Here is a 56,142-nt window from a genome sequence, read left to right on the forward strand (position 1 = left end):
GATAATATACTTACCGAATTTAAAGGTAAGATTCATAGCATTTATATGTGTGGCTCGATTCCAAAAGGAACTGCTAAACCTTTTGAGTCAGATGCAGACTTTACTATTGTATGTATAAATCCCAAAGATATTGATTACGAAAGATTGTCAAATATTAAAGACAGACTTTTGGAAGAATATCCAGTAGTAACTAAGATTGATACGATAATTTGCTCGATTGACGATGTATTAAGTAAACCAAATGAGTGGGGTTTTTGGATTAAGATAATATGTGTTTGCATATATGGTCATGACGTTGGTGAAAAAGTACCACCGATAATTATTTCTCCGGCGTTCATTTTAGACTTAAATACAGAGACCAAGGAGGAAGTAGACCGTATACATCGTTTACTTTCTAATGCGAGTGATAACACAAAGAAAACTAGATATATTAAAGGTTATTCTAAGAGATTAATTCGTGCATTATACTCTCTGGTTTTAGAAGATACAGGTGTATGGCAAGATGACATTATTAAGATGAAGAATGCCATATTAAACTATTGTGAAATTGACCCCGCTTTAGTTGATTATCTGTATGCTTGTTACTTGGATAGTAATGTACTTGTTGAAGAGTTTCTGGGAATTGCAGAAGAAGTATATAGCTATTTTGAGAACGCCTTAAATGCAATGGCTGCTTCCAGAACTACCTTCGGCTAACACCATTGACGCTCCGAGTCGCTCTGAGAAGCGAGTGATCACATCCGGCCCCTAAGCCCGTTGGGACGTCACTGTATTAGGTGCTCGGCAAGCCTCACAACTATAAGCAGCGACTCTAATTAAAACACAAGACCATTAGCTAACGGTAGACGTTACTTTAATTGCACAGCCTGCTGGCGAGATCCGGCAGGCTGTTAAGCTAAATGGAAGTAGAGTTCAATCAGGGGAATTGTTAAAATGAGGGAAAACCTGAAGGGGGCTATATATGCTTCCAATAAAAGTTGACGAAGTCCCAAACGAGATAATTGACCACTTAGGGACAATAATTGACATCAGATTTCCTAGGCAAGGCCATACATCAGATGTGGGAATAGTTGAAGGCGCGAAGGGACGCTTTGTTCTAAAACGTGCAAAGGGCGAGCAATATTGCTCTTGGTTATCGAACGAAGTACGCGTCCTTAAACAACTAAATAACACACCATTACCAGTCCCTGAAGTTTACCGATTTGTAGAGCAAACAGAAGAAAAACAATCTTGGGTATTGTCAGAGTTTTTCGAGGGGGAAACCTTAAGGGAAGCACTTCCTAAAGAAAAGAATAAAAAGAAGAAGGAAGAAATGATATTCAGTTTTGGCGTGGTTTTAGCACAAATTCATTCAACGCCATGCCCAAAAGGTATGGTGTGGGATTCTGTTTGGTTGGAGGAAATGTTGCGGCGAGCAGAATTTAATCTTAAACACTATTCGGTAGATGGAACGCCTGATTTATTGAAGGAAATAAAAGCAAACAAACCATCGCCAGTTAAGAACACCCTCATTCATGGTGACTTCACTATTGATAATGTAATCTTCCACAATGGAAAGGTAACCAGCGTTATTGATTGGAGCGGTGGAGCATTCGGAGATCCAAGATATGATTTGTCTTTAGCGATTCGCCCAAAGCCCAATGCGATTGAAACGAATTCAGAGATCGAAGTGTTCTTTGAAGGATACGGAAAAAAGAGATTAGATGAACAAGAATATAAATATTTTGAGAATGGCCTATACGCATTTTTCTAACTCAGAAGAACGTACGGGCGTATGTCCCACCAGACTTCGCTTCGCAACGGAGTTCCCTATCGAGAGGAGAAGCAACAGATGATATTGGAACAAGAGGTCCAAGTGATATCGGATGTTATCTATGGGGATACGGATGGAAAGACGCTGCTTCTCGACATCGCCATGCCAGCACAGTCGGCTGGAAAGCTTCCGATCGCATTGTGCATTCATGGGGGTGCGTGGTTATGGGGAGACAAGGCAGAACCTTCGGAGAGCGGAATGTCCATTCGTCACTTCGCAGCCAATGGCTATTTTGCCTCCAGTATCAATTATCGATTGAGCAACGAAGCGATATATCCCGCGCAGCTGCATGATGCGAAGGCGGCGGTACGTTGGCTTCGGGCGGTGCGGAATAGAACCTTTTTAGGGAGTGCTAGCTAATGCTAAGCTTTAAAAACACGACAAAGGAAATTTCAAATAGCGGGATTGATACAGCTATTCTATCAATAGGCGCAACGGAGCAGTTTGGACCGTATTTGCCCATGCATTTAGATACGCTTATCGCAGAGCTATACGCTGATGCTTATGGGAGAGAATTAAATGCGTACGTGTTGCCCACATTTCCGTTTAATACTTCTGAAGAACATGCCAATTTTAAGGGGACAGTTACAGTTAGCCCCAATATTCTAACAGCGATGTTAGAGGAGATGATTTGCAATCTAATAAGACAAGGATTTAGTAAGTTTTTGGTTTGTACTGGTCACGGCGGATCATATTGGGAGGGTGCTTTCGTCAAACATATTAATTACAAGTACCCCGAGATTATCTTGATTTCCGCGAATCATAATAATCATCTTGCATGGGAAGAAGCAGTTGAATCGGCAGGTTTAAAAGGCTTAAACGAAATGCACGGTGGTTTATTATCAGTTTGTACAGCGATGTGGCTTTGTCCGGAACTGGTAAAAAACCATTCAATGGGTTCAGACATACCTTCGGAAAACCGTCTTTATGCGGATTACTTAGGATGGGACAAGCTAACTCAGGATGGTTGTTGGGGGAAGTTTGAAGAAGGAATTTATTCGCATGATGAATTAGCTGAAAAAGGTAAGACATTTTGGGAAACATTTATTCAAAAAAGAACTGAAGGTTTGAAACAAATCCTTGATGAGGGATATCGTCGAAAAATCCAAGAGGGCCCATAAACAAAGGTTAATCAACGAAGGAACAATCCATAAATAGCGAGGAAAATGGAGGAATAAATGAATATTAAACTTGATGAGCTGAACTATGCCTTAAACAAAATGTTCAAGATGGATATCGTCGCCGTCGACTACCAGACGATGCCGTTACAGGGCGGAACGGTGGGAAATGTGTACCTGGTATCGGGGACCGCAGAAACGGCGAAAGGCGAAAAATTGCCGTATCGTATCGTACTGAAAAATCAGAAGAAATGGGAGCGTTACGGCGATCCGGGTTCATGGCGTCGAGAATATGATCTCTATTCGTCTGACATGGGAGCGACTTTCTCGGAAGCCCTCCGCTGGCCGACCTGTTATCATGCCGAGTTCAATGCCGAGGGTAATGAATACGATCTGTGGCTGGAATATATCGATGGCGTAACCGGTTTAAACCTGACCGGCGCCATGCATGAAAAGGCTGCGCTTGAGTTAGGGCGTTATCAAGGCAGGCTGTATGCGGAGCAACCCGCCGCGCTGCAAAGCCTGACCAACCTGAGCCATGCAGACTTCATGAAGAATAAGTATCTACATTATCGATCATGGCCGGTCGTCTATGACTATGTACGATCGGAGGACTGCGAATTGCCGCTGTACGTGCGGCAAATGCTCATCGACATCGATAAGCAAGCAGACGGGATATTCGCCCGAATTGAAAAATTGCCCCTCGTGCTATGTCACCGGGACTTCTGGGTAACCAACCTGATCTACGCTGACGGGAACTTCGCGCTCATCGATTGGGACACCAGCGGATGGGGCTATCTGGGCGAGGATCTCGCAAGCCTCATCGCGGACGAACCCGACATCGATCACATGGTCGAACACTACCAGCGATGTATCCCGGCGTATTACAAAGGCTTTTTGGAGTATACGGATGCATCCCAAATCGAGGACCACTGTGTCTACGATATCATCCTTCTCGTATTCGGGTACAGGCTTGTGGAGGGATATCTCCATGCAGAGACCGATCAAGAGAAGACGAATTACGTTCGTACTCTCCAAAAAATCTATGAAATGAAGACCATACCGTTGATGGCCGCATCAGCCTGATGTAACGGGTTTTCGTTAAGTTAAACTAAGCCTGCCGGTTTTTTCGGCAGGCTTTTGATCTGCCCGGAAACGCGGATCGCGGGGGTTGATGGATGGATGGATGGATGGCTCGTCGAGCTAAAGCTGGAGCAGTGAAGAGGAATGTTCGACGCTTCCTCGAATCAGAATCGATACATCATGTTCTTTGTGATAGGATTATGTTTGATAGTAACATAATTATATGCTTATCGAACATTTCATCATTCATTCAACGAAAGAAGGCGCGGGAAAGATGAAAAAGCTGCATCTGCTCAGCAATGCCCACTTGGATCCGGTATGGCAATGGCAATGGGAGGAGGGCGCGGCAGCGGCGGTGTCGACATTCCGCGCGGCTGCCGAATTTTGCGAATCGTACGATGGCTATGTCTTCAACCATAACGAAGCGATCCTGTACGAATGGATCGAGGAGTATGAGCCGATTCTGTTCGAGCGGATCCGCACGCTCGTAGCGGACGGGAAATGGCATGTCATGGGCGGTTGGTATCTGCAGCCCGACTGCAACATGCCGTCCGGCGAATCGATAGTCAGGCAGATCCTCGCCGGCCGAACGTACTTCCGCGACAAGTTCGGCGATTACCGGGAGCCCACGACCGCGATCAATTTTGATCCCTTCGGCCATTCTCAGGGGCTCGTACAGATTATGAATCTGGCGGGCTTCGACGCTTATCTGTTCATGCGGCCCGACGACATGCCTCTCCCTATGCAGGACTTCGTCTGGCAGGGCTTTAACGGCAGCTCGGTATTGGCGCACAAGATCTGGGGCGGCTACAACTCGCTGCTCGGCCAATCGGTCGAAAAAATCGAGCGGTGGCTCAATGAAAACCCGGATGTAGAGCTTGGACTCGTCCTCTGGGGCGTAGGCAATCACGGCGGCGGGCCTTCCCGGCTTGATCTGGACGAGATCGCGGCGCTTCAGGCGAGGACGGAGAGGATCGATATCGTCCATTCGACTCCCGAAGCCTACTTCGCCGAGTTAGCGGCTTCGCGGACGCTGCCTGTTGTGGACCGGGACCTGAATCCCCGGTTCGTGGGCTGCTATACGTCGCAGATCCGGATCAAGCAACAGCACCGCAAGCTGGAAAACGAGCTGTTCATGACGGAAAAAATGCTGTCCGCCGCCGCGTTCGCCGGGCTCCTGGCCTATCCGTACGCCGACTTGCAGGCAGCGCAAAAAGATCTGTTGACCAGCCAGTTCCACGATATTCTGCCGGGCTCCTCCGTACAAGGCGTGGAGGAGACGTCGTTGCGCGGCATCGACCACGGGCTCGAGATCGCGAGCCGTCTTCGCGCGCGCGCCTTCTTCGCGCTGGCCGCCGGACAGCCCGCCGCTCTTCCCGGTGAATACCCGATCCTCGTCTACAATCCGCATCCTTTCCCGGTGCGCGGCATATGGGCATGCGAGTTTATGCTCGAGGATCAGAATTGGAAACCGGAATTTTCAAGGCCCGTCGTGTACCAGGGCGGCGTCCGACTGCCGACGCAGCCGGAGAAGGAGGAGAGCAATCTGACGCTGGATTGGCGGAAAAAGGCGGTGTTCGAAGCGGAGCTTGCGCCGATGTCGATGACACGCTTCGACTGCCGCATCGAACTTCTGCCGGAGAAGCCGTCGCCGTCGCTTGCAGTGCACGACGGCAAACTGACGTTCAAGACCGAGCGCCTCACTGTTGTCGTGAACGCTGCGACCGGCCTTGTCGACGAGTACGCCGCCGACGGCGTCTCCTACCTGATGCCCCGCGCCTGCCTGCCGCTCGTCCTCGCCGACAACGGCGATCCGTGGCGTATGGACACGGATCGCTTCCGTGACGTTGCGGGTGAATTCAGCCTGCTGCCGCCGGGAGAGGGCTCTGACTTCTCCGGCGTAACCGGCCGCTTATTGCCTTCCGTGCGCGTGATCGAGGAGGGGGAAGTGCGAACGGTGATCGAAGCGGTGTTGTATTACCGGGATTCGCGTATCGTGCAGACGTACAAGCTCCCAAAACGGGGGACTGCCATTGAAGTTCATGTGCGCGCGTATTGGAACGAGAAGGATCGCATGCTGAAATGGTCCGTACCCACGCGGCTCGGAGAAGCGGCCTCCTATCTCGGGCAGACGATGTACGGCGTCGCCGCGCTGCCGACGAACGGAGACGAAGCGGTCGCCCAGAAATGGGTCGCCGCGAGCGACGGCACCCGGGCGCTAACCATTACGAACGACGGCGTCTACGGATCTGACTTTACGAACGGCGAGATTCGAATGTCGCTGCTGCGATCCCCGGCGTATTGCGCGCATCCGATCCTCGAGCGGCCGCTCGTCGTGCAAGACCGGTTCTTGCCGAGGATCGATCAAGGCGAACGCCAGTTCACGTTCTGGATTGATGCCGGTCCGGCGGTACAGCGGCTGGCCGCGATCGACAGGGAAGCGCTAGCCGCCGCCGAGAAGCCTTTCGCATTGTCTTTCTTCCCTTCAGGGGAAGGTAAAGCGCCTGCAATCCCGTTTTTACTAGAAGACGATGTCGTCCAAGCGACGGCGTTCAAGCGAGAGGAGCGCGGCGAGGGCTATATATTGCGACTGTTCGAGCCCACTGGAGAGCCGCGCGATACGGCGATCGTAATGAACGGCGGGAGGGACCGCTATCCGGTCTCGCTCCGCGGCTTCGAGATCAAGACTTACCGGCTGCACCCGGTCGAAGGCGTGCGCGAAGTGACGCTGCTCGAACGCGACCTCTGAGCCAAGTTGGATGGAAGAGAACCAGATTCACAGTTCACACCTTATACGGTTAACATTCATGCCAAATAGCGTCGGGTCGATAGCGATCCGGCGCTATTGGCGTTCCTCGATAGCCAACGCGTGCCCATTCGTTGCATCAATTTTCGTCTATTTATGGCCGTCGTGCACGGATTCGCAAGATTTGACGCAAATTGAAGTGTACAGGTCAGAGAAGTGACGCTAGATTTAGGGTGCAGCGGCAGTATTTCTGCTTCTCACGGAATGCTCCCGCGCAAGGAACGTGAAGCGCAGCATTTTGGCTAAAGGAGATCGCAAGATGAAAAAACTGAAAGTCGGTATCATCGGCTTGGGCGAGATCGCTCAAATCATTCATTTGCCGATATTGGAGTCGTTGCCGGAACGGTACGAGATCGTCGCATTCTGCGACATCTCTCCGAGGCTGCTTGCCTTAATGGGGGAAAAGCATCGCGTTAAAAACTTGTACGCCCATGCTTCGGATATGCTCGACGGGACCGAAATGGACGCGGTATTCGTGCTGAATAACATGGAGTATCATACCGAATGCACGGTCGCGGCGCTGCGAAGAAATATTCATGTATTCGTGGAAAAACCCATGTGCGTAACCGAAGCGGAAGCGCATGACATCATACGGGAGCGGAACGCGTCGAAAGCGCAGGTCATGGTCGGTTACATGCGAAGGTTCGCGCCGGCTTACCTGCGCGCGCTGGAGGAAGTGCGTGCGCTGGGTCCGATCAACTATGCGCGAGTACGGGACATGATCGGACCGAACGCGTACTTCACCAGACAGTCGGGCACCCACACTTACCGGTTCGGCGATATCCCGGCCGAAGCCGTCCAGGACCGCAAGGAGAGAAATGCAAGGCTGATGCAGGAAGCCGTCGGCGAAGCCTCCGACGGAGACTATGCCGCGTACGGTCTGCTGCTGGGCTTGAACAGCCACGATATCTCCGCGATGCGGGAGATGCTCGGCATGCCCCTGCGCGTGAAGTCGGCCACGTCCCGGCAAGGCGGAAGATTCAAAAACGCCATCTTGGAATACGACGGATACGATGTCATGTTCGAGACCGGCGTGGACCAGCAAGGACGGTTCGACGCCCATATCGAGGTGTACGGCGAGCGCAAATCGGTTCTGGTTCAGTTCGATACGCCGTATTTGCGTCAATTGCCGACGACGCTGCGGATTCGGGATACGATCGGAGATGCGCTGGAGGAGACGGTCGTCCGTCCGACTTACAAGGATGCGTATACTTGCGAGCTGGAATATTTCTATGAGGTGGCGGCGAACGGCTTGTCTCCGAAGACGTCGCCTGAGGACTACCTGCAGGACTTGAAGGTGTTCAAAATGATGATGGATGCCATCCGGCAGGGGGCGTAGAAATGGGCGAGACGGAGCCGCGCGACGGCAGGCAAGCGGACGCGAATATGGACGCGAATATGAGAGTCGGCGGGGACGCTATGCCGGACCTGAGATGGCTGCCCGTGCCCGGCGCGCCTTTCCGCGTGACCGGACTGCCATGGCTTGCGCAGGACGGCGTCTTCCGGAGACTGCCGGTCCGGCCCAGTCACCCGATCCGTCCGGAGGTGGACCGGCTGGCGAATTATACGACGGGGGTGCAGGTCCGGTTCAGGACGGATTCTCCGAGACTGTACGTACGCGTGAAGCTGGCGGACAAGTACAGCATGTATCAGTTGGCGGCCACGGGCCAATGCGGGATCGATTGTTATATCGGCGGGCTCGGCGATCAAAAGTACATCAACACGACGCGCTTCGACTTCACCCAAACCGAGTACGTCTCCGTTCTGTTCGACGCGCTGCCGCGCGGTCTGCGGGATATCACGCTCAATCTTCCTCTGTATCAAGGCGTGCAGGCGTTGTGGGTCGGCGTCGAGCCCGCTTCGGAGATAGCCGGATTCCCAGGCTTCCCGACCGACAAGAAGGTGCTGCTCTACGGCACCTCGATCACCCACGGCGCCTGCGCGACCCGTCCCGGCATGGCCTATCCCAATATTTTAAGCCGGATGTTCCCGCTCGAATTCGTCAATCTCGGATTCTCGGGCAATGCGCAGGGAGAGCCCGAGCTCGCCCATCTGATCAGTCAGATCGAGTCGCCGGCCATGTTGATACTGGATTATGAGGCCAACACGCCGAGTACGGATCATCTGAGGGAATCGCTGCCCGCGTTCATAAACATCTATCGCAGCGTCCATCCTGCAGTGCCGATTCTCGTGTTGTCGCAGATCCGCATGGCCAGGGAGGCATTCGACGGCGACGCGGCTGCCCGACGCGACGAGCGCAGACGGATCCAGCTAGAAGAGGTCGAGCGGCGGCGGCTGGCGGGAGACGACCGCATTCACTTTGTCGACGGCACGGAGCTGCTCGGCGAGGCGGATCAGGATTGTACGACGGACGGCATCCACCCGTCGGACTTGGGTTACGACCGCATCGCGGATAGACTTCGGCCGGTACTAGCCAGGCTGCTCCATTCAATCGTTGAGGCATAAAGGAAGGTGCTGTTGATATGAGTCGGTCCGAGACGGACAAGCGACTGCGGCGGGTTACGCTGGAGATGAGTTTAAAGCCTTTTACGAGCATGGCGCTGCCGGCGATCGAAGCGGTATGCGAAGAAGCGATCCGGCAATGGCTGCCGCTGATCGGCATGGCGGACGGCTGCTCGATGCTGCTGTGGGTGGCGGACGGCAGCGAGATTCTGGAATGGGACGGCAACGGGGAGCGCGAGATCGAGTGGGGGCGCTATATCGGCTTTGCGAACGAGGATCGGTTCGGGCATATCCAGCCGAACGATCCCCGGATCGCCAAGCTATATCGGCCGGACGCCTGCGCGATCACGTACGGAGATTTGCGGACGATCGTGGCGGCGTTCAAGCGGATCGCCCGCGACCGGTTCGGCGTGTCGATGGAAGTGGGCGCGACCTTCGACGCCGGGCCCGAGTTTGCCTACTCCGACTTTAAGTATACGCGGCATCCGGAGATCAACCGCGCCAAGCTGGGGGGCAAGGAGGTCGCGCTCAAGGCCGATTATACGGTGGTCTGCACGTGGTCGGAGCTTTGCGGAGACTCGGCCGCCTATGCCGCCTATCCGGACGGCATTCCCGTGGGCACCCCGTTCGGCGAGTTTCTCGGCCGCCAGTGCGCCAGCTTCCTCCCCGCGCTCGGCTTCGATTATATTTGGTTTTCGAACGGCTTCGGCTTCTCCTATTTTCCTTGGACGTACCTGGGAGCGAACTACGACGGCGTCTCGATGCCGATGGCGGACTACCGGGAGCTGACGGACCAGACCCTGTCGTTCTGGGAGCATTTCAAGCGAGAATGCCCGGGTTATCGCACGGAGGTACGCGGCACCAACTTCGGGACGGGGATGGATCTGGCCAAGGATTTCATTCCGCTGCAGGAGATGTACCGCAGAAAATATATCGAGCTGCCGCCGCCGAACTCGCCGTGGGGCGCGCTCAACTTCGACTTTGGCCTGGAGATCGCGTCCTATATGTCCCGCATCGCGGTATTGCCGGGCGATACTTACCCTTATCGCTTCTATCCGAACGATCCCTGGTTCTGGCAGAATCCCTGGTGGGACCTGTACGACCGGGAGCCGCACGATATTTATTGCCCGCTGTCGGTCGCCCGGATGAATGTCGACGGCGAGCTTGAGAATCCGGGCATTATCGAGCTGCTGACGATCGATACGGAGAAAGGCGAACTGAATGCGGACTGTCCCGCGGAGGTGATTCCCCATCTGCGCCGGGCGATCGAGGACTTTCCCGATCAAGCCGGCATCCTTACCTGGCTGTATCCGTTCAGCGAGTACCATGCCGCCGTGGAGCGGTCGGCGGAAGCCGCCAAATCGATCTTTTTCGAAGAATGGTTCGTCCGCAATGCGGTGAACGAGGGGCTGCCGCTCAATACGGTGCTCAGCACGGACGACTTCGCGGCGATGAAGGACGGGGCGAACGGCAAGCTGCGGGATACGATCGTCTGGACGCCGGCCTCCTGGCTGAAGGGCGCGAATGCCGAACGGCTGGCCGCCTTCGTCCGCGAGGGAGGCAGGGCGATCGTCTACGGCAGCATCGAGGACCGGGAGCTGCAGCAACTGCTGAATCTCCGGCAGGATGCGGGGCTTCAGGGCGAGATCGCGCTCTCCTGCAAGCTGCCGCAGGACCGATTGTCCGAGGCGTCCGCTTCCTCCTCCGTCTTCCTCCACGATCCGCTGCTCGGCGGAGGCGCGCTCGGCGAGGTGCTGAACGACGCGGACGATCCGGGCACGAAGGTATGCGCGACGGGCAGCCAGGGCGATCGGGTACGCGTGCTGGCGCTGACGCGGGAGCTGCCGGCGTGGAAGGGCGGCAAGATCGGCTGGGTTCGCGGCTCCCTGCCCTTCGAATCCGGCGGCGTGTCCCATCTGCCGAACCGCCATCCCGAGCGGTTCAAGGACATCTCGGCGCTCGCCCGGCAGCTGCTCGCCGAGTTCGGGTACGAGCTGCAGCAGGTTAAGCAGGAAGAATCGGATAAGCCGGCGCTCCTGTTCGTCGCTCGCCGCGACAATGGCTTTTTATTTACGGGCTGCCGTCAGGACACGTCCGTGACCCTTCGCCTGCGCTTTCCCGAAGGGGTACCGGCGATCATCGGCCAGACGACGAGGGCGGGCGAAGGTGCCGCGCCGTATACGCCGGACCGCACCTTCCATGACGAATGCCGCGTCTTCGTCAAGCAGCGCGAGACGACCTCCGTCTCCTGCCGGGAGCTCGCGCCAGGTCCGACGCCGAGGAAGAGCTCGGAGCGGATGCTCTTCGTCGCCGGTCTGCGAGAGGCGGAGGTCACGATTTACCCGCCGCTGGCAAGCCTGCATGCCGGAAGCGTAGAAGTGCGAGGCGAGTCTGCGTATCTGGATCTCGCGGACTGCATCCGGAGCGATCGTCTCGTTCTGACGAATATCAGCGGCGCGATCGAGATCACATGGTAAATGAGGGGGAGTCCGAGTGAAGCACAAGTTTGCCGTGCAGCTGTACACGCTGCGCAATGAATGCGAGCGGGATTTTCCCGACACGCTCCGAACCCTTGGACGAATGGGCTGGGCCGGCGTCGAGACGGCCGGACTGCACGGCCATGCGGCCGAGGAGATCGCGGAGGTATTGCGCGAGGCGGGGCTGAAGACGGCGGGCATGCATATATCCGTCGAGCGTCTGCGAGCCGAGCCGGATAGCGTCAAGGCGGAGGCGCGTACGCTCGGCACCCGCCGGTTGATCTGCCCGTCCGTGCCGCATGAGTGGCGCCACGAGCAGGGCTATATCCGGCTGCGCGAGGAATTGAACGCAGCTGCGGGCGAACTGCGCGACGAGGGGTTCACGGTCAGTTTTCACAACCATGCCTTCGAGTTCGAGACGCGCGTCGGCGCGACGGATGCGCTGTCGTACCTGCTCGCACCTGAACCGGACAACGCCATATTGGCTGAGATTGATGTATACTGGGTGAGCCGGGCAGGAAGGGACCCCGCGGCGTTCGTGGCGCCGTATCGCGGCCGCATGCCGACGATGCACCTGAAGGACATGACCGCCGACGAACGCAGGACGTACGCGGAGATCGGAACGGGCCGGATCGACTTCGAGGCCCTGCTTCTGTGGGGGGAACGCAGCGGGGTAGAATGGTATGTCGTGGAACAGGACATCTGCGAGGGCGACCCGCTGGACAGCGTGCGGACCAGTCTGGACAACCTCCACGCGCTGGCCGACAGGCTCGGCATCTAGACTGTAATTTTAGACCCAAGCAAGGGGCTGGCGTATGCCGGTCCTCTTCGGCATTTTGCACGCAAGGCAGCGAAGACGATCTCTTCTGCCTCGGAGAATGAGAGGAGATTCCCGCATGAAGCGATTCGGGGCCAAGGCTTATTATATTAAAATGCTGCTATGGATCAGCGTCGCGATATTGCTCATCGTCGTCGTGCTGTCCGCCGTCGTCTATATCAATGCCCAGAAGCTGCTCGTCAAAAACGAATACGCCTCCAACCAGAAAATCCTGTATCAAGTCAAATACAATATGGAATTCATGGACCAGACGATCGCCAGCCTGTGCCAATCGCTCTATCTCAACAGCGACGTGACCGCGGTCATGTACGCCAGGCAGGAAAATATGGTCGAGGTGGCCAACCGGCTGAACAAAGTGACCAGCTCCGTCACCTCGGCCAATCCGTACATTCATTCGCTCACGATCTATAACCGGAACCTGGATCAGGCGTACAATGCGGGCAGACCTCTGTTTTTCGAAGATCGACTGCTGAGCGCGCTGTACGATTCGGACCGGCTGCTGCCCAAGATGAAGCCGATCTTCCGCAACATTCAGAAGCTGGTGAACGGGAAGACCGAGCCGGAATATGTGTTTTCTTACGTGATGTACGAGACTTCGGCGGACGACCTGAAGCCCGACGGCGTCATCGTGGTCAACGTCCGGTCCGAATGGCTGCTGGACAATATCAGCGAGATCAATATGATCGACAAACGCAAGGGAGACAATATTTTTATACTGGACCAGGCCGGCGAATACTTGGACGACGGCACGGGCGACCGGGAGATCATGAAGTGGCTGAAGAACGACTTTTCGGCCTATCAAGCGGCTCATCCCGATGCCGAGGCGGAAGGGTTTTTTCAGCGCAAGCACGGGGGCAAGCCCTATCTGATCACGTATTCGAACGTCGAAGGCGCCGGGATGACGCTGCTCAAAACGCAGCCGGTCCTGGAGGTGTATCAATCGATCGACAGACTCCGGACCAGCATTCTGCTCATCACGCTGATCGCCCTGCTGCTCGCGCTCGTCGTCTCGATTCTGATCTCCCGGACCATCTATCGGCCGATCGGCAATCTGGTGAACGCGGTGAAGCAAAACAGGCCGAGCAGATCGGTCGAGGTCGAGGTCGTCGACGAGATCTCTTATCTAAGCACCGTCTACCGGCAGTCGGCGGAGGAGCTGAACCTTTTTTACAAGGAGAAGGATCAATACAAGGATGTCATGAAGCATTATTGGCTGAGCCGGCTGCTCGCGGAGCGCTTTTCCATACCGGGGACCGAACTGGCGACCTTGTTCAGGGAGATGAGGATCGCCCTGCCGCTGTCGGGCGCGTATGCGGTCTGTTTGCTCAAGATCGATAACTACAAGGAATTCCAGCAGCGCTTCTCCGCACGGGATAAGGAAACGATCCGGTTCGCCCTGATCAATATCGCCTCCGAGATCGTGGCGGGCAAATATCCGAACGAAGGCATCGACATGAAAGAAGACCATGTGCTGCTGATCGTAGGCGTGCCTGAGGGGGATGAGGCATGGAACGACGGACTAGCGGCGCTGCTGGTCGAGGCGCAGGACCATTTTTCCCGCTTCTTCAAAGTGACCTTCACCGCTTCGATCAGCGGCAAGGCCGAGGCGCTCGGCGGATTGCACGCGCTGTATACGCAAGCGATGGACCAGTCGATGTACCGTTTGCAGCTGGGCCATGGCTCCGTCATCACGCCGGAGCGGCTCCGGGGATGCGCCGACAACAAAAAAACGGGTTATTCCAAGGAACTGGAAGATTGGCTCATGGAAACGATCAAGTCGGGCAACGTCGCCGCGATGAGGGACGTGCTGGCGAGCCTGTTCGAGGAGATGGCGGCGCTGAATTATCACAACGCCCTGATCTCGATACTCCGTCTGGCGGATACCGTGATCGAAGGGCTGGACAAGGCGAAGGTAACGGCGGCCCCCTCCTTGCAGAAGGCCTCGATCGGCAGGCATGTCCTGGAGAAGGAGACGATGGCCGAGATCGAGCGCATCGTCTGGAGCGGCTTGCAGGACTCGTTCAACAAGGAGACGTCAGAGGATACCGAAGCGCTCAACTACTTCGTCGTGGACGCGGTGACGGAATACGTCCATCGCAATTACCAGGATCCTTCTCTGAGCCTGTCCTCGATCGCATCGATGATGAAGATCTCTACGCGGAGCTTAAGCAAGATCTACAAGGAAGCGACGCAGCTGTCGATCGCGGATCTGATCAACGGCGTGCGGTTGACCAGAGCGGCGGAGCTGCTCATCCAGGAAGATCTGAGCGTCTACGAGATCGTGCAGAAGGTCGGCATTACGAACGAGACGTATTTTTTCAGCTTGTTCAAGAAGAAGTACAAGATGACCCCGAAGGAGTATGCCCTCCAGCGAAAAGCAAACCAAATCAACTAGCGACGTCTTCTGGTCAAATCTTAATCGTCGCCGTCCGTCTCCGACCGGTCCACCTTGTGCCGCACGTAAGCGGAAGGCAGGGTGCCGGTTATTTTTTTGAATACCTTGTTGAAGTACGATTGCTCGCAAAAGCCGAGGTAATCCGAGATCTCTCCGATGTTCATCTGCGACGTCAGGAGCAGGTCGCAGGCGGATGCGATCCGAATCTGCTGCATATAGTCCGTCAGCGTGCGTCCCGTCGATTGGCGGTACAGCGCGCTGACGTAGTTTGGCGTCTTGCCTACGTGCGCGGCGAGCTCGCCGACCGTGATCGTCCTGCGGTAATGGAGCAAGATGTACGCTTCCAGCCGATAGACGAGACCCGAGGCCGCGCCTTGCGAAGCGGCGGATTCGGACGCCTCCGCGAACAGCGCGAGCAGCTCCAGCAGCGCGGCGTGGCACAGCGCAGGCCGGAAGGGCGACTGCCGGAGCCAATACTGGACGAGCGTGGCGAAGCGGTTGCGCACGTAGTCATAATTGTGGGGCTTGGCGACGCGCGCCTGCGGCGCACTGAACAGCGGCAAGCCTTCTCCATCTCCCGCATATTGAAAATGCGCGACGTACATCTCGTGCGGCGCCTCGGGCGAATTCGATGCATGGCGTTCGAGCCCCTCCGGCATGAACAGCATATCGCCCCGGCTCAGCCTGAAGCTGCCTTGCTCCATATCGAATACGGCATGTCCCTCCGTTACGAGCACCGCGATATGGTTATTCGTCCGGGACCGCGGCACCTGCCACCCCGGCTCGCAATGCTCGTAATAAATCGCCACCGGCTCGATCATCGCCCATTCCCCCTTTGCACGGCCACGACAGCCTTCTTCTCTCGGAACTTCTGATTTTAGTATAACAGGGATCGTAATATTTTTCTGATTATTAAACGGCGTTTCCGCTTATCCGTTCCGTTGTATGAATTCCCTTTTAAAAAATAACATAGAATTATTCAAAAATTAGTGGGTGACTTCATTGTTCCTCCTCGCCTGATTCCCTACGATGAAGGAAGGGTTTTACGAGAACAAGAGGAGGCTTAATCGCATGTCTAAAAACATTCAGCGCGCCCGCGCCCGCGTCGGGGTCATGACGGTGGGGCACGAACCCTATTGGGAGCAGTTCCCGGGACTGAGAGAGGAGCTCGCCGGTTACGGGCAGGAATTCGAAAACCGGCTGCGAGAGATGGACGTCGAGGTCGTCAGCGCAGGCTTCGTCGATACGGTGGACAAGGCGTTCGCGGCGACCGAGTATCTGAAGAAGCAGGATGTCGACTTCCTGTTCAGCTTCCTCAGCACGTACGTCACGTCCTCGACGGCGGCGACGCCGATCCTCGGCCTGTCGGTGCCGACCGTGCTCGTTGCCCTGCAGCCGAGGCAGCGTCTGGACTACACGAACACGACCACCTACATGCAGCTGGCCAACGACAACATCTGCTCGCTGCCCGAGATTGCGGGCGTGCTCGTCCGGGCGGGGCGGCCGGCGGCTGGGATGATCGTCGGCACGCTGCACGACGACCCTGCGGCCATGGCCGAGGTGCGATCGTGGTGCCGGGCGGCGAATGCGCGGCGCGCGTTCAAGTACGCGCGGATCGGCTACCTCGGACATACGTACGAGGGCATGTATGACATGAACTCCGATCCGACGGCGTTCACGTCGTCGTTCGGGGCGCACGTGCAGATGCTGGAGATGTGCGATCTGGCGAAAACGGTAGCTTCCGCTACGCAGCGCGAGATCGATGCCAAGCTCGAGGAAATTCACAACGTATTTACCGTTTCCGATCCGTTCATCGATCCCGTCACGCGCCCGATCAAGCCGGAGGACCTGGCCTGGTCCGCCCGGGTCGCCGTCGGTCTCGACAAGCTCGTGGATGAATTCGGCTTGACCGGGCTCGCCTATTATTACAAGGGAATCGACGACAATGAATATGAGCGCATCGGCTCGAACATGGTGCTCGGCAACTCGCTGCTGACCGGCAAGGGCATCCCGCTCGCGGGCGAGGCGGATCTCAAGACGTGCGCGGCGATGCTGATCATGGACCGTCTCGAGGCGGGCGGTTCCTTTGCCGAGCTGCACCCGTGCGACTTCAAGGACGATATCGTGCTCGTCGGCCATGACGGTCCGCACAACATCAAGATCGCGGACGACCGTCCGGTCATCCGGGGGCTGGAGCTGTTCCACGGCAAGCGCGGTTCGGGCATCGGCATCGAGTTCAGCATCCAGGCCGGACCGGTCACGCTGCTCAGCATCGGGCAGACGGCGCAGGGCCGCTACAAGATGATCGTCGCCGAGGGCGAGTCGATCAAGGGGCCGATCCCGCAGACCGGCAACACCAACACCCGCTGCAGCTTCGGCCGCCCGGTCGCGACGTTCGTCGAGCAGTGGTGCAGCGCCGGCCCGACCCATCACTTCGCGCTGGGCGTAGGCAGCAAGGCGGCGGAGATCAAGCGTACGGCGGGGATGCTGGGGATCGAGGTTCAGGTGATTTAGGAGGATGACAATCAAGCGAGTCTTGCGCCGGGAGCGGCGCAGGGCTCGTTTTTTTTGTGCCGGTCGTGAATTCGCAAATTGCTCCAATCGCGTGCTTCGAGACATGTTTTTATAGGAAAATGCCGTTTTTAAAATATACATTCCCGATTTTTGCGCCTAAAGTGGGCTTATCACGACAAGCAATGCGAAAAGGAAGTGCGGTACACATGATCAGAACGATCAAAAAGAACTTCGGATTATCGATGTTGGCGCTGCCGGGATTTCTGCTCATTATTCTTTTTAACTACGTGCCGCTGTACGGCATGCTGCTGCCTTTCAAAAGCTACCGCTACAATCTGGGCATCTGGAACAGCCCTTGGGTCGGCTTCGACAACTTCGGTTTCCTGTTCAACGGGGACGTGCTCTACCGGGTGCTGAGAAATACGCTTCTCTATAATATGACCTTTATCGTGCTGGGCACCACGCTGTCGGTGACGATCGCGCTGCTGCTGTACGAGCTCAGCCGCCGGTTCGTCAAAGCCTATCAGACCATTCTGTTCATCCCTTACTTTATCTCCTGGGTCGTGGCGGGATTCGCTTTCCGCTCGCTCTTCGATATGGATTATGGCGTCATCAACCGCGTGCTGGTCTCCATGGGCGAAGAGCCGATCCTCTGGTACAGCGATCCCAAGTACTGGCCTTACATTCTGGTGGCGGCCGCCGTATGGAAGGGGCTCGGCTACGGTTCGGTCATCTACTACGCCGCGCTGATGGGCATCGATTCGGAATATTACGACGCGGCCAAGATCGACGGGGCGAGCAAGGTCAGGCAGGCGATCTCGATCTCGGTGCCGATGATCAAGCCGATCGTCATCATGATGGTCATCCTGCAGATCGGCAGCATCTGCTACAGCGACTTCGGGCTGTTCTACAACGTGACGCTCAATTCGTCCCTGCTCTACAAGACGACGGATGTCATCGATACGTTCGTCTACCGGTCGCTGATCGACATGGGCGACATCGGGATGGCATCGGCAGCGGGCTTTTTCCAATCGATCGTCGGATTTTGCCTCGTGCTCGCGACCAATTCTATCGTCAAAAAAATCAATCCGGAAAATTCTCTTTTTTAAGGAGTGCAGCCATGAACGGTTCCGTAACGGCCCTCAAGCGGAGTCAACCGACCGCCGGGAAAATGTTGATCCATCTCGTCTTTATCCTATTGTGCGTAGCCAGCCTGTTTCCGTTTCTCGTCATCATCGGCACGTCGTTCCAGAGCGAGAACGACATCGTCAAGTTCGGCTATTCGGTCATTCCGAAAAACTTCACGTTCGACGCTTACCGCGTCATCCTGCACGAGCCCAAGGTGCTGTTCCAATCTTACTTCGTCACGATTGCGACGACCGTCATCGGCTCCCTCGTCGGGATGTGGGTGACGACGACTTACGCTTACGCGATATCCCGCAAGGACTACCGTTTCCGGTCGTTTCTCGCCTTCTTCATCTTTTTTACGATGCTCTTCCATGGCGGGATGGTTCCTTCGTACATTCTAATGGTCAAATGGCTGGGGCTGAAGAACAACATCCTCGCGCTCATCTTGCCCTATCTGATCAGCGGCTGGTTCGTGCTCCTGATGAAAGGCTTCCTCCAGACGATCCCGGAAGCGGTCATCGAATCGGCGAAGATCGACGGCGCCGGCGAGCTGCGCATCTTCGCGCAGATCGTCATCCCGATCTCCAAGCCGGCCTTGGCGACGCTGGGCTTGTTCTTCGCCCTCCAATATTGGAACGACTGGTGGCTGACGCTGCTTTACGTCGAGCACGACAACCTGATGAAGCTGCAATACTTGCTCATTCGCGTGCTGAAAAACATGGAGTACCTGAATTCGGCGGAAGCCATTCAATACGGACTGGTCAAACCGGGCATGCTCGTTCCCTCCTTAAGCGCCAGAATGGCCATGTGTATTTTGGCGGCAGGTCCGATGCTGCTCGTGTTCCCGCTCTTTCAGAAATATTTCGTGCAGGGCTTGACGGTAGGCTCGGTCAAAGGGTGATAATTACAGCCGTGAGTCTTTTGATCTTACGGCTGCTGATTATAAATGAAAGGCATATACAAGGGAGGCAATCCAAGTGAGTCCGACAAGCAGGAAAAAGGCAAGATGGATTGGAACAGGGACGTCCGCCATGCTGGCGGCAGCGATTATCGTAAGCGGTTGCAGTTCGAAGGAAGAGACGTCGTCCAGCCCGTCCGCAAGTTCGGACGCCAGTCCGAGCGCGAGTCCAAGCGCCAGCCCGAGCGCCAGCGCGCCCGCTTCGCAGCCGGCGGACACGGGAGGCGATACCAAGGACTTCGTCAAACTCAGCTGGTATATGCCCAAGCCCATCGACAACATGAAGGATCAGGCTGCCGTCGAAGCGGAAGCGAACAAGGTCATCAAGGAGAAGCTGAACGCCGAGCTTCATCTCAATCTGATCGACAATGCCGGCTGGGAAGACAAGATGAAGCTGATCTCCGCGGCGGGCGAGCCTTACGACATCGTATTTTCCACGTTTTCCTCCAATCGCATCAGCGACAATGTCCAAAAGGGCGCCTTCCTGCCGCTGGATGAGCTGCTGCAAAAGTACGGCCAAAACATCCTGGCGAAGGTCGACCCCCGCGCGTGGAAAGCGGTGACCTACAAAGGGAAGATCATGGCGATCCCCGCGCAGACGCCCTATGCGCCGGCCGGCGCGCACGTTTTCAAGAAGGATATGGTGGAGAAGTACAAATTCGACTACAAGAGCGTCAAGAGCATCAAGGACCTGGAGCCGTTCCTGGCCGAGATCAAGAAAAACGAGCCGAACATGATCCCGCTCCTGGCCACGGCCACCGGTACCGCGGCGGGCGTCAGCTTGTACGATTATACGACGATCACGCCCGGCATCTCCTACAGCGAGAAGGACGGAAAGATCGTCAAGATTCTGGACGTACCCGAGAACAAGGAGAACTACCGGACGATCAACGATTTCTACAAAAAAGGCTATATCGCCAAGGACGCGGCCATCAAGACGGACTACCTGGCCGAAGCCAAATCGGGCAAGTATGCGGTCATGCGCGACTCGGGCGGTTATACGGAGGACGGCTCGAAGTCGACGGCGACGTACGGCTTCCCGACGGTAGAGACGCTGGCGGGCTATCCGACGATCTCGACCAATTCGATGACTTCCGCCGCGACGGCGATCAGCGCCACTTCCAAGAACCCCGAGCGGGCGATGATGCTGCTTAACCTGATCTGGGGCGACAAGTACTTGCTGAATACGCTGGCCTACGGCGTCGAGGGCAAAAACTATACGGTCAAATCGGGCACGGTGAAGGACGACAATCCGACGATCGAAGCGACCACCGGCGCGGATCAGACCTGGGCGATCTGGCACAACTGGCTTGGGCCGCTGTGGGATCAATGGGATTCGAACTGGAATTCCACCGCGGCGCTTGAAGCGATGAAGAAGACCAACGACAGCGGCAAGGCGTCGGGCATCCTCGGCTTCATCTTCAATCCGGAGCCCGTCAAGACGGAGATCGCTCAAGTGAGCGCCATCCAGAAGGAGTCGAATCCGATCCTGACGACCGGCTCGATGCCCGACTTCGAGAAGTACTATACCGATCTGCAGCAGCGCCTGAACGAGGCGGGCATGGACAAGATCATGGCCGAAGCGCAGAAGCAATTCGATGCATGGAAGGCGGAAAACAGCTAAACGGAACGGAATGGTTAGGCAAGGCGGCCCTGCTTCGAGCAAGTCGGGCCGCCTTTTTTATAAGCGACTGTCTCTAATAACAAAGCAAAGGGGAATCTTTGTTTATGAGCCCATTGAGAAATGGCTGGACCGCTTTCTGTGCGATTGCAATTGTATGCGTTTTCTTTCTGATGGCCGCACCGCGTTCCGCATCGGCCGACAGCGCGCCGGCGGGGGCCGCGTACCTGGTGGACGAGGATTTCGCGTTTCTCTCCAACCTGGTGCCGGGGGAGAGCCAGCCGTCCGGCTGGGACGTCCGCGCCGCGGGCGGCGCGCTGACGAGCATTTATAACAACACGTTAAAAATCAGCGATGCCAGTACGAAGCTCCCCGTATCGATGAGCCGCAAGTTCCCGGCCCAGAGCGAAGGGACGCTGACGATGGAATTCCGCTTCAAGCCCATGAGCGTCATTGGCGGTCTGCATTGGCAGCTGCTCGGCGGCGATACGCCAGGCGTCAGCATCGCGACCAGCGCCAGCGGGAGCAATCTCGTGCTGGAGACGTCCGGAGGCGGTACGGTGACCTTGCAAGCCTATTCGGCCAACCAAGAATACGGCGTCAAGGTGATTGCGAATCTGACCACGCAAAAGTCGGATGTCTACGTCAACGGCATCCTGCGGGCGAGCGCCCAAAATTTCGCGAACACGGTGTCCGCGCTGAACCGCTTCCAGCTGACGACGGGCGTCGCTTCGACGGGCGACTTCTTCTTTACGCCGCTTCATATCTACAAAGGCTATGCCGTCAATGAAAGGCTGCTGTCGGTCACCCCCGAATCGGGCAACCTGCCGCAGGATTGGACGGCCGTCCTTAACGGAGGCACGATTCAGGTCGCCCAGATGCTCAGCGCCCCGAAGCCGGACGTCAACAGCCTGAAGATCGATGCGTCCGCCTCGGCCGGCAGCATGTCGCTCGCGAAGAGCTTCGCCGCCATCTCGGGCGCTCTGACCGCGGAATACAAGATTTTTATCCCGGTAAAGACCGACGGTCTCACAGCCGAATTGAGAAGCGGCAGTACGACGGCGCTCAAGCTGTTCACCGCAGGTGGGAACCTGGTTTACGAGGACGCGGCCGGACAGCCCGTAAAGCTTTACGACAACTACAAGGCTAACCTGTGGTACCGCCTTAAAGTGGTCCTGAAGCCGGGCACGCACAAGGCCGACCTCTACGTCAACGGCAAGCTGCAAAAAGCGAACGTCGATATCGCTTCCGGCATCGCTTCCGTCGACGGCATCCGGTTCTCTACCTCCGCCGCGAATAAAGGCCTGATGTGGCTCGACGATATTCTTGTGTCTGCGAATACGCCGGAGCCGGCGGACTATGTGCCCGCGCCCGCGTCGACAGTCCTGAGCACAGGCCCTCGCGTCGGCGTGCAGAGCTGCCCGATGTGGCGGGAAGGACATCATCTGGGTTGGGACGTAATCAATCCGTTCCCGGACCGGACGCCGTATCTGGGCTTCTATGACGAAGGCAATCCGGAGACGGCGGACTGGGAGATCAAGTGGATGCTCGAGCACGGCATCGACTTCCAGATGTCCTGTTGGTTCAGGCCGATCGGGGGAGAAGGCGCACCGATCAAGGATTCCTACCTGTCCGATGCGCTGGACGACGGCTACTTCAATGCCAAGTACAGCAATCTCGCACACTTTGCCATCATGTGGGAGAACCTGAACTCGGCGGCGAAGGACATCGCCGATTTCCGCGACAATCTGGTTCCCTACTGGATCGAATATTACTTTAAGGACCCCCGGTACTTGAAGGTTGACGAAAAACCGGTGTTCACCATCTACAACTACGATCAATTCGTCAAGCTGGCAGGCGGCGACAGCACAAAAGCGAAGGCGTTGATGGATATTCTGCGAAGCGCGGCGCGCGATGCCGGCGTCGGCGAGCTAACCATCCTGAACGTATACAACGGTACGAACGCCCAGGATCTGCAGAATCGCAAGGATGCGGGCTTCGACGGCGTCTACGCCTATTCGTGGGGCTCCTTCGGCGGGCATCCCGAATTTCAGAAGCTCAAGCTGACGCTGGAAAACAACGCCGGCGTGATGGACGTCATTCCGGGCCTCAGCATGGGCAGGGACGACACCGCCTGGGGGCTGAGCGCGGGGTATTACGCGACCCCGGCCGAATTCAAGTCGCTGGCGCAGTGGACGAAGGACACCTATATTCCGTCGCTGTCGGCGGGCAATCTGGGCAAGAAGCTCGTCATGCTGGACAACTGGAACGAATTCGGGGAAGGCCACTTCCTCATGCCGGCAGGACTCGCGGGCTTCGGCTACGTGGATGCGATCCGCGATGTGTTCTCGGGCGTCAGTACCCATACGGACGCCGTGCCGACCGCAACGCAGAAAGCGCGGATCAACGTGCTGTATCCGGAAGGGCGCGTCGTGCAGAACCGCACCTTGACGCCTCCGGCGATATCGAGCAATTCGATCGCTTCGTGGGAGTTCAACACGCCGGGCGACAGCGAGGGCTGGAGCGTGCTGAAGCAGATCGACGCGGTGAGCGTCGCGGGCGGTACCTTCACCGGCACCACCAACAACACGGACCCGGGCATCATCTCCGCGGACCATCTGGGGATTAAGGCGGAGGACGCGCCTTATCTCAAGATCCGGATGAAAAACAGCGCGTACGATATCGACGGCAGAGTGTTTTTCACGACGGAGCTGGACGGCGACTGGAACGAGACGAAGGCGATGGGCTTCTACGTGAAGCCGCAGGACGACGGATACACGGACTATTACGTGGAGATGTGGCGGAACAAGAGCTGGACCGGCAATATCCGGCAGATCCGGATCGATCCGATCTCGGCCGTCGGCACGATCAGCATCGACTATATCCGTGCGGTCGCCGACGAGTCGACGGCCATCAAGCTGTACATCGACGGCAAGCGGAAAAACTTCAGCCAGCCGGCGCTCGTGCAAGACGGCGTCGTCTTGGTGCCGATCAAGGACGTCTGGCTGCAGCTCGGCGTCAGGTCCGAGTGGGACGCGGCGAATCAGAAGTTCATCGCCGTCAAGGACGGCAGCGTCTATGAACTATCTGTCGGCAGCACGACGGCGCTCAAGGACAATCAGTCCATCGCGCTCGAACACGCGCCGGTCAAGCTGGCCAACGGAACGGTGCTCGCGCCGCTCTCGTACCTCAAGCAAGCCTTCGGGGCGACCGTGAAGTGGGACGCGGCCGCGCAGAAAATCCAGATCTATCCGGCAGGCGTCGTCTGGGACTTTGAATTCGGCGACGGCTGGACGGCGAACGGACGCATCGCCGGCGGGCAGGGGCAGGGCGGCCGATTCGGCGGCACCTCCCTGGGCGTATCCGGCGGGGCGGAGCCTGCGGTCGAATCGCCGGATCTGTTGGGGCTGGACGCGTCTACGATCAAGCGGGTCCGCGTGCAGCTCGGCAACCAGACGACCGGCTCGCAGGCTAAGCTTTACTATACGACGGACGCCGATCCGGTTTGGAATGCGGCCAAGTCTTTCTCGACCTATATCCTGCCTAGCGATTCGACCGTCCGCGAGTACGTGTTCGATACGACTTCCTCGGCCGCATGGACGGGAACAATCAAGCAAATCCGGGTCGTGCCTACGCTGTCGGCCGGCGACTTCAGCATCGATTCCGTGCAGCTGGATACGGCAACCTCGCTGCCGATGCTGGGCGCCAACCTGGTTGCGGATCCTGGCATGGAAGGAAGCACGATTCAGGCGCGCGTGCAGAACGGCGCGTTGGGACTGGACGTCACGCAATACCACAGCGGCCATCAGTCGCTCAAGGTCGTCAAGGACAACCGTTACGGCAGTGCGTCCTTCCCGATCGCCGTCACGCAAGGCCAGGAATACCATTATTCGGTCTGGGCGAAGCTCGCGAAGGCGCCGACGCTCAACGAACCGCTGCGGCTTTGCTTGCAGTATACGGTCGACGGCAATATCAAGCAGATGATTATTTACACCAGCGCCGGGCTCTCCGCCGATCAATGGACGCAGCTGCAGGGCAACTACACAATCGCGGAGACCAGTCCCATTTCCAATGTGCTGCTTTACTTTTACACGGAGATCGACGGCACCAATCACGACTACTATCTCGACGATGTCGAAGCGAGGCTCGTGACCTACTCGTCCAGCCCGGCATGGACTTATGCGACGGGACTGAGCATGAACCCTGCGACTACGATTAACATGGGCGAGACCAAGACGCTCGTTCCGACGTTCCAGCCCTCGAGCAGCGTCAATAACCAAGCGCTGATTTGGAACTCTGACAATCCGGACGTGGCCGTCGTGGACATCAGCGGCACGGTGTTCGCAAAGAACGCGGGCATTGCGCATATTACGGCAACGGCCATCGACGGAGGCTTCACGGCGACGACGACCGTGACGGTGTCGCTCGGTTCCGGGCAGCCCGCCGACGCGGTGCTGGGAAGCAATCTCATCTTGAACCCCGACATGGAGGGCGCCGCGATTCCTTCGTCTTATTACGGCTCCAGCGCCAGCGTAGCCCTGACAACGGCAGAGAAACGCCTGGGGGCGCAGTCTCTTCAGGTGACGAAGCTGAATGACAACAGATTCGCGTCGTTCTTCATGCCCACATCGATCGAGCAGGGGAAGACCTATTATTATTCGGCCTGGGCCAAACTGGCTGCAGCACCCGCGCAGCCTGCGCTGTTCCGGATCTGCCTGCAATACAAGGTGGATGGCGTCGGGAAGCAGATTTATATTTTCACCAGCGCGCCGCTGCTCAGGGGGGGCTGGACGCAGGCATCGGGCTTTTGGAAAATTAATGAGCCGGGGACCGTCAGCGATGTCCGGGTGTACCTGTATACGGAACAAAGCGGTCCGGTGCAAACCTTCTACGTCGACGATATCGAGGTCCGTCCGGTCATAGCGGACAGTACCCCGCCGGTCACGACGGCCGCGCTGAATCCGTCGGTGCCGGACGGTCCGGGGGGCGCGTATAACGGCCCGGTTACGCTGACGCTTGCGGCATCGGACAGCGTATCCAGCGTTGCGCAGACCGTGTACAGCGTCGATAACGGAACGACTTGGACGCCGTACACGGCGCCGCTGACGTTCGGCAAGCAAGGCTCGTATACGGTTCTTTACAAGTCGACCGACCTGGCGGGCAATGCCGAGACGCAGCAGAGCGTCAGCTTCAGCCTGGCCGCCACGGTGACCACGGTCTCCCTGCAGGATAGCGCGGGACAGCCGCTCGCCGGCGGCACGGTCAAGTATTACGACGGCAGCTGGAAGGACTTAGGGACGACGGACGCCTCGGGGCAGGCGACGAAGGCGCTGCCGGAGCGGAGCTATATTTTCTCCGTGACCTATCTTGGTACGACCAAACAGCTGACGCAAAATACGAGTACGGGTCCGGCATCCGTAGCCTTCCAGACAGTAAAGGCGAAGGTTCAGCTGAAAGACAGCCAAGGCAATCCGCTGAACGGCGCCGACACGAAGGTGTATGCGGGAGGGAGCTGGCAGACGATCGGCACGACTGCAGGCGGCGAAACGGCGAAGGAGCTGCTGCCGGGCTCATATACGTTCGGCATTACCTATGACGGCGTCTACAAGGAGAAGGTCCAGAATATCGGCGACGATCCGACGGTCGTTTACCAGACGGCGAGCGTCCTCATTCAATTGAAGGATGCCGGCGGCAACCCGGTCAACGGCGGCACGGCCAAGGTGTATGCGGGCGGCAGCTGGCGGTCGATCGGCAGCACGGCGGGCGGCGAGATCCGCGTGGAACTGCTGCCAGGCTCCTACACTTTCGGCATGACGTACGGGACGGCGCTCGCGAACATCGTGAAGGATATCGGGGCGGATCCGACCGTCGTGTTCCAACTGCCTTAATCGCATGACCTCGGAGGATGCTCCCGCCGGACCTCGGACTTGCGCGTCGGTCCGCGTCGGCGAGCATCCTTTCCTTTTGACGCTGCTGCCCGAATGACAAAAGAATCAGATTACCGGAGGAAGATAGCAAATGAAAAGAACGTTCGCGCTGACCGGCGCCTGGCAACTGAAAGGCGAAGGCATAGACCCTTCGGGAAAGGAAGCGGCCATCGCGATCGACGCGCAGGTTCCCGGTCATGTGCACCAGGATCTGCTCGAGGCCGGCCTGATCGCGGACCCGGGCTACCGCAAGCAAGCGGAAGATTGCCAATGGGTGGAGCATTGGCAGTGGACGTACCGCCGGACGTTCGAGCTCGAACGATTGGAGCAAGGGCGTCCGCTGCTGGAGTTCGAAGGGCTGGATACGTACGCGGAAATCGAGCTGAACGGCATCCGGCTCGCCCGGACCGACAACATGTTCATTCGCTACCGTTTCGACATATCGGGACTGCTGCGAGCGGGAACGAACGAGCTGACCGTTCGGTTCCGAACGGTCGCGGAGGGGCTCGCCGGCAAGTCGTACGTCGGCCTCGGCGCAGCCTTCACGAGCGAGCGCCTATTCGTGCGGCGCATGCAGTGCACGTTCGGCTGGGACTGGGTCGGCCGCCTCGTCAGCTATGGCATATGGCGGCCCGTCCGTATCGTCTTCGAGGACGTGGCTGCGATCGACGATCTTTTTGTGTATACGAAGGCTTTGGACGCTTGCGGCGCGTCGCTCGCCGTCGCGGTCGAGACGACCGGCCGTACCGAGGAGCCGCTGCGGCTGTCGCTTGCAATCGCGGACCCGGCAGGCGCGATCGTCTGGCAGGCCGAGCGGCGGCTGAACGGCGGCAAGCTCGAACTGACGGCGGACCTGGCGGAGCCGGAGCTTTGGTGGCCCGCGGGGTACGGCGGTCAGCCGCTGTACACGTTCGTCGCGAAGCTGTACGACAAGTCGGGGCTTCTCGACGAGCGTTCGCGCGCGTTCGGCATCCGGACGGTGCGTATCGAGCAGCTCGCGGACCGGACCGGAAGCGAAGAAGCGCGGATGACTGCGCTAATACGATCGCAAGAAACGGAAAGGGATGCGAACGCCGACAATCCGGACGGCATGGTCTGGGAAGCGAACGGCGAACGGCCGGGCAGCGGCTTCCGTCTGCTGGTCAATGGCGTTCCTATCTTTTGCAAAGGAGCCAACTGGGTGCCATGCGATCCCTTCCCCTCGCGGGTTTCGGATTCGCGCTACGAGCACCTGCTCCGGCTCGCCCGCGATGCCGGCATGACGATGCTCCGCTGCTGGGGCGGCGGCATCTACGAGCCGGAGCCGTTCTGGGACTGGTGCGACCGGCTTGGCATCGTCGTCGTCCAGGACTTCATGATGGCTTGCGGGACGTATCCCGAATCGGACCGGGATTGGACGGCATCGCTGACCGCCGAGGTCGAAGGCGCGATCCGGGCGCTGCGGAACCACCCGAGTCTCGTCTGGTGGAATGGGGATAACGAGAACGGCATGTTTGCGGGAGAGGAGGACCCGGATTACCCTGGAAGGGCCATCGCCGAGCGGATCACGGGCCGGCTGTGCGCGGAGCTGGATCCGTCCAGGCCTTTTCAGCCCACAAGCCCTTACGGCGGCAGCACGAACAACTCGTTCACGATCGGCACCGCGCACTATACGGGCGCGCTGTTCGAGATGTTCGACGTTTTCCGCAACACGGATTTACGCGATTACCGGTCCTACTTTGCCGGCCTGCTGAGCCGATTCTGTCCGGAATTTCCGATGTTCGGCACGCCGGAGGTTCATACGCTGCAGCGGATGATGAACGACGAGGATCTGGCCGATCCGTCGTACCACATGCTCGAATACCATACGAAGAATCACCCGGGTCTGAAGGACTTCTCGCTCTTCCGTGCGCTCGCGACGCTGGCCGACAAGCTTGCCCCGCCCGCCGCGTCGACGCCCGAGCAGATCCGACGCATGTCGTTCGTCCAGCACGAGCTGACCCGGCTGACCGTGGAGGCCTACAGGCGCAACCGCCATTACGCGGGCGGCATTCTGTTCTGGATGTATAACGATTGCTGGCCGGCGAGCGGCTGGAGCCTGGTCGATTATTACGGGTACCCGAAGGGCGGGTATTACGGATTTAAAAAAGCGGCACGGCCGGTCATCGCTTCGATCGAAAGAAACGCGAAGTCGGGGACGTACGACTGCTGGGTGTGCAGCGATATGCCGGAGGCGATCCGAGGTACGGGTATGCTGCGAATCCTGAAGCTCGAGGGGACGGCCATTGACGCGGCGGTCTGGTCTCGTGCGTTCGACTTCGTCGTCGGCGCCGGTTTGTCGGCCGCGGCGGCGGCGATTCCGGCAGGCGAGCTGGATGCGCTGCTGGACGACCGCCATGTACTGGTTATGGATATCGGCGGAACCTTCGGCGAGGACCGGTGCGTCTATTTCTCCGGATTGCCGGCGGATATGAAGCTCGCGACTTCCGGCTTGCGGGTCGCGTCCCATGCAGGCGGCGCGGAGGCGGGAAGCGTGACGGTCACGGCGGACCGATATGCCAAAGCCGTTCTTCTCCACGGAGCCTATGTGTTTTCCGACAACTATTTCGACCTGCTGCCGGGTGAGCTGAGAACGATCCAATACCGAGGGCTGAATGCCGCCTCTGATGCTGAAGCCAGTGATGAGAAGGAAATCGAGTTGATCGGCTGGAACTGATTTCATTTCATCCAGGTGACTTTGGAAGATAAGTTCCTGTTTTCTGATACTGCTGCGCCGGGTCAATACCGATCCGGCTTTTTGCATGGGGGCGTGTCCTATTGTCTTAACAGCGCAAATGCAGATCCTGGTGACTGGAATTGAATTTCGCTAATGACACATGCCAGCATGATGGATTCTTGCAAGCGACATTGACGAATGTCACCCAGATCAACAATAGACGACCAACCCAGATCATTAAGAATAGCTCTAACTTGGTTTTTGGAGGATGGACTGTTCCCGGATATAAACATGATGGGCGAACCTTCTTTAAAATTCGGACGCACCATTCTCTTATCGCTAATTGTATTGAGCGTCTTAACAACGCGACTCTCAGGCAACAAATCTTGGACAATTTGTCCTACTGACCAATCGTCAAGCAATAAGCGAGGTCCGTTGTCGAAATGTACGGCATTGCTTACATCAACGACCGTCTTGTTTTTCAAATAGATAGGATCGATGCTTTCAATAACGTCTTTCAAGCTGGACCAAGGAAGTGCCACAATGATAATCTCGCCCAACCGGGCTGCCTCATCGAATGATACGACGTCGCCACGCCCACCTACCTCTTGCTTCCAAGAAACATGCTTCGGGCTATCCGGTTCTCGGCTGCTGATCCATACCTGATAACCTGCCGCTACGAATCCCTTTCCCAAAATTCTGCCGACGTTTCCCGATCCAAGGATTCCGATTTTCATTTTATTCCTCTCCTCTCTAGGGCGATTATATGAGCCTTATGTTTTGACGACAATAAGGCACTATTTAGTATCCGATTATGAGGATAAATATAATGGTGGTATATTATTGGTAAAAATGAGGTGGAAGAATGCCCGTCCAGCTGAATGACTGCCCTGTTGAGGTCGTAATCGCTATGATAAGCGGAAGATGGAAGATTCCAATATATCGGCATTTGTATCAAACGAACCGACCCGTGCGTTACAGTGAGCTGCTTCGGCATCTACCCTCAATTTCCAAGAAAATACTAACCGAACAGCTTCGCGAACTTGAGCAGGATGGGATCGTTGAAAAAAAATCCTATCCGGAGCCTCGACCAAGAGTAGAATATAGGTTGACTTCATCTGGGCGATCCATGATTGTATTTCTTGATAAAATGAGCGAATGGGGCGAAAAGTATATATGAAGCCCCCTCGGCCATAGCCAGATCATATTAGGCCAGCGGCTTAGGAGTGATCCAATGACGAAACCTTCAAACGAGCAACAAGTCGAAGAATTCTTAAAGAAACTTGAACATCCGCTGAAGAGGGAGATTGAAGAAGTACGTAGAATCGTCTTGGGCGTTGATCGGGAAGTTTCCGAACATGTGAAATGGAAGGCACCGAGTTTCTGTTACCATAATGATGATAAAATCACATTTAACCTTCATGGAAACGGCTTTTTTAGACTTGTGCTTCACCGGGGATCCAAAGCAAAAGAAAGCATGAACTTGAAGCCTTACTTCGAGGATATGCAAGGACTCATGGAGTGGGCAGCAAGCGACAGAGCCATCATAAAGTTTACCGATATAAAGGATGTAGAATTAAAAAGAGAGCCGCTAAAAGAAGCGGTCAAAAGGTGGGTGGATCTAACGCAATGGTGATCCAAAACGATGTTTCCTAGACATGTTCGAGCGGCTCTCGTCGCTTCGCTAGCCGCATATACCGTGCTGCTGCTATATTTTATGTACTTTGGCTTCGATAGAATAAGCCATGCGGATAACCGGGCGTATGCGTATAATCTCGTGCCCGATGGCATTCCGCTGAATTTGCCGACGGGAAGGGATTTTCGGATCTGGTTGTTTAACTTTTCCAACTTCGCGGCTTTTCTGCCATACGGAATGTTAATCCCGCTCCTATTTCGATGTCGCTTTCTACGATTCCTCGGGGTGTTTTTGCTCGCGATCCTGATGCTCGAGGCTGTACAGATGTTAACGCATCTCGGGAGCTTCGATATGGACGATGTCCTCATGAATTCATTGGGAGCGTCGGTCGGATTCTTAGCGCAAAGATCGGTGCCTGGTTCTAAAGATACATGGACGGGCATGGGTAAAGCCGTCGTCATGGCGATCTTGCTCTCGTTTGGAACAACCGTCGTCGTGGCAGGGATAAACAATCTTTATGCCAAGGCTACGAAAATAGAAGCGGGCAGAATAGTAGGGCTTCACGAACTGCCGTTGAAGGCCGGTTCCGTCGCTTGGGATACAAGTCTTCCGAGCTTCGAGGTGGGTGGCCGCAAGGTGGAGCCTCAACTTAACCTGTTTAGCAGAAACAATCCAGGAACGGTTATGTTCACTTATCGATTGGATGGGAAGTATATGACGTTGTCGGGTTATAGCGCCGTTCCCGACGATGTGGCTCGCGGCGAGAGCACCATTATTTATACCGTAGACGGGAAAGAGATCGGCACAGCCTCCTATGCGGTAAACGGAACGGACAGAGACAGCGATCCCGGTTATTTTGAATCCGACCTGAGAGGCGCCGACGAGCTTACCGTAACGGTTATGAACAAGGACCGTCCGACGACAAACGTGCTGTTATGGGATCTGACGCTTACCGAGATCAAACCGTGACGCTACTAAGGGATCGGATCTAACGGTCGTAAATGCAGCACGGGTGTCGTATGCCAAGCAATCAAGCAAGCTGAAGGAATAGACCAGAAAGCGGTCCGGACACATGCCAACGTCCGAACCGCTTTTTTTGTCCGCTGCCGACTTACAGACAGGCGTACACGATATTTTTTAATCGCGGATGCACGTAGGGCTCCTGATTGTTCACCAGGTGCTGCGCGTACATGACGGTCAGCTGCGACGCGGGATCGATGATCGCGAGGGAACCGGCCGCGCCGCTCCAGCCGAACTCGCCGAGCGGGGACAGGGAGCCGCTGCCCGCCTTAGAGACATGGGTCCTGACGCCAAGCCCGTAGCCGTAACCTGCCAGCTGCCCCCAGTTATAATCGCTGCGCGTGCGCTCGGTCAGATGGTCCGACCGCATCAGATCGACGCCGGCGGCCGACAAGATGCGCACGCCGTCCGGGCTGGTGCCCCCATTGGTCAGCGCGTTCAGGAAAAGCGCATAATCGCTTACGGTCGACAGCAGACCGGCCCCGCCGCTCTCGAATTCCGTGCCGATGCGGTACCAGTTCCCGTCGAAGCGCACGGCCTTGCCCAGCGCCTCGTCGAATTGGTATTGGGGCGCGAGGCGGCTGAGCTGCGCGCCGGAGAGGTCGAAGCCGGTGTCGCGCATGCCGAGCGGCCCGGTGATCTCCTCGCGCACGTACGCGCCGAACCGCCTCCCGTCTACTTCCTCCACCAGCGCGGCTAGAACGTCATGGCACAGGCTGTAATTCCAACGCGTGCCCGGCTCGAACTGCAAAGGCTCCTGCGCGAGGGCTGCCGCAAATTCGCGGGTCGGCAGTCTGCCGCCGGTGCGTTCTATGGCCTCGCGGATAGAAGGCGTCGCGAGGTCATAGGAGAAGCCGGCCGTCATCGCGAACAGATCGCGAACCGTGATCGGCCGCTCCGCCGGCTCCACGGACACGGTGCCGTCCGGCTGCGTCCTCCGCACTTTCATATCGGCGTATTCCGGCAGATAGGCGGAGAGCGGGTCGCCCAGCAGCATCGCTCCCTTTTCGACCAGTTGAAGCGCGGCCGTGCACGTCAGTATTTTCGTCAGCGAATACAGATAGATGATCCGGTCCTCGTCGATCGGGGACTTGGCCTCCAGATCGGCATAGCCGGCGCGATAGCGGAAAACCGTCTCATTGCGATGCATGACCAGCACTTCCGCCCACGGAATGCGCCAAGCGGCGATGCGGTCTATAAATCGGGACAGCGGTGCGAAGTCCATCGTTCTCCATCCTTTACTATAGTTATCTCTTTCATTATTGTGCAAAGGGGTCATTGCTGCAATCCTTTCCGCGGCTCGGCGTCTCTCGCAGAGATCTTGTCCGCGTCGGACCGGTTCACCGGCGAGGTGAACGCGGCGTTCGGGCGCGGACTGATCGTCGGCTACGAGGACGGCGCGTTCCGGCCGCAGGCGAAGATCACGATCCTCCTTTTAACGCCGAAGCGGCCTCCGTCCTGAATGCCAGGATGGAGGCCGCTTTTCCGCGCCGACCGCCGGTCAGTAAATCTCGAATTCCCAGAGCGAATACGGCCAGTTGGCATTGTATCGCTGCGTGCCGACCAGCTTCACGTATCTGGCGTTCACCGTAGCGAAGCTGATATCGTCGATCGTACCGTCTCCTGTCGTGGTGGCATACGCCTCCGTCCACGTGCTCGCGTCGTCGGATACCTGTATGCTGTAGGACCTGCCGTACGCGGCCTCCCAATTGAGCTTCACCCTGCTCACGGGCTGGCTGCTGCCCAGATCGACCGATATCGACTGCGGATCGGCCGGCAAGGAGGCCCATCTGGTTGTCGTGCTCCCGTCTACGGCTCTCGCGCCTGCATTCGAGGATTGAACGCTCGAGACGGTTACCGTCTTGTTCAGGGCCAGATTGACGTTATTCGGCGGCGTAGTGCTGCCCGCTCCGATCTTGATATAGTCGATCCGGATCTTGCCTGCCGTCGTACCTACATTCGTGAACCGGAATACGCGGTCCCCGGGCCCGCTGAAGGTATAGTCTCCCAGGTCGACATCGAAGTAGTTGGCCGCGGTCGAGTAGATGTCGAAGGGCGCGGCATGATCGTTGTCGCCGATCTTCAGCCGGTACAGGACCGAAGCCGTGGATTTATACAACCGGAGCGTCACGTTAAAGGTTCCTGCCCGCGGCACGTTCACTTTATAATCGATATAATCGCCCACGGTATTGGCGTTGAACATATCGTCCTTCCCGCCGCTGGCATTCGGGTTGTTCACGATCGTATGGCTCTTGGAGGTGGCCAGCACCTGCAGCGACTCCGCTTCCGCGATCAGCGGAGGATCCATCGAGACGGGCGGAGGCAAGGGTACCGAAGGTCCGGCGGTCGAGAATTTGGCCTTGAACGCCTTACCCCCCGCGCCGATCGCGCTTACCGATAGCTTAATGGTGGGGGAGAGCTGGGTGACCGCCACGCCGCTGTCCGCAGAGATCAGGCCGGTCGCGCTTTTGTTGATCTCGATGTTAATCGTATCCCTGCCGGCCTGGGTCGGATCGGAGACGGAGACCTCGATATCGCTTGCGCCCTCCTTGGTCATGACGGACGCCTTGCGGTCGGACGTGATCAGATCGACGGTCTTGGGACCGTTATTCCAGAAGTTCACCCCGACGATATGAAGCCCGTTTTCCTTCACGGCATGGGCGTCCGCCGAATTCTCCAGGATCGTAATATTCGGATTGCCCGCATAAGCGCCGACCTGCGCGTTCGTTTTATTCGGCAGGAGGACATAGGAATAGCTCGCGCCGGCAGGGTTGACGCCATGGTTAATGCCCAGGCTTAGGTAGTTGCGCGTATAAGGCGTGGTGGAAGTCGTCGTGTTCCCGTCGATCTGCTTCCAATTGCCCGTTCTCGCTTCGCGAAGACCCGTGACGGCGGCGGCTTGGGGGAAATAATAACCGACATCCGAGCCCGCCGCGCTGCCGGCTAGATGAATGTAATTAACGCCGGTCATATTCTCCGTCCAGCCCAGCGACGAGGACTTCGCCGTACCGTTCACGGTTAACGCGTTATTGCCGCTGCCGTTTAATTTTCGGTTATCGACGATGGTTTCTACGGCCGCGTTATCGGTGCTGGAGATGCCGGAGCCGAGCGCCACGATCTCGTCGTCGAACATGAACCAGGACTTCTTGGCCGTCAGCGATTGGCCGACCGGATGCAGCTCCATGCCCGTAATCCCGTACAATCCGGACATGTCCGTCCCCCCGGCCCAATCCTTGTCGGAGCGTCCGCCTGCGACCGTCGAATTTTGCAGCACGGTCGTGCCCGGCAGTCTGTAGGAATCGACGGTCGGCCAGAAGTTGTCCCTGAACTGATTCAAGTCGTTGTCGTACAGGTAGGTCATCCCGTCTCCGGTATGCCAGCCCTTCTTATTCTCGCTGTTGATGCTCTCATAGTTGCCGATGCGGCTCGAGTGCATGCTGATCCCGAATCCGTAGCCGGGCCGGAGCTGTAAGGCGCGATCCATGCCCGCATACTGACGGTACTGGACCGGCTCGCTTCTCGGCGTCACGGAGGCATTATTCAGGATGCCGGTCGCCAGCGCGATGATGCGGACGGACGGATACGTCAGGATGCTGTTGACGGTGTCGGATTGCATCCAGTATTTGATCATGCTTTTAAAGGCGGCGGCATCTGCGGAAGGCGCGATCTCGGACAGCAGAATGATGGATCGCAGGGCCCGGTGGCTGTCTTCTTCCCAGTCCTTGACGATCTCTCTGCCTCTGACCATGTCCATCATCGCGCCTTTATAGATGAGCGGCTCGTAGGCGTCATAGATCCACTTGTACACGTTCTGTTTGTCGGGATCGGTCACGTCATAGCTCGAGCCTGCGACCAGATACATCAAACTGCTGACGGACTCGATGAGAGAGACGCCATAACCGCCCGTATAGGCAAAGTAGGAGTGCTGTACGAAGGAGCCGTCCGCGTAGAAGCCGTCGCCCTTGGTTACGTAGTCGAAGATATTGCTTAAGCCGTTCGTGGCGTTCGCTATTTTTGCGCTGTCTTTGACGATCACGCCCCTGAGTCCGACGATGATCGCCTCCCATGCTCGGTTGGCCCCGGTCATCGCGACCGATGGCTGACAGTAGTCGACTGCGTCCATATAGTTGGAGATCTGGGTCGCCGTCAGATCGTCGTACATCAGCACCGTAATATCGTTGAGCGCGAGCGGCGTGCCGATCTGCCACTGCCACCAGTTTTGATATTGCACGACGCCTGCGTAATACTGATTGGCATGCATCCAGTCCAGCCCGCCGATGATATCGTCCCTCAGCGCCGTATTTCCTTCCAGGCTCGAGCCTCTCGTCGAGTACGCCAGGGCCATCGCCAGGAGATTATTATAGGCGGACGTGATGACGGACGGCGTAGCGCCGAAGTTGTACCCGTTCCACAGCGTCGTGCGCGTCGGGCTCTTATACATGCTGTCCCATAAGGCTTGGGCTTCCGCGGTAATGGCGTTAACGCGCGCCGCGATGTTAGCGTCGGTCAGGCTGTACGTCGTTCCCCCGGTCAGCGCTCCCTTCCACCTTTCCCTGAGCGTGTCGAATTCATCTGCCGCCGCGGCCGGGTTGGGCTTCACGACGACGAGACCGAATACCAGCGTACAGCAGATCAAGAGGCCCATCCATCTGGAGAACGTATTTTTTCGCATGCCGGCTTACCTCCGTTTAGTTTTATTCTTTGACCGATCCGAGCGTAATGCCGTGAATGAAGAATCGCTGAATAAACGGGTACAGAATCACGATGGGAATCATCGATACGATGATCTTGGCCGCATTGAACGTCCGGTTCGAGATCTTCATGAGGTCCACGAGCTGGTCCGTCGACATGGTGGCCATCGTCTCCGCGTTGATCTTCACGACCAGGGTCTGGATGTACGTCTGGAGCGGGTAATTGTTCTGACTGTTCATCAGGACCAAGCCGTCAAAGAAGGAATTCCAGTGGCCGACGATACTGAAAAGGGTCACGGTGGCGATGGCCGGCAGGGACAGGGGCACGAATATGCGCGCCATGATGTACCAGGGACCCGCACCGTCCAGCCCGGCAGCCTCCATGAGCTCTTTGGGCAGGCTCCGGAAAAAGTTCATCAAGAGAATGATATTGTAGACAGGCACTGCCGTAGGCAGTACAAGCGCCCAGACGGTATCGAGCATGCCTAGATTTTTGATCGTTAAATACCATGGAATGAGCCCTCCATGAAATAACATGGTGAACACGAAGATCCACATATACGCGTTGCGAAACCCGAACTCCCGCTTCTCTCTCGACAAGGCGAAGGCGGCTGCGATCGTCAATACGAAGCTGATGGAGCCGCCTAATACGACGCGCTGCACCGAGATGAGGAACGCGCGGTAAAAATGCTCGTCCTCCAGCACCTTCTGATAGCTGGCCCACGTAAAGTTGACGGGCCACAAGAAGACTCTGCCGGCCTCCGCGGCCGCCTTGTCGCTGAACGACATGGATAGGGTGTACAGGATCGGAATAAAGCAAATGAAGGCCGCCGCCACGAGGGCGACCAAAATGGCGCCGTCGGTCAAGCGATTGCCGAGCGTATTTCTCCCCACCATCTTAAGCACCTGCTTCTAACTAGAATATTCTGTAATTGGCATATCGGCTGGCCAGCGCATACGAGACGATAATCAATAGGAAGCTGATCACCGACTTCAGCAGGCCGACAGCGGTCGCCAGGCTGTACTGCAAGCTTAAGAGTCCGGTACGGTAGACGTAGGTGTCGATAATGTCCGCCGACTGGTAGACGAGCGGGTTGTACATATTGAAGATCTGATCGAAATTGGCGTTCATCACGTTGCCCAGCGCCAGGGTGGCGAGCAGGATGACCGTCGTCCTCACGCCGGGCAGCGTGACATGCAGCAGCTGGCGGAACCGGCTGGCGCCGTCGATGCCGGCCGCTTCGTAGAGCGCCGGATTGATGCCGGCAAACGCGGCGAGGTAGATGATGGCGGCGAAGCCGAACTCCTTCCACACGTCCGTCGTCACGATGATGGCCGGGAACCAGGCATTGCTGGCGAAGAACAGAATCGGCTCTGCGCCGAATAAACCGAAGAAGCGATTGATAATGCCGTCCAGCGAGAAGATATCGAAGAAGATGGTGGCCAGGAGCACCCAGGACAGGAAGTGGGGCAGGTACACGATCGTCTGGACCCACTTCTTGACGAACTTCATGCGCAGTTCGTTCATGAGCAGAGCGAATGCGAGGGGCACGATCAAGTTCGCGATAATCTTCAGCACGGCCAGGAAGACGGTGTTAAAAAAGATCTGTTTGCTGTCCGGCAGCAGCATCATGTATTTGAAATGGTCGAGACCTACCCAAGGGGACCCGAAAATGCCGCGAACCGGCTGGAACTCCTCGAACGCGATGACCGCCCCGAAGATGGGAACGATGCTGAATAAAATCAATGCGGCCAAGCTGGGCAGAATCATGACGTGATAGTGCAGGGCGTTTTTCCTTACTTTCATTTGCATGACCACCATTGTGTCAGTTTAGGGAGAGGCGCCCGGCGAAGCGTTCGTCCGGGCGCCCCTTCCAACTTATTGTCCGTTCGCGATCTGTTCGATCTCTTGCGTAATTTGATCTCCGCCGAGCGCCTTCCACTTCTTCACGAAATCGTCGAAGGCGCCAATCGGCTGGCTGCCGACGATGATCCGGAGGAACGTTTCGTTCTCCAGCTTGTCGAGCGTCGCCCACTTGGTCTCCATGGTCGGCGTCAGACCATAGTACAGGCTATAAACCTTGTTCATCGGCTGCGCGAGCACGGCGCCGCCCTGCAGGATCGCGGTGGCTCGCGCCCAGGCCGTCAGGTCCTTCTTGGGGTTTTCCTTTTCCTTCATGATCGCGTCGTAGCTGGCCTGCATCTGCACGTCCAACTCGTCGCGGGAGATCTCGCCTTTTTCCGCCTTGGTCAGCACGTCATAGCTGCGCTTCAGCGCATCGCTGAAGTCCAGCAGCAGGTCGAACGGGTAGTAGCTGCGCGGATCGATGTTCTGCGCCTCCCGGTATTTTTGAAGCGCGTCGACATCGGCTTTGTTCGGATCCTGCTTGCGTTCCAGACGCGTGAAGGCGTTCAGCAATTTGACGATGGCCTCCGGGTTTTTCATGCCCTTCTTCACCACCAGATAGCGGTCGGTGACCGGCGCCATGTGCGTCGTGAATTCGCCGTTGGCATCCTGGGGAGCCGCATACAGCTTCCAATCCGCCTTCGGGTCGTTTTTCATCGCATCGGGCAGCGGATAATAGGGCGCCCACCATGGACCAAAGAACATCCCGGCCTTATTGGCGACGATCGTTTCCTGCGTTTCTTTGCGGAGAGCGAACTCTTTATCGATCAGGCCGTCTTTGTACCATTGCGCCAGGAGGGCTAACGCCTCCTTGTTCTCGGGCGTTATGGAACCGTAGACGACCTTGCCGTCCGCTCCCTTGACCCAGTTCTTGGGGAAGGCGTGGAAGGCGTTGAAGATGCCGTCGTAGCCGTTCAGCTGCGTTTTGCCGCCGAAGTTCACCGCCTTGTCTCCCGGCAATCCGATCGTATCGGCTGCGCCGTTGCCGTCCGGATCCTGCTCGACGAACGCCTGGGCGATGCGGGCGATATCGTCGACCGTCTTGGGCGCCGGCAGGTTGACCTTGTCCAGCCAGTCCTGGCGGATCCAGAGCAGGGTCGGCGCATCGGCCTCGATCGCCACGTTGGGCAGCGCGTACAGCTTGCCGTCGAACGTCGCGTCCTTGAGCGCAAGTCCGTCGGTAGAGTCGTAGATGTCCTTGACCAGCCGGGAGCCATATTGATCGTAGACGGCGGTCAGGTCCTCGAGCATGTCGTTCTCGAGCAGTTTGCGGAACTGATTGCGGTCGACGACCATCGCGTCCGGGATGTCGGCACTCGCGATGGACAGGTTCACCTTCTGCTGGAACGCTTCGCCCATCTTGGCTTCCCATTCATGGACGACCTTGATGTTCGTGAGCTTCTCCAGATAGCGCGTCACGATGTTGTTGTCGTTGGTATCGCCGTCCGCCAGCTGACCGTTCTCGTTGGGGATCGCCCACCCGATGCTCACCGTTACCGGTTCCTCGTACCTCGCATAAGAGAGGTCCGTGCCCGATGCGGCCTGCTGCGTCGATTCTCCTTTCTGCGTTGAATCCGCCGCGTCCGTCTGGCTTGACGTGGGCGCATTGGAGCTGCATGCCGTAACCATAAGGGCCAAGACCATCGACCCCGACAGCGCTTTCAGTTTCATCTGATATCCCCTTTTCCCGAATTGGTTGATGCACTATGATCATAATTCATGGCCGGCGCGCGCCGAGAGAGAGAGCGGTAGACGCTATCGGGGATTAAGTTCCTGCGAGTGAACCGAATTCTACCGCGAGTAGACTTAATTCAACGCCTGGTTCGCGGAGCGGTATTCCGAGGGCAGCTTGCCTGTCCGTTCGCGGAACAGCCTGCTGAAGTACTTGTCGTCCTGGAACCCCGATCGCTCCGCGACGACGGAGATGGGCAGCCCGGAACGCTCCAGCAGCTCGATGGCATAGGTGAAGCGCAGCGAGCGGAGGAAGTCGCCGAACGACTCTCCGGTCAGCTGCTTGAAGTAGCGGCTGAAGTAGCTCCGGCTCATGTGGATGTGGCTTGCGACGTCATGCTGGTTAAGTTCCAGACCCAGGTTCTGCCTCATATAGCGGATCGCCCGGGGCAGACTGATGACGACGTCGGGCGAAAAGGAACGATCCGTCGTCAGCTGCCAAGTCAGCTGCGTAAAGTCCTGCAGCCATCTTTTCCAATCCGCCCACAATCCGTTCGACGGCGCCGAATCCTTCATGATCCGGAAGGCGGGAAGCGCCGACAGCATGGGCTCCGTATCCGCCAGGAGATCCGCGGCCAGTCCCGCCACCGTCTTGGCGGGCGGACGCTCGGACTCTATGATTTCCAGCAGCTTCTCCCACTCTTTGCGAAGGTAGAGCCACCGGTATTCATGCCAATGCCGCGAGAGCGGATGCCCCTCGTCGGAGAGCGTGCCGGAGGCGCGCTTCAGCTCGCTGCCGGATACCCGGAGCAGCCCGGCCGTCGTGCCGGGCACATAGCGATAGAACGCGATATCCTGCAGCTTGAGCGGAATCGTATGGATGCGGTCCCGCTCCGAATCCCATCCGGCGAGATCCGTGACGAGGATGGGCAGGCAATGGGCCAGGGGTGCCCGGTTCCATTGCGATTCCCATTCGGCGGCGCTCCCATCCGCCTGCACGGGAATCAGCCAGCCGCCGCCCTCCGTACGCAGCGGCGTGCCGCGGCGGCTCGGCATAGGCAGCTGCGAGGGTTCCAGCTGCATGCCCGCTTTTAGCGGAAGATAGTACAGGCCTGCTCCATAGGCGCTCGCCAGAGGCGTCGGTTCGCCGATCGCGGGGGCATGCTTAGCCTTTTCCTCGGCGATGAGATTTACGATGCGATTCATCACGCCGTCCATATTCTCCATGTCCATCAAGGTCTTCACGAAGTAGTCGATCGCGCCGAGCCGCATGGCCTCCTGCAGATAATCGAAGTCATGGTGGCAGGTCAGCACGACCGTATAGATCCGGGGCCTCAGCTTGTGCACCTCGCGGATCAGATCGAAGCCGGACATATTGGGCATCGTGATATCCGTGAACAGCAGATCGACCGGCTGCGTCCGGAGAGCGGCCAACGCGCTCTTGCCGTCCGCCGCTTCGCCGACGATCTCGATCCCGTAGGCGGACCAGTCGATCATGGACATGAACCCTTTGCGCACGAGCTTCTCGTCGTCGACGATAAAGGCTTTAAGCATTTTCAAGCTCCTCCTTGGCGCGAATCGGAATTTGGATTTCTATCGTTGTGCCTACGCCTGCTTCGCTGCGGATGTGGAGCAGCCGCTCCGAGCCGAAGTATTTTTTTACGAGCTGGGTCACATAGTGAAGTCCGATGCCGAGGCCTTTTTTCACCGGCTTGTCCTGCGGGGACAGGAGCGCCGCGATCGCTTCTTCGTTCATGCCTTCGCCGTTATCGGTTACCCGCAGCAGCGCCTGACCCTCCGAGATGCGCGTGACCCCGATGGCGATGGCGCCGTTGCGTTCGCTCGAGCCGTGATAGATCGCGTTCTCAACCAGCGGCTGCAGCAAGAATCGGGGGATCGGGACGTCCTCGGCCGCGGGATCGACCTCGATGCGCACCTCGAATTCATAGTCGTATCGAATCTGCTGCAATTCCACATAGTTGCGAAGGGCCTCGATCTCCTCCGACAGGGGGACGATGATGCTCTGCTTGCCCAGGTTATAGTGGAGCACCTTGGCCAGCAGGGTGACGAGCCTGTCGATCTCCTTCTGTCCGTTCATACGGGCGAGCCATTGTACCGAATTCAAGGTGTTATGGAGAAAATGCGGATTGATCTGAATCAGCAGCTTTTCGATTTCCAGCCGGCTTTTATTCTTCTCGTTCAGCGTGACGGTCTCGATCAATTGTCCGATATGCTGCCGCATCTCCCAGAAGTTGCGCAGCAGCATGTCGAATTCCGCGATATGCGTGTAGCGGAACGCCGTGCTGCGGTTATCGCGCATATAGCCGATCTCCTGATTCACCCTTCGAAGCGGGCGATAGATCATTTTCCAGATGGCATAGGCGATCAGCAGGGATAGGATCAACGCGCCCGCGATGAGGACGCCAAAACGGATCAGCCATCGATCGATCTCTCCGCGGAAGGCTGCGGACTTCACCGCAACGGTGAGCTCCCAGCCCTGCGCGCTCGGGAAGCTGAAGAGAATGTAGCCCTTATACCGCGAGGCGCCTGTCTGAATGGCCTCGGCGAGCCGCGACTTGTCGGCCGGGTTCGCGGGCTCCCAATTATCCGTGTAGGTGATCTCGCCCTCGTTGTTGGTCAAGAAGTGAGACACGGCGATGCCGTAGGCCTCCTGGCTGACCAATTTGCGGAATAAATTAAAGTTGGTCTCCAGGTAGACGTAAATTTCCCGGTCGCTCATATTGACTCTGCGCAGATTCGAGAGGACGATGTTGCTGCCGTCGCCGTACATGGTGGGATGGGGACCGTAATAGATCCCGCCGTTATATTTCGTAAAGGGAGGCAGACTCGTTTCGGAAAATCGGGGCTTCACGCTTAAATTCTCGAATAATATGCGATCCGGCTCCTGGGGGGCGTAATAGAAGGTCAATCCGAGATACGGATTCGTATAATTGACCGTGTTGATCACGTTCTGAATCTCAGACATGGCCGCGGCGCGTTCGTAGGAATCCGAATCGGTGAAGTAGGTGTCCAGGGTCTCCAGAATCCGTCCGTCGAGCGAGAACTGCTTGCTGGCAAAGTCCATATTATCGATCGTATTCTCCAGGCCCGTCGCTTCTTGCTTGAGACTGGACGTGATCCCGCTCCGAATCTTGTTCTCCAGGATCGAGTACGTCGAGTAATAAGTCATGAGCCCCAGCAGCAGGAGCGGCAGCAGCGACCCGATCAGCAGGTAAATAATCAACCTTCTCTTAAGCGATCCTGCGCGTAACCATGTCCGAATCCGAGTCGTCTGGCTGATCACTGTCGGCCCCCTCGCGCCTGCCATCGTATAACTGGATCATATTTATAATCATATACATTATCATCAATAACAACATCATAACTAGCAACAATCGCTAGAGGATTGTGACCTATCGTCGCGAATGTTGTAGAGAACATAGGCCGATGGCATAATGAGACGAGACGGGATGACAGGCGCGAAGACTTCGACTAGAGGGGAAGGACGTAGATGAACGCACAAACGGTCATGCAGGAGCTCGAGGCGCTGGGCAAGGAACGGACCAAGAAAATGTACATCTCGAACGGGGCGCGCGAGCCGCTGTTCGGCGTGGCGACGGGCGCCATGAAGCCGATGTCCAAGGAGATCAAGATCAATCAACCATTGGCCGAGGAACTGTATGCGACGGGGAATTACGATGCCATGTACTTTGCGGGCATCATCGCGGATCCGGACGGGATGACCGCCGCGGATTACGATCGCTGGATGGACGGCGCTTACTTCTACATGCTGTCGGACTTCGTCGTGGCGGTCACCCTGGCGGAGGCGAAGATCGCGCAGGAGGTGGCCGACCGCTGGATCGCGAGCGGCGACGAGCTGCGGATGTCCGCGGGCTGGAGCTGCTACTGCTGGCTGCTCGGGAGCCGCAAGGACGCGGAGTTCTCGGAGAACAAGCTGGCCGGCATGCTGGACACGGTGCAGCGCACGATTCACGCCGCGCCGGAACGCGCCAAATACGCGATGAGCAACTTTATATATACGGTCGGCGTCTCCTACGTGCCGCTCCATGACAAGGCGGTCGAGACGGCGAAGGCCGTAGGTCCGGTCGAGGTCGTCAAGGACAAAGGGAAGATTCACCACCTGCAAGCCTTGGCCAATATTCAGAAGGCGATCGATAAGAATCAGATCGGGTTCAAGCGCAGGCATGTCAGGTGTTGAGCGGCGAACGGGCCGGAGGGGATGGAGATGATCTACACGGACCCATCGGACCATGGCGAGACGATCCTCAGCCAGCATACCGACCGGCGGTGGAAGAAGCGTTATGCGGAGCTGGCCGAGTGGACGGAGCGGCCCAAGGTCAGACGAAGGGCCAAGCAGGTCGCCTGGCTCGGACAGGTAGAGATTGACGTAGAACTGCTCGGCGCCCTGACGCAATTCAAGCGGCTGGGGATCGCTACGGAGTATTCCTGCGCGGGCGTCAGCGTGCTCGACGAGCCGGAGGACCACTCCCTGTACGCCTACATTACCTTCATAGCTTCTCCAATGGCGGATCGCTTCGTGCAGGCGGCGATGGCGTATTTGAAGCATCGCTTGCTGGTCACCTTCGAGCCCGCGCGCGGCCGGTACGATTGTTCCTCCTTTCTCATCGCCCACAATCGTTCCTTCTGCATACTGATGGAGAAGTGCGCGCGGGATCTTGCGGATCGCAAGGGCTGAATACGGCGGAAAGCAAGCAGCATCGGCCCCCTGTCCCGACCATACGAGGGAGGCTGGGTAGACATGAAAGGTAAAAAGAAACTCTACGTCGCCGTACTTCTTTTAGCAGCGATAGCAGGGACGGCTTTGTTTTTCCGGTCATCGGGGTTATATGGGTTACTGTCGAATGGGATGGCTTCTATTGCAAACCAAACGGAGAAATTTACGGATCAAGATGGCCATCTCATCGACGGAAGATATTCGTTTCAAGTCGATTTATCGGATTTTGAAAGCAATATCGGAAAAGAGATCTATCGTGACGGAGATCATAGGATATACGTGTCATGGCTTCAGAGAGCCCAAAATGGAGGATATGATATCGGATTTAGATCCAGCGGACCTTATTCTTTATCGGGTGCTACGCTTATATCGGGACTTCATCATAAGATGGTTAACGATCATTCGTTTTCTACAATTCCGACCGCAAAATTGACGGTAAAATATAAAGAAAAACAATACACCGGTCAGACGAGCGGCCAATGCGGTTTAAATTATAAGGACGGAGATTGCTTTTCCTTTTCTTTCTTTTTGAGTGACGAACCGATTGAAGAATACGTAACGGATGCTGGTATTGTAGAAATAACGATCGCCGATTTATATAAAAATATTTGGCGAAAAAAATCCCCTTGATCCTTACGTAACGTCATGATTTATAGTGAACGTAACAGCAGGACACACCACGGGACAACGGCCGAAAATCGAACAAGATAAATTCGGATTCGGAGGAGAAACGAATATGAGAAAGCTCGTACTGTTCATGCACGTGTCGCTGGATGGGTATGCGTCGGATTCGAACGGTGGTCTGGGTTGGATTCCGTACAACGAGGAATTCGAGAAGTACGCCGAAGAGGTCGTAGCCGAAGTCGGCTCTCCCGTGTACGGACGTACGACGTATCGGATGATGGAGAGCTACTGGCCTACGGTGCTGGACGATCCGGATGCGTCGAAGCACGATATGGAGCACGCCAGATGGGTGCAGGATGTGAAGAAGATTGTCATTTCCGGCACGATGGACAAGGCGGAATGGAACAATACGGTGCTGATCAAGGACAATATCGCAGAGGAAATCAAGGCGCTCAAGGAGCAGTCCGGCAAAGACCTCGTGATCTTCGGCAGCCCTGGAGCGGCGAAGACGCTGCTCGAGCTTGGCTTGATCGACGAATTCCTGCTGACGATATGTCCGGTCGTCCTGGGCAGCGGAAAATCGGTATTCGAGGGCTGCGGCGAGAAAATCAAGCTTAAGCTGCTGTCCAGCCGAACGTTCGACTCGGGCATTATCGCGACCCGCTATGAGGTGGAGAAATAGTCCGCCGTACCAAGTGTTCTGCTCTAAAACAGCCTGCCGGCGTGATGCGGCAGGCTATTTTGGCTACCGGCAGAATCGCGCAACAAGAAATAAAAGGGAATTATAGGAGTGAATCGAAGTATATTATGGGAAACGATAAACATCTGTGATGAAGCTGTCGGCAAGATTGGCGGCTTCATTACGCTTAACGGGCAGGATAAAGGGGGTATACAAGTGAATTTTCAACTGAGTACGGCGGCCATTCAGGTAATAGTGTGGATATTAGTGGTTTTTATTGGATTCACAGTCTATAGGATTCTGAAACGGAGAAAATAGGCGAGCAATATGCGTTGCAGTAACTTCGTTTTACTAGGGGGTAAATAATGATCTCATTTGCTGAGATGAAATTAGAAGACTCTTACAGGATTCGTGAAATTGACCGTTCCGAAAAGATTGAGCTGACTTATAAGTGCATAAATAGGAAGATTCAGGAGATAAAGATGCCGCATGAATGCCCGAATTGGGACGAAGCGCATTACCAGGAGATTATTAAAAGATACGATTATGAACTACGTAACGGCGGTACAGCCTATGGAGCATACGATGGAGACAAATTGGTGGGCTTCGGGGTACTGGCACACAAGTTCCGGGGCAAAGATAAAAGTCAGCTACATTTAGACCTAATGTATGTATCACGAATTTATCGAAGACAAGGAATTGGCAGCCGCATTTTCCATGAATTAAGCCAAGTCGCAATTGAAAGAGGAGCTACACAATTGTACATATCCGCCACCGAAACCGAGTCGGCGGTAAAGTTTTATTTCAGTCTTGGTTCTGCATTGACTTCCCAGTTGGATGAGGAGCTTTTCCGAAAGGAGCCCAACGACATTCACATGACAAGGGGCTTGTTATAAGCCGTTGTTGAACTCGTAATTGGGAATGTTTGTTCAGTGTATATGGTACAGCTTGGATTGGCAGTTGCGCCTTGTATCATTTAAATTAAATGGCAGGATAGATCGACGGCGCCGAGTGGATTGAACGAAGCGCGCACCAGAGGAGATCCGTGATTCCATCGCGGGTCTTCTTTGCTTTGTAACAAATGAGATTTTGGGCCGCTTCATTAACATTGTTGAAACCTGAACAGCTTGTTCGGTTTTATTTGCGGGCAAAATCTCCTGATTATTACGCTCGCTCAAATATCTGATGACTCTAAGTATCTGGTGGAGTTTTCAACATTCTATTATTGTAGAGGGAATAGCATGCCGGGAGTTGCCCTTCCTAGTCATCCACTTCTTAAAAGAGTATGCTGCACCAAATGAACAAATAGTGATCCTTTTCGTTGGAGGGAATGAATCTTGAAAATAATTGGCCCTACTTTTTCGGCGGGGCTGACGCCGATGACGATGTCGACCAACCGTGCAGCTTTTAAAATCAACCATCTAACGGACACTTCGCAGCTTGCCTTGTCTATTTCCCGCGTCGGCAGCGCAAAGTCCGAGCTTCTCGAGCGGTTCCGCGCAGCGTTGAATCCCGATGCAAGCCCCGCATCTTATCTGCCGTCGTATGCGGAGACATATGCGAAACTCCGGGAAGAGATTATAGGCGGCGAAAGCGACGCGCAGGAAATGTCGTTGAAGCTTTTGGACGAGGTATACGGCGAGGTGACCGGCGAGGCCGCGGATCGGTTGGCCAAGCGCTTCGACGCCTTTTTTAACGGGCCGGAGAAGCTATCGGATAGATATCGGATGCCTTCGATGCCGTCCGGGTTCGACCGCGATTCGTTTCGCAACCATTTGACCAAACTTGCGGAGGAGGCTAGGCAACTAGCGCTTGCGCATCCTGGAGAGGCAGCCGCTTACCTAGAACGTTCCGGACCCGCCGATACGCTGGAATCGATGAGCTATCGCGATATAAAGGCGCTCTCCGGCGCACTGGCGGACATCGCCGCCTTGCGACCGCCGATCGCAGCCGGCAACGATCCGGATAAATTCGGCGCTGAGGTAGCGAACTGGGAGGCAGAGAGCCGTCGGATTCTGGACGCCGCCGGTCTCTCCGATCGCGTCAAGAACGCGGCCTCGAAGACTCTCCACGATTCGTCCCAAGCTCGGCTAAAGACGGGGGCCTATGCGCTTGCGGTGGATTCTTACAAAAATAAAATCGATGAAACGCTCAAAAAAATGTCGCATCTCTCATACTTGATCGCGACGATCAATGGCAAGCTGAATGCGTTAAAAGGACTGGACCCCGGAGATCCCCGCATACAGAACCTGCTGCGCAGGGAGCAAGAGCTGGAGAAAGGGCGCGCCGATTATTCCTCGGAGCTGAAGTCGGATAAAGCGAGCCTGAAAAAGCTCGAAAACGATCCGGACTCCGTCGAAAGCAGTGATACATACCGCCGAGCCAAGTCGGCTTACGACAACGCTTCGAACAAAGGATCCAGTTAATAAAGCGGCATGGACATTTTCATTGCCGTCGCCGCCTGCCTGTTGTCTTGAGGTCCGTTGACGATTCGGAGCGCCGTGGCGCCCTTATAGCCTGTTCTCCGATCACGCAGTGCGTTTGCTTGTAAGCAACCTTGCGGTATGCCCACACTGCAGGCAGCGATCTGCTAACAACATATTCACGTATTGGTGCATTCGGCAAGGTTCATTAAACTAACGGAGAACGTTAGTTCAGCAATCCTTTGAGCAGTTGTCACCTTGACAGCTGCTCCTTTTTATTAAGCTAAAGAGCAAGGAAGTTCCAATATGTGGTATTATTAAAGTGTGTTATGAGTGATGTGTTTAGCTTTAATTCCCCGTATTGAGGTGAAACATGAAAGTTCTAGATTACTTAAAAAGAGCCTATCGCAAGCTTGGTTATTATTATTCGAAATTTCAATTGATTGTATTGTCCTTTGTAGTTGTCGGAATAGTTGATTATTTTTTAATTTATGAAATTGTCATTTCGTTATCTTCATTAGTTCCTATGTTTATTTTAGAAATCGGTCCAGTGATTATTATCCTTTTATCAATAATTCTCATTCGAGGTATCATTAAATTTAAAAAGAAGATGAAAGAAAACAAACACTTACTATTTGTGTTATGACAATAAGCAGCATTTTTGGGCAAGATAAAATACGCTAACGGTTGACGTGAGCATAGTCAATATAGATGGGTTGACTATGACAATGTACTCAAAATGCTTAGATGGGACAGTAATAAAAATGCTATTTGGGAACTGAATGAACGAGTCTCTAGACTACGCTAACTGGAGACAAGAGCACTACCTTACAACGCGGTAGCAGGTCTAAGGATTGCCGTTTTCGTTAAGCTAAAGGGCAGGATAGTGCAACTAATTTGATGTATCTGAGTAAAACTGGTGGATATATACAGCGGACTGACCGTTAATGATAAGGAGTGAAAAATTTGGTTTATGCCTTTCTTGCTCTGTACCTGCTTGCTAATGGTTTGGTGATTTATAGAATGATAAGATATCGCTTTTTTAAGTTTAACAGGGAATCCATAGGACTCATTGTGATACTTGGCATAGTTGCATTCAGAATTTCAGATTCATTCACATTAAATACAACATTAACGGTTTTTTCAGTCCTTATATTGCTTGTATACGTTACATTCATGATTACAACGAAGCAGCAAAAAAAGTCACAGTAGCAATATAATTATCATTAAGCTAACTGAGAACTTTAGTTTAACTATGAGCTGTCGTTATCAACCACATGTAGAATATTTTGAGCTTACAGGCTGGTTAGCAACCAGCGGTGATGAATTTGATAGCCGAAATTGATGGTCATTTTGAAAAGCACTTATTATCGGCAAAACATGTTCAATTTTGGAATTAAGAAAGAAATATGAAGCAGCCAAAGCCGGTTGTACAAACATAAATGAATTTACAGATATCTTTTGTAGGATGTTTCAATTTGAGCGTCTGCCTTCTTCACACGAAATAGATGTTAGCCCAGATGTTGTAATTGACATCGATACTGACCGTATTTATACGCCACGGTATTAAGCTAGCTGGGAACGTTAAATAAATGAAAAGAGGTGTTCATATCGGTCCCCCTTTAGTTCCTTTAAGGATACCCGCGGGATGGCTAATATCATTTAACCAGTTTACAGAAGTAAAACCTGATTTATTTATTGATGATAACTATAAGTGCAAGTGGGAGTTTAATGAGGATATTTTTCAATTTGAAAACTCTTCTAGGAAACGAATATTGGATCTTAGTTGGCGCCCAGAGTTCAATCCCAATGGAGAGTATATTCTTGTTTTAGTAGATGCGAATACTCATTATTGGAATCCACCATTGCGTGAATTTCGATCAAGAGATATTAGCAAGATCGTTGAAATGACTGAGATTTGGCTGTTGGAAGTCTCAAATGGCAACTTTTAGACATTCAACTAACGGGAGACGATAGTTCAACTACGCAGCCTGCCGGCAAGATCCGGCAGACTATTCAGCTAAAGGGCAGGATTTGCAAAATGAATACTTTGAGAAAATAAGTAAAAAGGGATTACGTGGTTCTATCGTAAAAGAGAGGAACATCTATTCAAAGGTAACAACTAACTATGATATTATGAAAAATCTAAGTAAATCTGTTTGATTGTAAATCGAATATAATTTCGAAAAGAGTGATAAGCATGAAGACATATATCAATTGGAGATATACGATCATCATCTTCAATATTGCGATGAAAGGAGCGTGAAAAATTAATAAGAAAAAGGAGCAGAACGAAATGATACAAAACAGAAAAGCAACTGATATTGACTATGATATTATTATAAATCTTTGGGAAAGATCGGTAATGGCCACTCATCATTTTTTGAATTTTGAGGATAGAGAGGAAATCAAAAAAGAATTACCCATGTATTTTCCTAATCTTGATGTACGTCTCTGGTATATCGAAGACTCTATCATTGGATTTACCGCCATCAATGAAAATCACTTAGAAGCACTATTTCTCGATCCCGATAACATTGGCAAAGGGTATGGGAAACAAATTATGCAAGTATGCATCAATGGTTTTGGGATCACGTCCGTTGATGTGAATAAACAAAATGAGAATGCGACAAGGTTTTACTTAAAAAGCGGCTTCGGAATAATCGGTGAAGATTTGACGGATGGAGCAGGCCGCCCTTACCCCATTTTACATTTGAAATACAATGAACAGCAGAAGTAGTTCTCCTGTCCAGGCTGTCGAGAAATCGACAGCCTTTTAAATAACTATTGAAATCTTTTTTGACAGCACCACAGAAGTTTAATGATTTTGCAATACATAACGTTACATTAGGTGATTCAACAATTCTGTTAGAGGAACATCGATGAAATGACGGTGGAACAAAAAATTCAAACGCGTGATTTGCTAACTGTTGGAAGACATCCCCAGTGTTTCGGGCAGAGATATTACGAAGATAAAAAATATTATTAATGGCGATTTTATTGCTTTCTTATATCTTGGCGTGTTGGTGCTCATCCTGCCGGCGAGATCTGGCAGGCTTTTGAGCTAACGGACGGTCCAGTGAAGCAAAACGGAAGAATATTGGAGGAAACAAAGTGTATAACATACAAAAAGATTCTGATACTGCAATTATTGTTGTTCACGAAATTTATGGAATCAATCAACATATAAAATTTATGTGTCAATCTTTATCTGAATACAACTTTGATGTCTTATGTCCTAATTTGTTAAATGGAGAAATGCATTTTGATTATTCTCAAGAAGAAGAAGCTTACTCCAATTTTATGAAAAACGTAGAGTTTACAAATGCTTTGATTACAATTAAAAATTTGATAACGGATATTAAGGATAAATATAAAAAATTATTTATTGTTGGATTCAGTGCCGGAGCAACCATTGCTTGGCTGTGTAGTCAAGAACAACGTGTGGATGGGATAATTGGATATTATGGTTCTCGCATCAGGAATTTTATGAATATATCCCCTCGGTGCCCTACATTGTTGTTCTTTCCGCGTGAAGAACCATCATTTAATGTTGATGAATTAATTTCGGCTTTAGATAACAAGATTAAAGTCGAGGCTTATAGGTTTAATGGAAAACACGGATTTAGTGACCCATTCTCTGCTAAATATAACGAAGAATCAGCTAAAAAAGCATTTAGCCAAATGTTGATTTTTCTTGAAAACAATTCGTAGAGACGGATATTGCCCAGATCATCACTTATTTATGAAACAGTTCATACCATAAATAAAAGGGATTACACGCAAGAGCAACTTTATGCATGGGCTGCAAAGCAGACCAAGAGAATAGAACGGTGACTGCAAAGCCGTTCTTTAAAATTCCAAATTTTAGAATGAAGAAATATTTGCGTTAGAAGGAGAGAAGCCGTGACACGTGATCCGTCTGTTGAGCAAATGTGGAAGCTATTCACAGAGACTCGTAGGAAAGAGGAGGAATTGCCTTCTCCCTATCGTTTTGTTTTTCGCTTTGGGGACGCTAAAGAGTTGTGCGAAGTGTTGACGAACTTGGTATTGGAGCGAAAAAAGTGTGGAACAGCATATTCACCTTGGTTTTTTGAGCATGACGGACTTCCGGTGCCTCAGGCAGGTGACTACAGCATCGTTACAGATTGGGAAGGGGCGGCAAGATGTATCATCCAGACGCTTGAAACCAATATCATCCCCTTCAATGAAGTGAAAGAAGAGTTTGCAAGAATGGAAGGAGAAGGCGACTTAAGTCTGTCTTACTGGAGAAAAGCGCATGAAGCCTATTTCACAAGGGAATGTCAGCGCACTAGCCATGTATTTTCTTACCAAATGCCAGTTTTCTGTGAAGTGTTTCGAGTCGTTTATGAATAACTATGTATTATCCGAACACTCTCAAAAATGGTTTAGAATGAATGTCGGGATATAATTCTATCTCAGGATTTGATCCAAGAAGCGCATTGGCTTTACGCTAACGGGAGACGATAGCTCAACAAAACAAGAAGGCAGCTGGTCAGAAATGATTGGCTGCCTTCGTGCAGCTAACTGGCAGGATGCTAACAAGCTATCACGAATTCTAAGTATAGTATCTTACAGCGAGCCATTAGTAAGTCAGTGCTGATCCAACTATTATAACGATAATTATGGAGTGAGTATCATGTCGGCTACAACGAATATTTACCTGGTTCGGCACGGAGAAACAGCATGGAATGTTGAGCACAGAATGCAGGGACACCAGGATTCATCGTTGACAGAACTAGGGGTGCAGCAAGCTCTTTGGCTTGGAGAGAGGCTCAGAAAGGAGCTACCACACGTAATTTACACAAGTTCAAGTAACCGAGCTTATAGAACCGCCGAATTAATCAAACAAGAAAATGACATCGCGATAAATACATCTGACGAATTGAAAGAAATAAATTTAGGGCTATGGGAAGGTAAAACTCAAGCGTTTATCAAAGAAAATTACTCGGATCAGTTTGAAAATTTTTGGAATGATCCAGAATCCTATATTCCTTATGGTGGAGAAACATTTAAACAAGTTGAGCACAGGGCTATTAGTAAGTTGTCAGAAATACTAAGTTTACATCAGGGAAAAAGAGTCTTGATTGTAACCCATACAGTAGTAGTTAAATTGCTTATGGCTGACTTTGAAAACCGACTCCTAAAAGATCTCTGGAAGCCACCGTTCATACATCCTGTGAGTCTGTGCCATATCCATCTGGCCAACGACTTGCCTTCCATTCTTCTTCACGGCGATACCAGTCACTATAAAATATCATTGAACTAACGGGAGACAATAGTTCGGCGGAATGCGAGGCAGCCGGCTTTAAAGCGATTTCATCTCACTTGCAGTTAACACCAAACGAACTAAATGCTTGGAGTGACTGGTATGTATGATTATGTGAGTATCCACTCTCAAAGCTATAGGGAGAAGATTCAATCAAAGGAATTGGATCACTTCCTAACCTTTAAAATGGGTTTTAACAAATCGAGTCACCTTAGATATTCTACAGAGGTAGATGGGCAACTTATCAGTATAACAGGCATCTTTGCAAATCAAGATGGAAACTACGCCTATAGCACACTCGACGAGGCTTCAGAGGTTAATTTAGTTGAAATAAATGTTCCGAGCAACTCAAATTCCGTGCTTGAGGAAGCAATTTCTGAAATTGCAATGGCTATTGCTCAACAATTTTTATGGCTAATTGATGAAGACCATGGATTGAACTAACGGGAGACGTAGTTCCATTACGCAGCCTGCTGGTATGGGCGGACTGTTCAGTTGAGGGACGGGAAATTGAGAAAAGTCCGAACGTAAAATCGGTGTTCGAGAGGACGCTAAACGATGAATAAATTCCTTAATGGGCTAGAGTTGAGATCGCAAACAAACATTAATCTAATATTCGAAACTGAAAGCAAGCTAGGGGCAAAATTTCCGAGCGATTATAAGGAATTAATTGTTCAATCGAACGGTGCTGAAGGTACTGTGGGGAATTCTTATTTACAACTATGGGCAATTGAAGAGTTAGTAGAGTTAAACGAGGGTTATGCAGTGAAGGAATTTGCAGAAGGGCTAGTTATTTTCGGTTCCGATGGTGGAGGTACAGCATACGCTTTCGATACGAGATATGATAAAACAACAATTGTTGAAGTACCCTTTATAGGTATGCATTTAGACGAAATAACATTATGCTCCGACACATTTACAGGTATTTTGAGATACTTGTCTTCTTTGTCTAATTAGGCTATCGGAGAAAGTTTGCTCATTACAAGCCTGCCGATGGGCTCTTATAGGCTGTTCAGAAACGGCAGGAGAAGCGAAAGGGACGTTATTTGGGTATGGACGCATTATGTAATAAAGATTGAGCAAGGGGATTTTCTTGTAGATGAATTAAGACTTCGAGAATGTTAGCTCATTTTCCATGGCATTCATTAAAGCAACGGAGAACGATAGCAGAACGAGCATCGCGGTAGCTGGTCAGACGATCGGCTGCCGTTTCCATTGAAGTAACTAGCAGGATAGTTTAATTGTATCCCCGAATACAAGTTTAATATGAGTTATTTCTGGGTGGGATTAAGGTGGCGCTATGGCAGACTAGGTTTTTTATTGTTAAAGAAAGCAATATCGTATTAAATGAAGAAAATGAGGAAGCATTGCTACTCTGGGGCGAATCACCCCTTAATAGTGATTCATTAATAACTATTTCTAAATCACTTCATCAAGAAAAAAGTTGGTCTGATGAAATAGTGCAGTATGGGAAAATAGATGGGACTTGTTTGGAAATCAGTTATGATGGAAACATCATTTCGGAAATATCGTGTAGGATTGACGTTAGAAATATAAGTTTAGAAATACTAAGCGAAATTGTGAACTTCATGATAATCAATAAGGCAAGA

The 56,142-nt window shown here is 54.4% G+C and carries 43 protein-coding genes; 34 read left to right on the plus strand and 9 right to left on the minus strand.

The genetic code is table 11. The features are described 5' to 3' along the window. The 11 genes from PQG80_RS26495 to PQG80_RS26545 all read left to right on the plus strand — a co-directional run. A partial coding sequence (locus PQG80_RS26495; RefSeq protein ID WP_271754737.1) for a nucleotidyltransferase occupies nucleotides 1-696 on the plus strand: 696 nt, incomplete at its 5' end. Between the two features lie 265 nt (nucleotides 697-961). Then, nucleotides 962-1,753, plus strand: a complete 792-nt coding sequence (locus PQG80_RS26500; protein WP_271754738.1) for a phosphotransferase family protein — start codon at nucleotides 962-964, stop codon at nucleotides 1,751-1,753. Between the two features lie 78 nt (nucleotides 1,754-1,831). Beyond that, nucleotides 1,832-2,173: an alpha/beta hydrolase gene (locus PQG80_RS26505; RefSeq protein ID WP_271754739.1), complete on the plus strand. Its 342-nt coding sequence runs from the start codon at nucleotides 1,832-1,834 to the stop codon at nucleotides 2,171-2,173. Continuing rightward, entirely contained in the window at nucleotides 2,173-2,934 is a 762-nt protein-coding gene (locus PQG80_RS26510) for a creatininase family protein (protein ID WP_271754740.1), read from the plus strand. Before PQG80_RS26505 ends, PQG80_RS26510 begins: the two co-directional genes overlap by 1 nt. Before the next feature lie 57 nt (nucleotides 2,935-2,991). Beyond that, nucleotides 2,992-4,017: an aminoglycoside phosphotransferase family protein gene (locus PQG80_RS26515; protein WP_271754742.1), complete on the plus strand. Its 1,026-nt coding sequence runs from the start codon at nucleotides 2,992-2,994 to the stop codon at nucleotides 4,015-4,017. A 271-nt stretch (nucleotides 4,018-4,288) separates the two neighbouring features. Then, nucleotides 4,289-6,763: a glycoside hydrolase family 38 N-terminal domain-containing protein gene (locus PQG80_RS26520; protein ID WP_271754743.1), complete on the plus strand. Its 2,475-nt coding sequence runs from the start codon at nucleotides 4,289-4,291 to the stop codon at nucleotides 6,761-6,763. Between the two features lie 316 nt (nucleotides 6,764-7,079). After that, nucleotides 7,080-8,159 (plus strand): Gfo/Idh/MocA family oxidoreductase, encoded by a 1,080-nt coding sequence (locus tag PQG80_RS26525; RefSeq protein ID WP_271754744.1) that lies wholly within the window; start codon nucleotides 7,080-7,082, stop codon nucleotides 8,157-8,159. 2 nt (nucleotides 8,160-8,161) lie between these two features. After that, nucleotides 8,162-9,286, plus strand: a complete 1,125-nt coding sequence (locus PQG80_RS26530; RefSeq protein WP_271754745.1) for an SGNH/GDSL hydrolase family protein — start codon at nucleotides 8,162-8,164, stop codon at nucleotides 9,284-9,286. A gap of 17 nt (nucleotides 9,287-9,303) precedes the next feature. Further along, nucleotides 9,304-11,760, plus strand: coding sequence for a hypothetical protein (locus PQG80_RS26535; RefSeq protein ID WP_271754746.1), 2,457 nt, complete (start codon nucleotides 9,304-9,306; stop codon nucleotides 11,758-11,760). 16 nt (nucleotides 11,761-11,776) lie between these two features. Next, the gene (locus tag PQG80_RS26540; protein ID WP_271754747.1) at nucleotides 11,777-12,541 is read left to right on the plus strand and encodes a sugar phosphate isomerase/epimerase family protein; all 765 of its coding nucleotides are present in this window, start codon (nucleotides 11,777-11,779) and stop codon (nucleotides 12,539-12,541) included. A 115-nt stretch (nucleotides 12,542-12,656) separates the two neighbouring features. After that, complete coding sequence (locus PQG80_RS26545) at nucleotides 12,657-14,993, plus strand: AraC family transcriptional regulator (RefSeq protein ID WP_271754748.1); 2,337 nt, start codon at nucleotides 12,657-12,659, stop codon at nucleotides 14,991-14,993. Nucleotides 14,994-15,013: 20 nt separating this feature from the next. Here PQG80_RS26545 and PQG80_RS26550 read toward each other — a convergent pair whose 3' ends face one another. Beyond that, nucleotides 15,014-15,814 (minus strand): helix-turn-helix domain-containing protein, encoded by an 801-nt coding sequence (locus PQG80_RS26550; RefSeq protein WP_271754749.1) that lies wholly within the window; start codon nucleotides 15,812-15,814, stop codon nucleotides 15,014-15,016. A gap of 250 nt (nucleotides 15,815-16,064) precedes the next feature. Here PQG80_RS26550 and PQG80_RS26555 point away from each other — a divergent pair, with 250 nt between their 5' ends. The 6 genes from PQG80_RS26555 (at nucleotide 16,065) to PQG80_RS26580 (ending at nucleotide 29,836) form a co-directional block, all read left to right on the plus strand. Continuing rightward, on the plus strand, nucleotides 16,065-17,507 hold the full coding sequence (locus tag PQG80_RS26555) for an L-fucose/L-arabinose isomerase family protein (protein WP_271754750.1): 1,443 nt from the start codon (nucleotides 16,065-16,067) through the stop codon (nucleotides 17,505-17,507). Nucleotides 17,508-17,713: 206 nt separating this feature from the next. After that, complete coding sequence (locus PQG80_RS26560) at nucleotides 17,714-18,616, plus strand: ABC transporter permease (RefSeq protein WP_271754752.1); 903 nt, start codon at nucleotides 17,714-17,716, stop codon at nucleotides 18,614-18,616. An 11-nt stretch (nucleotides 18,617-18,627) separates the two neighbouring features. Next, nucleotides 18,628-19,536, plus strand: coding sequence for a carbohydrate ABC transporter permease (locus PQG80_RS26565; RefSeq protein ID WP_271754753.1), 909 nt, complete (start codon nucleotides 18,628-18,630; stop codon nucleotides 19,534-19,536). 76 nt (nucleotides 19,537-19,612) lie between these two features. Next, the gene (locus PQG80_RS26570; RefSeq protein WP_271754754.1) at nucleotides 19,613-21,217 is read left to right on the plus strand and encodes an ABC transporter substrate-binding protein; all 1,605 of its coding nucleotides are present in this window, start codon (nucleotides 19,613-19,615) and stop codon (nucleotides 21,215-21,217) included. A gap of 170 nt (nucleotides 21,218-21,387) precedes the next feature. Further along, a complete protein-coding gene (locus tag PQG80_RS26575) occupies nucleotides 21,388-27,102 on the plus strand; it encodes a stalk domain-containing protein (protein WP_271754755.1) in 5,715 nt (1,904 codons plus the stop codon). Between the two features lie 130 nt (nucleotides 27,103-27,232). Next, on the plus strand, nucleotides 27,233-29,836 hold the full coding sequence (locus PQG80_RS26580) for a beta-mannosidase (protein ID WP_271754756.1): 2,604 nt from the start codon (nucleotides 27,233-27,235) through the stop codon (nucleotides 29,834-29,836). A 98-nt stretch (nucleotides 29,837-29,934) separates the two neighbouring features. On the opposite strand, the gene PQG80_RS26585 is transcribed toward PQG80_RS26580, so the two are convergent. Then, entirely contained in the window at nucleotides 29,935-30,573 is a 639-nt protein-coding gene (locus PQG80_RS26585; RefSeq protein ID WP_432432813.1) for an NADPH-dependent F420 reductase, read from the minus strand. Between the two features lie 173 nt (nucleotides 30,574-30,746). On the opposite strand from PQG80_RS26585, the gene PQG80_RS26590 reads away from it, so the two are divergent. The 3 genes from PQG80_RS26590 to PQG80_RS26600 all read left to right on the plus strand — a co-directional run bounded on the left by PQG80_RS26590 (nucleotide 30,747) and on the right by PQG80_RS26600 (nucleotide 32,441). Continuing rightward, a complete protein-coding gene (locus tag PQG80_RS26590; RefSeq protein ID WP_271754795.1) occupies nucleotides 30,747-31,016 on the plus strand; it encodes a winged helix-turn-helix transcriptional regulator in 270 nt (89 codons plus the stop codon). Nucleotides 31,017-31,070: 54 nt separating this feature from the next. Continuing rightward, nucleotides 31,071-31,472 (plus strand): DUF1801 domain-containing protein, encoded by a 402-nt coding sequence (locus PQG80_RS26595; protein ID WP_271754757.1) that lies wholly within the window; start codon nucleotides 31,071-31,073, stop codon nucleotides 31,470-31,472. A 63-nt stretch (nucleotides 31,473-31,535) separates the two neighbouring features. After that, on the plus strand, nucleotides 31,536-32,441 hold the full coding sequence (locus PQG80_RS26600) for a VanZ family protein (RefSeq protein WP_271754758.1): 906 nt from the start codon (nucleotides 31,536-31,538) through the stop codon (nucleotides 32,439-32,441). 142 nt (nucleotides 32,442-32,583) lie between these two features. On the opposite strand, the gene PQG80_RS26605 is transcribed toward PQG80_RS26600, so the two are convergent. Beyond that, entirely contained in the window at nucleotides 32,584-33,717 is a 1,134-nt protein-coding gene (locus PQG80_RS26605; RefSeq protein WP_271754759.1) for a serine hydrolase domain-containing protein, read from the minus strand. A gap of 96 nt (nucleotides 33,718-33,813) precedes the next feature. Between PQG80_RS26605 and PQG80_RS26610 the strand changes: the two genes are divergently transcribed. Next, nucleotides 33,814-33,954 carry an S-layer homology domain-containing protein gene (locus tag PQG80_RS26610; RefSeq protein WP_271754761.1) on the plus strand — a complete coding sequence of 47 codons (141 nt, stop codon included), beginning with the start codon at nucleotides 33,814-33,816 and terminating at the stop codon, nucleotides 33,952-33,954. A 39-nt stretch (nucleotides 33,955-33,993) separates the two neighbouring features. On the opposite strand, the gene PQG80_RS26615 is transcribed toward PQG80_RS26610, so the two are convergent. The 6 genes from PQG80_RS26615 to PQG80_RS26640 form a co-directional block, all read right to left on the minus strand. Continuing rightward, nucleotides 33,994-37,164 carry a polysaccharide lyase family 8 super-sandwich domain-containing protein gene (locus tag PQG80_RS26615; protein ID WP_271754763.1) on the minus strand — a complete coding sequence of 1,057 codons (3,171 nt, stop codon included), beginning with the start codon at nucleotides 37,162-37,164 and terminating at the stop codon, nucleotides 33,994-33,996. Between the two features lie 22 nt (nucleotides 37,165-37,186). Next, the gene (locus PQG80_RS26620) at nucleotides 37,187-38,080 is read right to left on the minus strand and encodes a carbohydrate ABC transporter permease (protein WP_271754764.1); all 894 of its coding nucleotides are present in this window, start codon (nucleotides 38,078-38,080) and stop codon (nucleotides 37,187-37,189) included. Between the two features lie 19 nt (nucleotides 38,081-38,099). Beyond that, nucleotides 38,100-38,990, minus strand: coding sequence for an ABC transporter permease (locus PQG80_RS26625; protein ID WP_271754766.1), 891 nt, complete (start codon nucleotides 38,988-38,990; stop codon nucleotides 38,100-38,102). Nucleotides 38,991-39,062: 72 nt separating this feature from the next. Then, the gene (locus PQG80_RS26630; protein ID WP_271754768.1) at nucleotides 39,063-40,760 is read right to left on the minus strand and encodes an extracellular solute-binding protein; all 1,698 of its coding nucleotides are present in this window, start codon (nucleotides 40,758-40,760) and stop codon (nucleotides 39,063-39,065) included. 135 nt (nucleotides 40,761-40,895) lie between these two features. Then, a complete protein-coding gene (locus PQG80_RS26635) occupies nucleotides 40,896-42,314 on the minus strand; it encodes a response regulator transcription factor (protein ID WP_271754770.1) in 1,419 nt (472 codons plus the stop codon). Beyond that, complete coding sequence (locus tag PQG80_RS26640; RefSeq protein WP_271754772.1) at nucleotides 42,307-44,004, minus strand: sensor histidine kinase; 1,698 nt, start codon at nucleotides 44,002-44,004, stop codon at nucleotides 42,307-42,309. Before PQG80_RS26640 ends, PQG80_RS26635 begins: the two co-directional genes overlap by 8 nt. A gap of 267 nt (nucleotides 44,005-44,271) precedes the next feature. Here PQG80_RS26640 and PQG80_RS26645 point away from each other — a divergent pair, with 267 nt between their 5' ends. The 13 genes from PQG80_RS26645 to PQG80_RS26705 form a co-directional block, all read left to right on the plus strand. Continuing rightward, nucleotides 44,272-44,979 (plus strand): DNA alkylation repair protein, encoded by a 708-nt coding sequence (locus PQG80_RS26645; protein WP_271754774.1) that lies wholly within the window; start codon nucleotides 44,272-44,274, stop codon nucleotides 44,977-44,979. A 27-nt stretch (nucleotides 44,980-45,006) separates the two neighbouring features. Further along, entirely contained in the window at nucleotides 45,007-45,477 is a 471-nt protein-coding gene (locus tag PQG80_RS26650; RefSeq protein WP_271754776.1) for a hypothetical protein, read from the plus strand. Nucleotides 45,478-45,540: 63 nt separating this feature from the next. Continuing rightward, a complete protein-coding gene (locus PQG80_RS26655) occupies nucleotides 45,541-46,146 on the plus strand; it encodes a hypothetical protein (protein ID WP_271754778.1) in 606 nt (201 codons plus the stop codon). A 106-nt stretch (nucleotides 46,147-46,252) separates the two neighbouring features. Continuing rightward, the gene (locus PQG80_RS26660; protein WP_271754780.1) at nucleotides 46,253-46,822 is read left to right on the plus strand and encodes a dihydrofolate reductase family protein; all 570 of its coding nucleotides are present in this window, start codon (nucleotides 46,253-46,255) and stop codon (nucleotides 46,820-46,822) included. Between the two features lie 362 nt (nucleotides 46,823-47,184). Next, the gene (locus PQG80_RS26665) at nucleotides 47,185-47,715 is read left to right on the plus strand and encodes a GNAT family N-acetyltransferase (protein WP_271754782.1); all 531 of its coding nucleotides are present in this window, start codon (nucleotides 47,185-47,187) and stop codon (nucleotides 47,713-47,715) included. A 441-nt stretch (nucleotides 47,716-48,156) separates the two neighbouring features. Then, nucleotides 48,157-49,245 carry a hypothetical protein gene (locus PQG80_RS26670; protein ID WP_271754784.1) on the plus strand — a complete coding sequence of 363 codons (1,089 nt, stop codon included), beginning with the start codon at nucleotides 48,157-48,159 and terminating at the stop codon, nucleotides 49,243-49,245. A gap of 2,293 nt (nucleotides 49,246-51,538) precedes the next feature. Further along, the gene (locus PQG80_RS26675; RefSeq protein ID WP_271754786.1) at nucleotides 51,539-51,982 is read left to right on the plus strand and encodes a GNAT family N-acetyltransferase; all 444 of its coding nucleotides are present in this window, start codon (nucleotides 51,539-51,541) and stop codon (nucleotides 51,980-51,982) included. A gap of 374 nt (nucleotides 51,983-52,356) precedes the next feature. Further along, nucleotides 52,357-52,956: a dienelactone hydrolase family protein gene (locus PQG80_RS26680; RefSeq protein WP_271754788.1), complete on the plus strand. Its 600-nt coding sequence runs from the start codon at nucleotides 52,357-52,359 to the stop codon at nucleotides 52,954-52,956. Between the two features lie 192 nt (nucleotides 52,957-53,148). After that, entirely contained in the window at nucleotides 53,149-53,619 is a 471-nt protein-coding gene (locus PQG80_RS26685) for an ASCH domain-containing protein (RefSeq protein WP_271754789.1), read from the plus strand. 283 nt (nucleotides 53,620-53,902) lie between these two features. Beyond that, nucleotides 53,903-54,532 carry a histidine phosphatase family protein gene (locus tag PQG80_RS26690; RefSeq protein WP_271754790.1) on the plus strand — a complete coding sequence of 210 codons (630 nt, stop codon included), beginning with the start codon at nucleotides 53,903-53,905 and terminating at the stop codon, nucleotides 54,530-54,532. A gap of 102 nt (nucleotides 54,533-54,634) precedes the next feature. Next, nucleotides 54,635-54,976 (plus strand): hypothetical protein, encoded by a 342-nt coding sequence (locus PQG80_RS26695; protein WP_271754791.1) that lies wholly within the window; start codon nucleotides 54,635-54,637, stop codon nucleotides 54,974-54,976. A gap of 114 nt (nucleotides 54,977-55,090) precedes the next feature. Continuing rightward, entirely contained in the window at nucleotides 55,091-55,489 is a 399-nt protein-coding gene (locus tag PQG80_RS26700) for an SMI1/KNR4 family protein (protein WP_271754793.1), read from the plus strand. 335 nt (nucleotides 55,490-55,824) lie between these two features. Then, nucleotides 55,825-56,142, plus strand: a 318-nt coding sequence (locus PQG80_RS26705) for a hypothetical protein (RefSeq protein ID WP_271754794.1), incomplete at its 3' end; no start/stop codon positions are given.

The organism is Cohnella rhizoplanae, assembly GCF_948329515.1.
Taxonomy (GTDB): Bacteria; Bacillota; Bacilli; order Paenibacillales; family Paenibacillaceae; genus Cohnella; species Cohnella rhizoplanae.

Bases quoted from the DNA above. Each gene is read 5' to 3' on its own strand.
- PQG80_RS26655 (WP_271754778.1), top strand. From the start codon at position 45,541: ATGAAAGGTAAAAAGAAACTCTACGTCGCCGTACTTCTTTTAGCAGCG.
- PQG80_RS26530 (WP_271754745.1), top strand. From the start codon at position 8,162: ATGGGCGAGACGGAGCCGCGCGACGGCAGGCAAGCGGACGCGAATATG.
- PQG80_RS26515 (WP_271754742.1), top strand. From the start codon at position 2,992: ATGAATATTAAACTTGATGAGCTGAACTATGCCTTAAACAAAATGTTC.
- PQG80_RS26595 (WP_271754757.1), top strand. From the start codon at position 31,071: ATGACGAAACCTTCAAACGAGCAACAAGTCGAAGAATTCTTAAAGAAA.
- PQG80_RS26500 (WP_271754738.1), top strand. From the start codon at position 962: ATGCTTCCAATAAAAGTTGACGAAGTCCCAAACGAGATAATTGACCAC.
- PQG80_RS26620 (WP_271754764.1), bottom strand. From the start codon at position 38,080: ATGGTGGGGAGAAATACGCTCGGCAATCGCTTGACCGACGGCGCCATT.
- PQG80_RS26645 (WP_271754774.1), top strand. From the start codon at position 44,272: ATGAACGCACAAACGGTCATGCAGGAGCTCGAGGCGCTGGGCAAGGAA.
- PQG80_RS26695 (WP_271754791.1), top strand. From the start codon at position 54,635: ATGTATGATTATGTGAGTATCCACTCTCAAAGCTATAGGGAGAAGATT.
- PQG80_RS26660 (WP_271754780.1), top strand. From the start codon at position 46,253: ATGAGAAAGCTCGTACTGTTCATGCACGTGTCGCTGGATGGGTATGCG.
- PQG80_RS26590 (WP_271754795.1), top strand. From the start codon at position 30,747: ATGATAAGCGGAAGATGGAAGATTCCAATATATCGGCATTTGTATCAA.
- PQG80_RS26510 (WP_271754740.1), top strand. From the start codon at position 2,173: ATGCTAAGCTTTAAAAACACGACAAAGGAAATTTCAAATAGCGGGATT.
- PQG80_RS26635 (WP_271754770.1), bottom strand. From the start codon at position 42,314: ATGCTTAAAGCCTTTATCGTCGACGACGAGAAGCTCGTGCGCAAAGGG.
- PQG80_RS26665 (WP_271754782.1), top strand. From the start codon at position 47,185: ATGATCTCATTTGCTGAGATGAAATTAGAAGACTCTTACAGGATTCGT.
- PQG80_RS26545 (WP_271754748.1), top strand. From the start codon at position 12,657: ATGAAGCGATTCGGGGCCAAGGCTTATTATATTAAAATGCTGCTATGG.
- PQG80_RS26605 (WP_271754759.1), bottom strand. From the start codon at position 33,717: ATGGACTTCGCACCGCTGTCCCGATTTATAGACCGCATCGCCGCTTGG.
- PQG80_RS26550 (WP_271754749.1), bottom strand. From the start codon at position 15,814: ATGATCGAGCCGGTGGCGATTTATTACGAGCATTGCGAGCCGGGGTGG.
- PQG80_RS26700 (WP_271754793.1), top strand. From the start codon at position 55,091: ATGAATAAATTCCTTAATGGGCTAGAGTTGAGATCGCAAACAAACATT.
- PQG80_RS26520 (WP_271754743.1), top strand. From the start codon at position 4,289: ATGAAAAAGCTGCATCTGCTCAGCAATGCCCACTTGGATCCGGTATGG.
- PQG80_RS26565 (WP_271754753.1), top strand. From the start codon at position 18,628: ATGAACGGTTCCGTAACGGCCCTCAAGCGGAGTCAACCGACCGCCGGG.
- PQG80_RS26650 (WP_271754776.1), top strand. From the start codon at position 45,007: ATGATCTACACGGACCCATCGGACCATGGCGAGACGATCCTCAGCCAG.
- PQG80_RS26560 (WP_271754752.1), top strand. From the start codon at position 17,714: ATGATCAGAACGATCAAAAAGAACTTCGGATTATCGATGTTGGCGCTG.
- PQG80_RS26690 (WP_271754790.1), top strand. From the start codon at position 53,903: ATGTCGGCTACAACGAATATTTACCTGGTTCGGCACGGAGAAACAGCA.
- PQG80_RS26525 (WP_271754744.1), top strand. From the start codon at position 7,080: ATGAAAAAACTGAAAGTCGGTATCATCGGCTTGGGCGAGATCGCTCAA.
- PQG80_RS26675 (WP_271754786.1), top strand. From the start codon at position 51,539: ATGATACAAAACAGAAAAGCAACTGATATTGACTATGATATTATTATA.
- PQG80_RS26630 (WP_271754768.1), bottom strand. From the start codon at position 40,760: ATGAAACTGAAAGCGCTGTCGGGGTCGATGGTCTTGGCCCTTATGGTT.
- PQG80_RS26615 (WP_271754763.1), bottom strand. From the start codon at position 37,164: ATGCGAAAAAATACGTTCTCCAGATGGATGGGCCTCTTGATCTGCTGT.
- PQG80_RS26505 (WP_271754739.1), top strand. From the start codon at position 1,832: ATGATATTGGAACAAGAGGTCCAAGTGATATCGGATGTTATCTATGGG.
- PQG80_RS26625 (WP_271754766.1), bottom strand. From the start codon at position 38,990: ATGAAAGTAAGGAAAAACGCCCTGCACTATCACGTCATGATTCTGCCC.
- PQG80_RS26585 (WP_432432813.1), bottom strand. From the start codon at position 30,573: ATGAAAATCGGAATCCTTGGATCGGGAAACGTCGGCAGAATTTTGGGA.
- PQG80_RS26575 (WP_271754755.1), top strand. From the start codon at position 21,388: ATGGCCGCACCGCGTTCCGCATCGGCCGACAGCGCGCCGGCGGGGGCC.
- PQG80_RS26580 (WP_271754756.1), top strand. From the start codon at position 27,233: ATGAAAAGAACGTTCGCGCTGACCGGCGCCTGGCAACTGAAAGGCGAA.
- PQG80_RS26555 (WP_271754750.1), top strand. From the start codon at position 16,065: ATGTCTAAAAACATTCAGCGCGCCCGCGCCCGCGTCGGGGTCATGACG.
- PQG80_RS26535 (WP_271754746.1), top strand. From the start codon at position 9,304: ATGAGTCGGTCCGAGACGGACAAGCGACTGCGGCGGGTTACGCTGGAG.